Source organism: Streptomyces sp. NPDC059861 (assembly GCF_042731435.1).
Lineage (GTDB): Bacteria > Actinomycetota > Actinomycetes > Streptomycetales > Streptomycetaceae > Streptomyces.
The window spans coordinates 171,919-214,096 of record NZ_JBHWJQ010000009.1 but is presented as its reverse complement, the minus strand read 5'-3'; the positions used below and the strand labels follow the sequence as shown (position 1 = coordinate 214,096).

General features: G+C 72.3%; 39 protein-coding genes (1 of these 39 cut by a window edge). 27 read left to right on the top strand and 12 right to left on the bottom strand.

Annotated features, from left to right (window positions below; all coding sequences use genetic code 11):
• The 4 genes from ACFV6X_RS11320 to ACFV6X_RS11305 form a co-directional block, all read left to right on the top strand.
• Positions 1 to 318: alanine racemase C-terminal domain-containing protein (locus ACFV6X_RS11320; RefSeq protein ID WP_385380918.1), on the top strand; the 318-nt coding region annotated here is incomplete at its 5' end.
• Between the two features lie 136 nt (positions 319 to 454).
• Positions 455 to 1,702: an alpha/beta fold hydrolase gene (locus ACFV6X_RS11315; RefSeq protein ID WP_385380915.1), complete on the top strand. Its 1,248-nt coding sequence runs from the start codon at positions 455 to 457 to the stop codon at positions 1,700 to 1,702.
• Positions 1,668 to 2,180, top strand: coding sequence for a tRNA (adenosine(37)-N6)-threonylcarbamoyltransferase complex ATPase subunit type 1 TsaE (gene tsaE, locus ACFV6X_RS11310; protein ID WP_385380912.1), 513 nt, complete (start codon positions 1,668 to 1,670; stop codon positions 2,178 to 2,180). The genes ACFV6X_RS11315 and tsaE overlap by 35 nt, the downstream gene beginning before the upstream one ends.
• Positions 2,181 to 2,316: 136 nt before the next feature.
• Positions 2,317 to 2,484 carry a hypothetical protein gene (locus ACFV6X_RS11305; protein ID WP_385380909.1) on the top strand — a complete coding sequence of 56 codons (168 nt, stop codon included), beginning with the start codon at positions 2,317 to 2,319 and terminating at the stop codon, positions 2,482 to 2,484.
• 86 nt (positions 2,485 to 2,570) lie between these two features.
• Here ACFV6X_RS11305 and ACFV6X_RS11300 read toward each other — a convergent pair whose 3' ends face one another.
• Complete coding sequence (locus ACFV6X_RS11300) at positions 2,571 to 3,131, bottom strand: hypothetical protein (protein ID WP_385380906.1); 561 nt, start codon at positions 3,129 to 3,131, stop codon at positions 2,571 to 2,573.
• Between the two features lie 175 nt (positions 3,132 to 3,306).
• On the opposite strand from ACFV6X_RS11300, the gene tsaB reads away from it, so the two are divergent.
• Genes tsaB through ACFV6X_RS11280 form a run of 4 tightly spaced genes read left to right on the top strand, consistent with a single transcriptional unit; the run spans position 3,307 to position 5,819 of the window.
• Positions 3,307 to 3,960: a tRNA (adenosine(37)-N6)-threonylcarbamoyltransferase complex dimerization subunit type 1 TsaB gene (gene tsaB, locus ACFV6X_RS11295; protein ID WP_385380904.1), complete on the top strand. Its 654-nt coding sequence runs from the start codon at positions 3,307 to 3,309 to the stop codon at positions 3,958 to 3,960.
• A gap of 5 nt (positions 3,961 to 3,965) precedes the next feature.
• Positions 3,966 to 4,475, top strand: coding sequence for a ribosomal protein S18-alanine N-acetyltransferase (gene rimI, locus ACFV6X_RS11290; RefSeq protein WP_385380961.1), 510 nt, complete (start codon positions 3,966 to 3,968; stop codon positions 4,473 to 4,475).
• Complete coding sequence (gene tsaD, locus ACFV6X_RS11285) at positions 4,468 to 5,553, top strand: tRNA (adenosine(37)-N6)-threonylcarbamoyltransferase complex transferase subunit TsaD (RefSeq protein WP_385380901.1); 1,086 nt, start codon at positions 4,468 to 4,470, stop codon at positions 5,551 to 5,553. The genes rimI and tsaD overlap by 8 nt, the downstream gene beginning before the upstream one ends.
• Positions 5,550 to 5,819 carry a hypothetical protein gene (locus ACFV6X_RS11280; protein WP_385380898.1) on the top strand — a complete coding sequence of 90 codons (270 nt, stop codon included), beginning with the start codon at positions 5,550 to 5,552 and terminating at the stop codon, positions 5,817 to 5,819. Before tsaD ends, ACFV6X_RS11280 begins: the two co-directional genes overlap by 4 nt.
• A 28-nt stretch (positions 5,820 to 5,847) precedes the next feature.
• On the opposite strand, the gene ACFV6X_RS11275 is transcribed toward ACFV6X_RS11280, so the two are convergent.
• Genes ACFV6X_RS11275 through ACFV6X_RS11260 form a run of 4 tightly spaced genes read right to left on the bottom strand, consistent with a single transcriptional unit; the run spans position 5,848 to position 11,313 of the window.
• Positions 5,848 to 8,157: a glycoside hydrolase family 3 N-terminal domain-containing protein gene (locus ACFV6X_RS11275; RefSeq protein ID WP_385380896.1), complete on the bottom strand. Its 2,310-nt coding sequence runs from the start codon at positions 8,155 to 8,157 to the stop codon at positions 5,848 to 5,850.
• 33 nt (positions 8,158 to 8,190) lie between these two features.
• On the bottom strand, positions 8,191 to 9,093 hold the full coding sequence (locus ACFV6X_RS11270; RefSeq protein WP_385380893.1) for a carbohydrate ABC transporter permease: 903 nt from the start codon (positions 9,091 to 9,093) through the stop codon (positions 8,191 to 8,193).
• Positions 9,094 to 9,097: 4 nt separating this feature from the next.
• A complete protein-coding gene (locus tag ACFV6X_RS11265; protein ID WP_385380890.1) occupies positions 9,098 to 9,967 on the bottom strand; it encodes a carbohydrate ABC transporter permease in 870 nt (289 codons plus the stop codon).
• Positions 9,964 to 11,313 carry an ABC transporter substrate-binding protein gene (locus tag ACFV6X_RS11260; protein ID WP_385380887.1) on the bottom strand — a complete coding sequence of 450 codons (1,350 nt, stop codon included), beginning with the start codon at positions 11,311 to 11,313 and terminating at the stop codon, positions 9,964 to 9,966. The genes ACFV6X_RS11265 and ACFV6X_RS11260 overlap by 4 nt, the downstream gene beginning before the upstream one ends.
• Positions 11,314 to 11,458: 145 nt before the next feature.
• Here ACFV6X_RS11260 and ACFV6X_RS11255 point away from each other — a divergent pair, with 145 nt between their 5' ends.
• The 4 genes from ACFV6X_RS11255 (at position 11,459) to ACFV6X_RS11240 (ending at position 15,480) form a co-directional block, all read left to right on the top strand.
• On the top strand, positions 11,459 to 12,538 hold the full coding sequence (locus ACFV6X_RS11255) for a LacI family DNA-binding transcriptional regulator (protein ID WP_385380884.1): 1,080 nt from the start codon (positions 11,459 to 11,461) through the stop codon (positions 12,536 to 12,538).
• Positions 12,539 to 12,595: 57 nt separating this feature from the next.
• Positions 12,596 to 13,654 (top strand): LCP family protein, encoded by a 1,059-nt coding sequence (locus ACFV6X_RS11250; RefSeq protein ID WP_385380958.1) that lies wholly within the window; start codon positions 12,596 to 12,598, stop codon positions 13,652 to 13,654.
• 134 nt (positions 13,655 to 13,788) lie between these two features.
• Complete coding sequence (locus ACFV6X_RS11245) at positions 13,789 to 14,145, top strand: YciI family protein (RefSeq protein ID WP_385380881.1); 357 nt, start codon at positions 13,789 to 13,791, stop codon at positions 14,143 to 14,145.
• 54 nt (positions 14,146 to 14,199) lie between these two features.
• Complete coding sequence (locus ACFV6X_RS11240; RefSeq protein WP_385380878.1) at positions 14,200 to 15,480, top strand: RNA polymerase sigma factor; 1,281 nt, start codon at positions 14,200 to 14,202, stop codon at positions 15,478 to 15,480.
• A gap of 27 nt (positions 15,481 to 15,507) precedes the next feature.
• Here the strand turns inward: ACFV6X_RS11240 and ACFV6X_RS11235 are convergent, their stop codons facing one another.
• A complete protein-coding gene (locus ACFV6X_RS11235) occupies positions 15,508 to 16,671 on the bottom strand; it encodes a methyltransferase domain-containing protein (RefSeq protein ID WP_385380875.1) in 1,164 nt (387 codons plus the stop codon).
• Between the two features lie 153 nt (positions 16,672 to 16,824).
• Between ACFV6X_RS11235 and ACFV6X_RS11230 the strand changes: the two genes are divergently transcribed.
• From ACFV6X_RS11230 to groL, 4 genes are all read left to right on the top strand, one after another.
• Complete coding sequence (locus tag ACFV6X_RS11230; RefSeq protein WP_385380872.1) at positions 16,825 to 17,679, top strand: polysaccharide deacetylase family protein; 855 nt, start codon at positions 16,825 to 16,827, stop codon at positions 17,677 to 17,679.
• Positions 17,679 to 18,473 carry a polysaccharide deacetylase family protein gene (locus ACFV6X_RS11225; RefSeq protein WP_385380955.1) on the top strand — a complete coding sequence of 265 codons (795 nt, stop codon included), beginning with the start codon at positions 17,679 to 17,681 and terminating at the stop codon, positions 18,471 to 18,473. Before ACFV6X_RS11230 ends, ACFV6X_RS11225 begins: the two co-directional genes overlap by 1 nt.
• 213 nt (positions 18,474 to 18,686) lie before the next feature.
• On the top strand, positions 18,687 to 18,995 hold the full coding sequence (gene groES / locus ACFV6X_RS11220; RefSeq protein WP_053135717.1) for a co-chaperone GroES: 309 nt from the start codon (positions 18,687 to 18,689) through the stop codon (positions 18,993 to 18,995).
• A 115-nt stretch (positions 18,996 to 19,110) separates the two neighbouring features.
• Positions 19,111 to 20,733 (top strand): chaperonin GroEL, encoded by a 1,623-nt coding sequence (gene groL / locus ACFV6X_RS11215; RefSeq protein WP_385380869.1) that lies wholly within the window; start codon positions 19,111 to 19,113, stop codon positions 20,731 to 20,733.
• Positions 20,734 to 20,838: 105 nt separating this feature from the next.
• Here groL and ACFV6X_RS11210 read toward each other — a convergent pair whose 3' ends face one another.
• The 3 genes from ACFV6X_RS11210 to ACFV6X_RS11200 form a co-directional block, all read right to left on the bottom strand.
• Positions 20,839 to 21,546: an ester cyclase gene (locus ACFV6X_RS11210; protein WP_385380867.1), complete on the bottom strand. Its 708-nt coding sequence runs from the start codon at positions 21,544 to 21,546 to the stop codon at positions 20,839 to 20,841.
• Positions 21,547 to 21,671: 125 nt separating this feature from the next.
• Positions 21,672 to 22,445, bottom strand: a complete 774-nt coding sequence (locus ACFV6X_RS11205; RefSeq protein ID WP_385380864.1) for an SDR family NAD(P)-dependent oxidoreductase — start codon at positions 22,443 to 22,445, stop codon at positions 21,672 to 21,674.
• 82 nt (positions 22,446 to 22,527) lie between these two features.
• On the bottom strand, positions 22,528 to 23,196 hold the full coding sequence (locus ACFV6X_RS11200) for an MOSC domain-containing protein (protein ID WP_385380862.1): 669 nt from the start codon (positions 23,194 to 23,196) through the stop codon (positions 22,528 to 22,530).
• Positions 23,197 to 23,275: 79 nt separating this feature from the next.
• Between ACFV6X_RS11200 and ACFV6X_RS11195 the strand changes: the two genes are divergently transcribed.
• Positions 23,276 to 24,172 carry a LysR family transcriptional regulator gene (locus ACFV6X_RS11195; RefSeq protein WP_385380859.1) on the top strand — a complete coding sequence of 299 codons (897 nt, stop codon included), beginning with the start codon at positions 23,276 to 23,278 and terminating at the stop codon, positions 24,170 to 24,172.
• 59 nt (positions 24,173 to 24,231) lie between these two features.
• Here the strand turns inward: ACFV6X_RS11195 and ACFV6X_RS11190 are convergent, their stop codons facing one another.
• Positions 24,232 to 24,558, bottom strand: coding sequence for a WhiB family transcriptional regulator (locus ACFV6X_RS11190; protein ID WP_365445757.1), 327 nt, complete (start codon positions 24,556 to 24,558; stop codon positions 24,232 to 24,234).
• A 380-nt stretch (positions 24,559 to 24,938) separates the two neighbouring features.
• Between ACFV6X_RS11190 and ACFV6X_RS11185 the strand changes: the two genes are divergently transcribed.
• The 4 genes from ACFV6X_RS11185 to ACFV6X_RS11170 all read left to right on the top strand — a co-directional run bounded on the left by ACFV6X_RS11185 (position 24,939) and on the right by ACFV6X_RS11170 (position 29,656).
• On the top strand, positions 24,939 to 25,550 hold the full coding sequence (locus ACFV6X_RS11185) for a response regulator transcription factor (RefSeq protein WP_003948568.1): 612 nt from the start codon (positions 24,939 to 24,941) through the stop codon (positions 25,548 to 25,550).
• Between the two features lie 619 nt (positions 25,551 to 26,169).
• Positions 26,170 to 26,757 carry a sigma-70 family RNA polymerase sigma factor gene (locus ACFV6X_RS11180; protein WP_385380856.1) on the top strand — a complete coding sequence of 196 codons (588 nt, stop codon included), beginning with the start codon at positions 26,170 to 26,172 and terminating at the stop codon, positions 26,755 to 26,757.
• A gap of 144 nt (positions 26,758 to 26,901) precedes the next feature.
• On the top strand, positions 26,902 to 28,404 hold the full coding sequence (guaB, locus tag ACFV6X_RS11175; RefSeq protein WP_385380855.1) for an IMP dehydrogenase: 1,503 nt from the start codon (positions 26,902 to 26,904) through the stop codon (positions 28,402 to 28,404).
• 127 nt (positions 28,405 to 28,531) lie between these two features.
• Positions 28,532 to 29,656, top strand: coding sequence for a GuaB3 family IMP dehydrogenase-related protein (locus tag ACFV6X_RS11170; protein WP_385380852.1), 1,125 nt, complete (start codon positions 28,532 to 28,534; stop codon positions 29,654 to 29,656).
• Positions 29,657 to 29,735: 79 nt separating this feature from the next.
• Here ACFV6X_RS11170 and ACFV6X_RS11165 read toward each other — a convergent pair whose 3' ends face one another.
• On the bottom strand, positions 29,736 to 30,227 hold the full coding sequence (locus ACFV6X_RS11165) for a hypothetical protein (RefSeq protein ID WP_385380849.1): 492 nt from the start codon (positions 30,225 to 30,227) through the stop codon (positions 29,736 to 29,738).
• 124 nt (positions 30,228 to 30,351) lie between these two features.
• Positions 30,352 to 31,560 (bottom strand): nucleotide sugar dehydrogenase, encoded by a 1,209-nt coding sequence (locus tag ACFV6X_RS11160; RefSeq protein ID WP_385380846.1) that lies wholly within the window; start codon positions 31,558 to 31,560, stop codon positions 30,352 to 30,354.
• 306 nt (positions 31,561 to 31,866) lie between these two features.
• Here ACFV6X_RS11160 and ACFV6X_RS11155 point away from each other — a divergent pair, with 306 nt between their 5' ends.
• From ACFV6X_RS11155 to ACFV6X_RS11130, 6 genes are all read left to right on the top strand, one after another.
• On the top strand, positions 31,867 to 33,573 hold the full coding sequence (locus ACFV6X_RS11155) for a glycerol-3-phosphate dehydrogenase/oxidase (RefSeq protein ID WP_385380843.1): 1,707 nt from the start codon (positions 31,867 to 31,869) through the stop codon (positions 33,571 to 33,573).
• Positions 33,574 to 33,657: 84 nt separating this feature from the next.
• On the top strand, positions 33,658 to 35,670 hold the full coding sequence (locus ACFV6X_RS11150) for a serine/threonine-protein kinase (RefSeq protein ID WP_385380952.1): 2,013 nt from the start codon (positions 33,658 to 33,660) through the stop codon (positions 35,668 to 35,670).
• Positions 35,671 to 35,844: 174 nt separating this feature from the next.
• Entirely contained in the window at positions 35,845 to 38,541 is a 2,697-nt protein-coding gene (locus tag ACFV6X_RS11145; RefSeq protein ID WP_385380840.1) for a protein kinase, read from the top strand.
• Positions 38,542 to 38,693: 152 nt separating this feature from the next.
• Positions 38,694 to 40,298 carry a serine/threonine-protein kinase gene (locus tag ACFV6X_RS11140; protein ID WP_385380949.1) on the top strand — a complete coding sequence of 535 codons (1,605 nt, stop codon included), beginning with the start codon at positions 38,694 to 38,696 and terminating at the stop codon, positions 40,296 to 40,298.
• 138 nt (positions 40,299 to 40,436) lie between these two features.
• Complete coding sequence (locus tag ACFV6X_RS11135) at positions 40,437 to 41,489, top strand: serine/threonine-protein kinase (protein WP_385380837.1); 1,053 nt, start codon at positions 40,437 to 40,439, stop codon at positions 41,487 to 41,489.
• An 88-nt stretch (positions 41,490 to 41,577) separates the two neighbouring features.
• Positions 41,578 to 42,178: the start of a serine/threonine-protein kinase gene (locus tag ACFV6X_RS11130; protein WP_385380834.1), read on the top strand. Its footprint extends 1,145 nt past the window's final position; only the first 601 of its 1,746 coding nucleotides appear in the window; it begins with the start codon at positions 41,578 to 41,580; its stop codon lies beyond the right edge, outside the window.

Genomic DNA, 42,178 nt, shown 5'->3' with positions numbered 1-42,178 from the left:
CCGCGGCACGCCTCGGGGACCGGGCCGGTGCTGATCGGCGGGAAGTGGCGGACCGTCGCGGGACGGATCGCGATGGACCAGTTCGTCGTCGACCTAGGGGGAGACGAGCCGCCGGTGGGTGCGCAGGCCGTGCTGTTCGGGCCCGGCGACCGGGGCGAGCCCACCGCAGAGGACTGGGCGCAGGCGGCGGGGACGATCGCGTACGAGATCGTGACCCGCATCGGAACGCGCGTCCCGCGCGTCTACGTCGATGTCGATGAGGAGCCGCCGGCGGGGCCGGCGCGAACAGGTCGGCCGGGAACAGCCCCTCAGGGGTAGGTGAACGGGGAACAAGACGGGTATCCGGGGCGGGGCCACCTGTCCCACGGGGCGGGCCCGCACCGGCTGACCCGACGGGGGCCCGGAAGCAGCAGGACCGGCGTACGACAACAGATCCGGCGAAGAGGAGCGGTACGTGAGCGAGAGCAGTGCGGAGGGCGTCGCCGACGCCGCCGCGGCCGTCGCTTCCGCCACGGGGGTGGCCGGAAACTGGCGCAAGGTGACCGGCGTCGCCGGCGCCGCCATAGGTGTGATCGCCGCCGGGGCGGCCGCCGGCGTCGCGATAGAGCGGATGACCGTCGGCCGCGGCATGCGAAGGAAGGCCCGGCTCGCCCTCGACTCGACGGGGCCGTACGGCGCGCTGCGCGGCACGCCCGGCCGGGCCTACGGCGACGACGGCACCGAGTTGTACTACGAGGTGGACGAGGTGGAGGCCGAGGCCGGCGTCTCGCCACGGCGGCGCCGGCTCTTCGGGCGCAAGGCACCCACGCCCGTCACCGTCGTCTTCAGCCATGGCTACTGCCTCAGCCAGGACTCCTGGCACTTCCAGCGGGCGGCACTGCGGGGTGTCGTACGGACCGTGCACTGGGACCAGCGCAGCCACGGCCGCTCCGGGCGGGGAGCGGCGCAGGTCCAGGACGGCGCGCCGGTCACCATCGACCAGCTGGGCCGGGATCTGAAGGCCGTGATCGACGCGGCCGTGCCCGAGGGGCCGATCGTGCTGGTCGGGCACTCCATGGGCGGCATGACGATGATGGCCCTGGCCGACCAGTGTCCCGAGCTGATCCAGGACCGGGTCGTCGCGGTCGCGCTCGTCGGTACGTCCTCGGGGAAGCTCGGCGAGGTCAACTTCGGGCTGCCCGTCGCCGGAGTCAACGCGGTGCGGCGGGTGCTGCCCGGCGTGCTGCGGGCGCTGGGGCAGCAGGCGGAGCTGGTGGAGAGGGGGCGGCGGGCGGTCGCCGATCTGTTCGCCGGGATCATCAAGCGGTACTCGTTCGCCACCCGGGACATCGACCCGGCCGTCGCGCGGTTCGCGGAGCGGATGATCGAGGGCACGCCCATCGACGTCGTCGCCGAGTTCTATCCGGCGTTCACCGACCACGACAAGACCGAGGCGCTCGCCCACTTCGCGGATCTGCCGGTCCTGGTGCTGGCCGGGCTCAAGGACCTCGTCACGCCGAGCGAGCACAGCGAGGCCATCGCCGATCTCCTGCCCGACGCGGAACTGGTCCTCGTACCCGACGCCGGGCATCTGGTGATGCTGGAACACCCGGAAGTGGTCACCGACCGGCTCGCCGACCTGCTCACACGCGCGGGTGCCGTGCCCGCAGGGGCTACCGTGGGTGGCTATGGAAGCACCAGCGGCACCGCACAACCCGGCTGAGACCGAGCTGATCGTCCACTCGCCCGAGCAGATGCGTGACCTCGGCCGCCGGCTCGCCAAACTGCTGCGCGCCGGAGACCTCGTCATGCTCAGCGGCGAGCTCGGCGCGGGCAAGACCACGCTGACCCGGGGGCTCGGCGAGGGGCTCGGCGTGCGCGGAGCGGTCACCTCACCGACGTTCGTGATCGCCCGTGTGCATCCGTCCCTCGTGGACGGGCCGCCACTCGTCCACGTCGACGCGTACCGCCTGGGTGGCGGGCTGGACGAGATGGAGGACCTCGACCTCGACGTCTCGCTGCCCGAGTCCGTGGTCGTCGTGGAGTGGGGCGAGGGCAAGGTCGAGGAGCTGACCGAGGACCGGCTGCAGGTCACGATCCACCGGGCCGTCGGCGACACGACGGACGAGGTGCGGCACGTGACGCTCACGGGCCTCGGTGAGCGCTGGGCGCCGGTGGATCTGGAGTCGCTGTCCGCGTGACGGCATGAACATTCCGACAAGACGTCGGCAAGATGTTGCGTCCGGCGTCCCGGACGTGGTCACATGGTATCCAGTCGCTAGTTAGGTGTGCCTAAGTTGCACCCACTGGCTCCGCCCCCGCCCTCAGGAGGCGTCCATGTCGACCACGGACCGCACACCGCAGCCGCGCCCCCTCGCGTCCGCCGGGGTGTCCATGCGCGATCTGCTGGCCTCCTGCGCCGCCGCGAAGGCGATCTCCACGCCGCCGCGCGCCCCTGAGCCGCCGACGCCCCGGCAGGACGTGGACCACCGCGAAGCGGCATAGCGCCGGCTGCCCCATGACACGACGGCTGTCGGCTGCACCATGACGGCGGCTGTCGGCTGACCCGCGACGCCGCGCACCTGCGGCACCTAACGGATGACGACGACCTTCTGACCGATCGTCGCGAACATCCACATCGCGTCCCCGTCCTCCTGCGTCTCCCGGATGCCCCCGGTCCGCACGGCCGGGTCGGGTGGCGCGGTGCTGCCGTCCACCGCCGCGCTGAAGCCGATGACCACGCCGTCCACGCTGGTGAAGCGGACGACGTGCTCGACCTGGGTGCCGTCGGAGCCGGTGGTCTCGCCCGAGCGGGACGTCACCGCGTAGGTGCCCGGCGCCGGGTCGACCGCGCTCGGCATGACCCTGAACGTGTGCTGGACCCGGTTGCGCGGGCCGACCAGCCACACCCGATCGTCGTCGAGCGAGTACACGACCCGTTCGCCGACGCCGGAGCCGCCGGGCAGGGCGGTGGGGTGCCGCTTGTCGCGGGGGGCCTTGGACGCGGCCGCCGCGGGTGAGCCGCCGACGCCGTTCGGCGACGCGCTCAGTTCGGCGGGGACGGTCGCCGCCGCCTGATAGGCGAGGAAGCCGACCGCCGTGAGGGCGGCCGCCGTCAGCCCGGTCACGATTCCGGCACTGGTGCTGGCCACGGCGCCCACCTCCGCGTCGTAAGTCCTGGCTTGTGGTTACCGTAGGTGACGGTAGCAGCACAAAGCGGGTGGATCCGGGCGGCCGTGCCCGCGACCGGGCACCGTGTCGGAGCCCGGACGGGCCGCCGACGCCATGGCGTCCGCCACCGGCCACGAGGAGCCGTACGCTGATTGCGTGCTCTTGCTCGCTCTGGATACCGCCACCCCCGCCGTGACCGTCGCCCTGCACGACGGCACGGACGTCATCGCCTCGTCGAGCCAGGTGGACGCCCGCCGGCACGGTGAGCTGCTGCTTCCGGCCGTCGACCGCGTCCTGACCGACGCCGGGCTGAGACTCGACGCCGTCACCGGGATCGTCGTCGGGATCGGCCCGGGGCCGTACACCGGGCTGCGCGTCGGGCTGATGACCGCCGACACCTTCGGGCTCGCGCTCGGGGTCCCCGTGCACGGCGTGTGCACGCTGGACGGCCTCGCCTACGCGGCCGACAGGGAAGGCCCCTTCGTCGTGGCGACCGACGCCCGCCGCAAGGAGGTCTACTGGGCGCGGTACGACGACTCCCGTACCCGCGTCACGGACCCGGCCGTCGACCGGCCCGCCGACATCGCCGCCGAGGTCGCGGGCCTGCCCGCGGTCGGCGCGGGCGCGCTGCTGTACCCGGACACCTTCCCGCTCGCGTACGAGCCCGAGCACGTCTCGGCCGCCGCGCTCGCCCGGCTGGCCGTCGAGCGGCTGGACAAGGGCGAGGAACTGCCGCCCGCCCGGCCGCTCTACCTGCGCCGCCCGGACGCGCAGGTGCCCAAGAACTACAAGGTGGTCACCCCCAAGTGACCGAGGTGACCGAGCCCGTGACGCCCGTGCTGCGGGAGATGCGCTGGTGGGACCTCGATCCCGTGCTGGAGCTGGAGCGGGATCTGTTCCCCGACGACGCCTGGTCGCGGGGCATGTTCTGGTCCGAGCTCGCCCACGCCCGGGGCCCCGGGGCGACCCGGCGGTACTTCGTCGCCCAGGACGGCGACCGCATCGCCGGGTACGCCGGGCTCGCCGCCGCCGGTGACATCGCCGACGTCCAGACGATCGCCGTGGCCCGCGAGTACTGGGGCACCGGCCTCGGCGGGCGGCTGCTGGCCAAACTGCTGCGGGCGGCGACCGCGTTCGAGTGCGCCGAGGTGATGCTCGAATGCCGGGTCGACAACGTCCGCGCCCAGAAGCTCTACGAGCGCTTCGGCTTCGAGGCGATCGGCTTCCGGCGCGGCTACTACCAGCCCGGCAACGTCGACGCCCTGGTGATGCGCCTGACCGACCCTGCAACCTCCGTACAAGGAACCGAGATCCGACATGGCTGACGAACCCCTGGTCCTGGGGATCGAGACCTCCTGCGACGAGACCGGCGTCGGCGTCGTCCGCGGCACCACCCTGCTGGCGGACGCCGTCGCCTCCAGCGTCGACGAGCACGCCCGCTTCGGCGGTGTCGTGCCCGAGGTCGCGTCCCGTGCCCACCTGGAGGCGATGATCCCCACCGTCGACCGGGCGCTGAAGGAGGCGGGAGTCAGCGCGAAGGACCTCGACGGCATCGCGGTGACGGCCGGTCCGGGACTGGCGGGCGCGCTGCTGGTCGGCGTGTCGGCGGCGAAGGCCTACGCGTACGCGCTCGGCAAGCCGCTGTACGGCGTCAACCACCTCGCCTCGCACATCTGCGTCGACCAGTTGGAGCACGGGGCGCTGCCCGAGCCGACGATGGCGCTGCTGGTGTCCGGCGGCCACTCGTCGCTGCTGCTGTCCTCCGACATCACCTCAGACGTACGGCCGATGGGCGCCACCATCGACGACGCGGCGGGCGAGGCCTTCGACAAGATCGCCCGGGTGCTGAACCTGGGCTTCCCCGGCGGTCCGGTCATCGACCGCTACGCGCGCGAGGGCGACCCGGACGCGATCGCCTTCCCCCGCGGTCTGACCGGCCCGCGCGACGCGGCGTACGACTTCTCCTTCTCCGGTCTGAAGACGGCCGTGGCCCGCTGGATCGAGGCCAGGCGGGCGGCCGGGGAGGAGGTGCCGGTGCGCGACGTGGCGGCGTCCTTCCAGGAGGCGGTCGTGGACGTGCTGACCCGGAAGGCCGTGCGGGCCTGCCGTGACGAGGGCGTCGACCACCTGATGATCGGCGGTGGCGTCGCCGCCAACTCCCGGCTGCGGGCCCTCGCCGCGGAGCGGTGCGAGGCGGCCGGAGTCCGGCTGCGGGTGCCCCGGCCCAAGCTGTGCACCGACAACGGGGCGATGGTCGCGGCGCTGGGCGCGGAGATGGTGGCGCGCAACCGGCCGGCGTCGAGCTGGGACCTGTCGGCGGACTCGTCGCTGCCGGTGACGGATCCGCACGTGCCCGGGCACGACCATGTGCACGAGGTCAGCAAGGAGAACCTGTACTCGTGACGGTCGCGTTGATGTGGGAGGCGCGGGCGGTGCCCGGCCGGGGGGAGGAACTGCTGGCGTGGGCACGCGCACAGCGCCTCGACCCCGGCCCGCTGCGCCGGGAGACCTTCCGCGCACCGCAGGACCGGGTCCTCGTCATCACGTGGTGGGACGCGGCCCCCGACGCCGGTCTGCCGGAACTGCCGGAGCCGGACGGCGGGTTGGTCACGCGGGCGGTGCATCGGTGGCGGTTCGAGTCGGTGGACGAGTCGGTGGACGAGCAGTGAGGGCGGGCACAGCGGTCGTCCCGGCCGGTCAGCCGAGGGGGCGGGCATCCGTCTCGCACACCAGGTGTCGGGCCGGTCCCAGTAGCCGCTGCGGGCCGTGCAGGGTCAGGCGTCGGGTGTGGCGGACGTCCGTGCTCGATGCCGCGAGACGGAGTTCCAGCGCGCCCGGTTCCACGACGCGGTGGCCCGAGCGGGCCGTGAAGGACGCCAGGTCCGCGTGGAAGTGGAAGGTGACGCGGGCCGCCCCGCCCGGGGGCAGGGTCACCCGGCGGTAGCCGATCAGGCGGACGTCGGGGCGGGTCACCGAGGCCACCGGGTCGTGCAGGTAGAGCTGGACGACCTCCGCGCCCTCGCGGTCGCCGGTGTTGCGGACGGTGACGGACAGCTCGTAGGAGCCGTCCGTCGGGACCCGCGGGTCGCCGCCGGCGACGTCCTCCCAGGTGAACGCCGTGTACGAACGGCCGTGGCCGAAGGGGTACAGCGGCGTCGGGTCCAGGTTGCTGACCTCGCCCGCCAGGCCCAGGGGCGGCTGGAGGTACGTCCACGGCTGGCCGCCCGGGTCGCGCGGCACGCTCACCGGGAGGCGGCCCGAGGGGTTGACGCGGCCGGAGAGGACGCCCGCCACCGCCGGGCCGCCCTCCTCGCCGGGGAAGAAGGCCTGGACCACCGCTCCGAGGCGGCCCTGCCAGCGGCCCAGCGCGTACGGGCGGCCGGTCAGCAGGACGAGGACCACCGGGACGCCCGTCTCCACCAACGCGTCCAGCAGGTCCGCCTGGACGCCGGGGAGCTGGAGGTCGCTCGCGTCGCAGCCCTCGCCCGACGTGCCGCGGCCGAACAGGCCCGCCCGGTCGCCGAGGACCGCCACGCACACATCCGCCTCCGCCGCCCGCGCCACCGCCTCCTCGATGCCGGACGGGTCGGGTTCCGCGACCTCGCAGCCCTGCGCGAACGTCACCTTGGCGTCCGGGAGTTCCGTGCGCAGGGCCTCCAGCAGCGGGGCGATCTCGATGCCGGTGGGTACCTCGGGGTGGCGGGGCAGGACGTGGGAGGGGAAGGAGTAGCAGCCGAGCATCGCGAGCGGGTCGGCCGCGCGGGGGCCGACCACGGCGACGCGGGTGTCGGGCGCAAGGGGCAGCAGTCGGTCCGGGTTGTCGAGCAGGACCACCGACTCCTGCGCCAGCCGGCGGGCCAGGGCGCGGTTCGCCGCCGAGTCCAGGTCGACGGACCGCTCCGGCGGCTCGGGCCGCCAGTCCTCGTCCAGCAGCCCCAGTTCGCACTTCTGGAGCAGCACCCTCCCGGCCGCCCGGTCCACCAGTGACTCCGGCACCTCGCCCGCCCCGACCGCCTCCGCCAGAGGCCGCCCGTAGCACTTCAGGGTCGGCAGCTCCACGTCGATCCCGGCCGCCAGCGCCGCGTGCGCGGCCTCGGCGTCAGTGCCCGCCACGCGGTGCAGGGTCTGGAGGAAGCCGACGCCGAAGTAGTCCGAGACGACCGTGCCGGTGAAACCCCACTCCTCGCGCAGGAGTTCCGTCAGCAGGGTCATGTCCGCCGAGGCCGGCACCCCGTCCGTCTCCGTGTACGCCGCCATCACCGAGCGCGCGCCGCCCTCGCGCAGCGCAAGCTCGAACGGCGGCAGCGTGACGTCCGCGAACTCGCGGGTCCCGGCCCGGACGGGCGCCAGGTTGCGGGCCCCGGCGGAGGAGGCGTACCCGGCGAAGTGCTTCAGCGTCGCCACGACCCCGGCCGACTCGAGGCCGCGCACATAGGCGGCGCCGATGGTGCCGACCAGGTACGGGTCCTCGCCGATCGTCTCCTCGACCCGGCCCCAGCGTGGGTCGCGGACCACGTCCAGCACGGGCGCCAGTCCCTGGTGGACGCCGACCGAGCGCAGGTCGGCGCCGATCCGCCGGGCCATCTCCGCCACCAGTTCCGGATCGAAGGTGGCGCCCCAGGCCAGCGGGACCGGGTACGCCGTCGCGCGCCATGCCGTGAAGCCGGCGAGGCACTCCTCGTGGGCGAGCGCCGGGATGCCGAAGCGGCCGGACGCGGCGATCCGCCGCTGGGCGCGGGCCAGGGAGCGGGCGCCGGCCTCCGGGTCGACGGGGGCGGTGCCGAAGGGGCGGGTGAGCTGGCCGAGGCCGTGCCGGATCAGCTCGTCGAAGTCGAAGTCGTCGCTCATCTCGTGCTGGTGCGGGGCGACTCCGTCGCCGTCCGTGCCGGCGCCCACCCACACGCCGTAGAGCTGGGCGGTCTTCTCTTCGAGGGTCATCCGGGAGAGCAGGTCCGCGACACGGACGTCCGCGGGCAGGCCGGGGTCACGCCAAGGGGCGGTGGTCATGAAACTCCTGTCGTCGAACGCGTAGGGAGGGCGCTACTTGCCACCGACGCCCATCAGGCCGCCCACCAGGGCCCGCCGCGCCACCAGGTAGACGGCGAAGATCGGGATGCCGGAGAGGACGACGGAGGCGAGCAGGGCGGGGATGTTCACGCCGAACTGGCTGACGTAGTTGAACAGGCCGAGGGTGAGGACGCGCGGCCCGTCGGACTGGGTGAAGATCAGCGGGAAGAGGAAGCCGTTCCAGGCCTGGAGCGCGGCGTAGATGACGACCGTGCTGATGCCGCCCTTGGCCAGCGGGATCGTCAGCTGGAACAGCATCCGCAGCGGGGAGGCGCCGTCCAGGGCCATTGCCTCGTACAGCTCCTCCGAGATGTCGCGCAGGGTGCCGGTCAGGATGAGGACAGACACCGGCATCGCGAAGGCGGCCGTGGGCAGGATGACGGCGAGCAGGCTGTCGTAGAGGTTCAGCTTGGCGATCATCAGGTAGAGCGGGACCACGACCGCCTGCGCCGGGATCGCCACGCCCAGCAGGAACAGCCGGAAGGCGGCGCCCGACCACCGGGTGCGGGTGCGTACGGCGACGTAGGCGAGCGGCGTACCCAGGACCAGGACGATGGCCACGACCGCTGCCGCGACGAGCGCCGTGTTGGCCATGAAGTGGCCGAAGCCGCTGTTCAGAACGGTGTTGTAGTTGTCGAGGGTGGGACGGGTGGGCGGCTGGAGGGCGTTGCGGCCCAGCGCCTCGTCCTGGTGGGTGAGGGAGGCCGAGATCATCGCGTAGATCGGGACGATCACGACCGCCAGCCAGAGCACCGAGCCGAGCCCGGCCAGCGGGTTGACGTGCCTTGGCCAGAAGCGGCGGCGGCGCGGCGCCGGGGCGGACGGCCGGTCGCGACGGGAGGTCTTCACAGGGTGCGGCAGCGTGTCGTGCGCCATGGCGTCACATCCCTTCCCGGACGCTGCGCATGGCGCCGAAGCCGGACAGCCGGACCAGCAGGAGCGACAGCGCGGTCGCCGCCGCCACCAGGAAGGAGGCGATGGCGCTGGCGTAGCCGAAGTCGTAGCTCTTGAAGCCCGCCTCGTACATCAGGTACGGCAGGATCGCGGTGTCCGTGCCGGGGCCGCCCTGGGTGAGGATCAGGACCGTCTCGAAGTAGGTCAGCGAGCCGACCACCATCAGGACGCTGGACGTCGTGACGGTGTGGCGCAGTTGCGGCAGGGTGACGGAGACGAACTGACGGTAGCGGCCGGCGCCGTCGATCGCCGCCGCCTGGTAGAGCACGGGCGGGATCTGGCGGGCGCCGCCCTGGTAGATCAGCGTGTGGAACGGGATGAACTGCCAGCCACCGACGAAGACGATCGCGAGGAACGCGCCGCTGGAGGAGCCCAGGGTGTCCTTCCGGACAATGCCGAAGTTCGGGTCGAGCAGCGCGTAGAAGAGCAGGGCGATCGCCGTCGAGGAGAGCAGGAACGGCACGAAGAAGACCGCCGACAGGATCGCCCGGTTGCGCTGCCGGCCCGCCGCCCAGACACCCAGCAGCAGTGCCACGACGGTCTGGAACGCCCAGCTGACGACGGTCAGCAGAACCGTCAGCCACAGGGACTGGGTCAGGCGGGGGTCGTCCAGGAGTCGGCGCCAGTTGGCCAGTCCCACCGGCCTCGGGTCGCCCAGGCCGTTCCACTCGGTGAAGGACAGCAGGAAGGCCAGCACCATCGGCGCCACCGCGAAGAACGCGAAGAACAGGACGCCGGGCAGGGCCCAGACGGCGTGCGGTCGGCCGGTGCGGGGGGCCGCGCCGGGAGCGCTCACTTCAGCTCCTTCAGCGCGGACACGAACCGGCTCGGCGTCGACTGGCCGACGAACAGCTTGTTGATCTCGGTGAGCATCGGCGTCTGGACGCTCGGGTCCACCGCCTGGTCCCAGCTCAGCGTGAAGGCGGGCGCCTGCTCGACCATCTCGTACTGGAACGCCGCGAACTCGGGGTTGGGCGCCGATTTCAGCAGCTCGGCCGCGTTGGAAGTGGTCGGGATGTCCCCGTTGGCGACCAGGTCCTTGGCGTACGCCTGCGACGCGCAGTCCTTGAGGAAGGCGATCGCGGCGTCCTTGTTGCGGGTGCGGGCGTTGACCGACCAGTAGTTGGTGGGGTTCCCGACGACGTTGCGCACGTCCCCGGTGCCGCCGTCGAACTCGGGGAACGCCGCCCAGCCGAGGTGCTTCTTGGCGAAGTCCGGGAACTTGCCGAGCTGCGTGGAGTACTCCCAGGACCCCATCAGGTGCATGGCCGCCTTGCCCTGCGCGAAGACCGCCGGGGCGCCGCCGTTGACGTACGACACGGAGTTGAAGCCCTTGCCGAAGGCGCCGGCGTCCACGAGATCGCGGACCGTCTCGGCCGCTTTGAGGACGGACGGGTCGCCCCAGCCGGCGGAGTCGCCGTTCTGGATCCGGGCGAACACCTCGGGGCCGCCGATGCGGTCGACCAGGTACTCCAGCCACATCAGCTCGGGCCAGATGTCGGCGCCGCCCAGCGCGAAGGGGGTGATGCCGGCCTTCTTCAGTTTGGCGTTGGTGTCGAGGAGCTGGTCCCAGGTGGTCGGCGGCTGCAGCTTGTGCTCGGCGAAGACCGCCTTGTTGTAGAAGAGGATCACCGGTTGCATGCCGCGCATCGGTATGCCGTACCGGCGTCCGCCCAGGGCGCCCGCGTCCAGCACCGAAGGCAGGAAGCCGTCCTTGAGGACCGGGTCGCCCTCGATGACGTCGGTCAGGTCGACCAGTTGGCCGGCCTCCTGGTAGGCCTTGATGGAGCCGCCGCCCCAGTTGAAGAAGACGTCCGGGGCGTTGGGCGAGCCCATCGCCGTGCGCAGCTTGGCCGGGTACTCGGAGCCCGGTACCTTCTCCAGCCCGACGGTGCCGCCCGTGTTCTTCGCCGCCTTGGAGGCGTTGAACCGCTCGACGGCCGCCTGCTGCACCTTCGCCGCGTCGTCGCCGTACACCAGGGCGGTGAGCGCGCCGCCCGCGCCGCCGGAGTCACCGCCGGAACCGCAGGCCGTGAGGCCCGTGGTGAGCACGGTGGCGGCACCGGCGCCGAGCATCCAGCGCCTGCTGAACCTACGCCCGCCGTCGGGCGACGTGGTGGACCCCAGGGACCCAGACCCCATGACAGCACGCATCCTCTCGCGACTCTCTTCGTGCGCGGAACGTTGCTCGATGACCGAATGTTTCGGCCAGAAGCTCGAATGTTCCGGGAACGTATGGCGCCGCATGGGGTCCGTCAAGAGGTCGCGCAGGGATACGATCGCCGCCATGACTCCCCCGGAAAGCCCTCAGACCCGGACGGCACGGCGGTCCGCGCAGACCGCGACCCTCGCCGAGATCGCCCGCGAGGCCGGAGTCTCCGCGCCGACTGTTTCGAAGGTGCTCAACGGCCGGGCCGACGTCGCCCCCGCCACCCGCCACCGCGTCGAGGGCCTGCTGCGCGCCCACGGCTACCGGCGGCGCCGGGCCGAGGCGACCCGCTCACCGCTGATCGACCTGGTCTTCCACGAGCTGGACAGCGCCTGGGCCCTGGAGGTCATCCGGGGGGTGGAGAACGTGGCCCGGGAGGCCGGTCTGAGCGTCGTGCTCTCCGAGAGCGCGGGCCGGCTGACGCCCGGGCGGACCTGGGCCGACCAGGTCGCCGCCCGCCGCCCGCACGGCGTGATCCTGGTGCTGAGCGAGCTCGACGAGTCCCAGCGGGCGCTGCTGACCAGCCGTTCCATCCCGTTCGTGGTGATGGACCCGGCGGGCGACCCGGGCACCGACGTGCCCTCGATCGGCGCCACCAACTGGCAGGGCGGCCTCGCCGCGACCCGGCACCTGGTCGAGCTGGGGCACACCCGGATCGGCGCGATCACCGGGCCGTCGCGGATGCTGTGCAGCCGGGCCCGCGTGGACGGCTACCGGGCCGCGCTGGAGACCGCCGGACTGCCCGTCGACCCCTCGCTGGTCGTGGCCGGCGACTTCCACCACGACGCCGGCTACCGGCTCGGCGTTCAGCTGCTGCGCCGCCCCGACCGGCCGACCGCCGTGTTCGCGGGCAACGACCTCCAGGCGCTCGGGCTGTACGAGGCGGCGCGTGAGCTGGGGCTGCGGGTGCCGGAGGACGTGAGTGTGGTGGGGTTCGACGACCTTCCGGTGGCGCGCTGGGTCGGGCCGCCGCTGACGACCGTACGGCAGCCGCTGACGGAGATGGCGGAGGCGGCGGCCCGGCTGGTGCTCGACCTGGGGCGCGGGGACGCGGCCGCCGCCACGACGCGGGTGGAGCTGGCCACGAGCCTGGTGGTGCGCAGCAGTACGGCCGCACCGTCGAAACTTTCGGATCAGCGAGCGCTGGAGAAGTCTTAGATTTTCCCAAGAAAACGGGGTTCGCGTCCCCGCTGGTAATAATTCGGACGTACGTTCCTGTCCGTGACGGGACACATAACGGAACATGGCGGGGACGGGGACGAGGGTCCAAGAGGCCGACGGCCGAGGGCGCTGAAGGCCGTGGGGCTGGTGCTCGCCGCCGCGCTGGTGCTCGGGGGCGCCGGGGCGGGCTGGGTCTACTGGCGGCTGAACGACAACATCACGAGCGTCGACATCAACAGCGCCCTGGGCGACGACCGCCCGGCGAAGCCGACGCCCTCCCTCCCCGCGTCCGCCTCGACGCCGCCCCAGGAGGCCCTGAACATCCTGGTGCTGGGCTCGGACTCGCGCGGCGGCGCCGAGAACCAGGCCCTCGGGGGCGGCGACAGCGAGGGCGCCCGGTCCGACACGGCGATGGTCGTGCACCTCGGCCCCGGGCGCACCGAGGCCACCGTGGCGAGCATCCCGCGCGACACCCTGGTCACCCGCCCGTCCTGCCCGCTGGAGTCGGGCGGTGAGTCGGCCGAGGCCCATGGCGTCATGTTCAACAGCGCGTACGAGCTGGGCGGCCCGGTGTGCGCGGTGAAGACCGTCGAGTCGATGACCGATGTCCGTATGGACCACTACATCGAGATCGACTTCGCCGGTTTCGCCAAGCTGGTGGACGCCCTCGGCGGGGTCACCGTCACCACCGAGCAGGACATCGACGACGAGGACAGCCATCTGAGCCTGACGGCCGGCACCCATCACCTCGACGGCGAGCAGGCCCTCGCCCTGGCCCGCACCCGGCACGGCATCGGGGACGGCAGCGACCTGGGGCGCATAGGCCTTCAGCACCTGCTCGTGAAGGCGCTGCTGGAGCAGATCGCGTCGACCAGCCTGCTCTCGGACCCGACCCGTCTGTACGAGGTCGCCGACGCGGTGACCGAGAGCCTGACGACCGACACCGGTCTCGACTCGCTGCCCGAGCTGGTGGGGTTCGGGGAGAGCCTGCGGGGCCTGCCGGCGGACGCCATGGAGACGGTGATGATGCCGGTCCTCCCGGCGGCCTCGGACCCGAACCGGGTGGTGGCCGACGAGCCGGAGGCGGGGGAGCTGTGGGAGTCGCTGCGGTAGGGCGTGGGCGGGCCCGGGGGCGGGCGGAAAGGATCGCGAAGAAAGTTCCGAGGAAAATCGGCGAGGGTGTCGATCCGCGCGGACGCCGTTCGACGCATGCGTGAGGAGCAACCACGACTACCGAGGGAGCCACCATGCCCCGTTACCTGTCGCTCGTGCAGATCGACGAGAAGAACGCGCCCGCCGAGGGCCCGAGCCCCGAGCTGATGCAGCGGATGGGGGAGCTGATCGAGGAGATGACCAAGGCCGGTGTGCTGCTCGACACCGCCGGGCTGACGCCGTCCGCGCAGGGCACCCGGGTGCGTTACGAGGACGGGCAGATCTCCGTCACCGACGGGCCGTTCACCGAGACCAAGGAGGTCGTCGGCGGCTACGCCCTGGTGCAGGCCAAGGACATGGCCGAGGCGATCGAGTGGACCAAGCGGTTCCTGAAGGTGCACGAGGCGCACTGGACGGTGACCTGCGAGGTGCGCGAGGTCGTCGAGGGCTGAGTCCACCCCGGTCCCGCTTGGCCCGGGGCCGCGCGGGGTGTTCGATGGTGGGCTGTGGAACCACAGCCCACCGCCGCCCCGGGCGGCACCGCGGACGCCGCCCGGGACACCGTCGGGACCGTCTTCCGTATCGAGTCGCCCCGGGTCATCGCCGCCGTCGCCCGGATCGTCCGGGACGTCGGCATCGCCGAGGAACTCGCACAGGACGCCCTGGTCGCGGCGCTGGAGCAGTGGCCGCGGGACGGCGTGCCCGACAACCCCGGCGCCTGGCTCATGACCACCGCCCGGCATCGCGCCGTCGACCTGGTCCGGCGCCGGGAGAACTACGCCCGCAAGCTCCAGGAGATCGGCCGGGACCTGCCGGGCGCGACCCCGCCCGAGGAGCCCGCCGACCCGGACGACATCGACGACGACCTGCTGAGGCTGGTCTTCACGGCCTGCCACCCGGTGCTGTCCTCCGAGGCCCGCATCGCCCTCACCCTGCGCCTGCTCGGCGGCCTGACGACACCCGAGATCGCCCGCGCCTTCCTGGTCCCGGAGGCGACGGTCGCCCAGCGCGTCGTCCGCGCCAAGCGCACGCTCGCGAAGAGGAACATCGCCTTCGAGGTGCCCTACGGCCCCGACCGCGAGGCGCGCCTGTCCTCCGTCCTGGACGTCATCTACCTGATCTTCAACGAGGGTTACGCCGCCACGGCCGGCGACGATCTCCTGCGGCCCGGCCTGTGCGAGGACGCCCTGCGCCTGGCGCGCGTGCTGTCCGGTCTGATGCCGAAGGAGCCCGAGGTCCACGGCCTGACCGCGCTCCTGGAGTTCCAGGCGTCCCGCACCGCCGCCCGCACCGGCCCGCACGGCGAACCCGTGCTCCTCAGGGACCAGAACCGGCGCCGCTGGAACCGCCTCCTCGTCGCCCGCGGCATCACGGCCCTGACCCGCGCCGGCGCCACCGCCACCGGCGCCCCGGGCCCGTATGCCCTCCAGGCCGCCATCGCCGCGTGTCACGCCCACGCGTACACGTACGAGGAGACCGACTGGCCGCGCATCGCGACGCTGTACGGCCTGCTCGCCGCCCGCGCCCCGTCGCCGGTCGTCGAACTCAACCGAGCGGTGGCCGTCTCCATGGCCGAAGGCCCCTCCCGCGCCCTGGAGATGGTCGACGCCCTGTCCGCCGTACCCGCCCTGCGCGACTACCACCTCCTGCCGAGCGTCCGCGGAGACCTGCTGAACCGGCTGGGCCGCGCGAAGGAGGCCCGCGCGGAGTTCGAGCGCGCGGCGGCACTGGCCCGCAACGGGCGGGAGCGTGAGCTGCTGCTGCGCCGGGCGGCCGACTGCGGCTGACCGCGGCTGTGGCCGCCGAGGGGCCGGTCAGTTCGCCGGGTGGCCGATCAGCATCGTCGGGGCCCCCGCGACCCGGGTCAGGAACACCGTCGCGGAGTGGGGGCCCTGCGGCTTCACCTTCCTGCGCAGTTCCTCCGGCTCGACCGCCGAGCCCCGCTTCTTCACGGTCAGGACCCCCACCTCCCGCTCCCGCAGCAGGGCCTTCAACCTCTTGACGTTGAAGGGGAGCCGGTCGGTGATCTCGTAGGCGGAGGCGTACGGCGTCGGGTGCGCTTCGTCGGAGGTGACGTACGCGATGGTCTCGTCGACCAGCCCGCCACCGACCTCGGCGGCCACCTCGGCGACCAGATGGGCGCGGACGACGGCGCCGTCGGGCTCGTACAGATAGCGCCCGACGGGGCGTACCGCCGGATTCGGCAGGCCGCGCGAGCGCAGGGTGCGCGGGCCGGGGAGGAGGGTGGCGCGCACCAGGCCGGGCTCGGTGCCGAACCACAGCACCGCCTCCTTCACGTCCCCGCCGTCCGAGATCCACTCCGCCTCGGCGGCGTCGGGCACCGCCTCGTGGGGGATGCCGGGCGCGACCTTGAGCGCGGCGTGCGGGGCGGTCGCGGCCGCCCGGACCGCCCAGGACAGGGGCGGCGAGTAGGCCTCCGGGTCGAAGATCCGGCCCCGCCCGCCGCGGCGCGCCGGATCCACGAAGACCGCGCCGTACGCCGACACGTCCACCTCGCTGACGTCCGCCTCGCGCACCTCGACGAGCCCGTCCAGGCCCAGCGCCTCGGCGTTCGCCCGCGCGACGGCCGCCGTCAGCGGGTCGCGGTCCACGGCGAGGACGCGGATCCCGGCGCGGGCGAGGGCGATCGCGTCGCCGCCGATCCCGCAGCACAGGTCGGCCACGGAGGTCACGCCCAGCTCGACGAAGCGCCGCGCGCGATACGTCGCCACGCTCGCCCGTGTCGACTGCTCGACCCCGTTGGGCGTGAAGTACATGCGCTCCGCGTCCGCCGTCCCGAACTTGGCCACCGCACGCTGTCGCAGCCGCGCCTGGCCGAGGGCCGCCGACACCAGATCGGCCGGATGGTCGCGGCGCAGCCGGGTGGCGACGGCGAGTTCCTGGGCGGGGTCGGTGCCGCGCACCTCGTCGAGGAGGGCCCGGCCTTCGGGGGTGAGGAGAGGGGCGAGGTCGTTCACCGGGACATTGTCGGCCAGTCGGTGGATGGTCCGCCTCCGGCGGCGGTGTCAGCGGGGGTTCGGGGGCGGGGCCTGGGAGGATCCGGCCCCATGGAACTAGTAGTACAAAATGACAAAAAAGGGCCGAATGGCCGCCGGAGGGCCACGACGACCATGGCGGGGGTCGCCGTACTGACCGCCGCCGCCATCGCCTCGGGGTGCACGCGGAGCACCGAGGCGCCGCCGCCCCTCAAGGCCCCTCCGGCCCGCGCCCTGGACGGATACGCCGCCAAACTCCGCGCCGAGCAGGCCGCCCGGGTCGCCGCCGCGAAGCGCTGGGGCCTGAAGGAGACCCCGCTGCGGGCACCGGCACCGCCCGCCCGGAAACCGCAGATCACCACCCGCGACGGCTTCGAGGTGGACGGACACGAGGAGCAGGGGCTCCCGCCGGTCTTCACCACCGTCCCCACCAAGGAGAAGGTCGTCTTCCTCACCATCGACGACGGCGCCGAGAAGGACCCGGCGTTCCTGCGGATGATGAGCGACCTGAAGATCCCGTACACCGCGTTCCTCAGCGACTACCTGGTGAGCGAGGACTACGGCTACTTCCGGAAGATGCAGGCCAGGGGAGTCACCCTGAACAACCACACCCTCAACCACCCCTACCTGCCCGGCCTGTCCTACGAGGAGCAGAAGAGCGAGATCTGCGGCATGCAGGATGTCATCGAGGAGCGCTACGGCAAACGCCCGCTCCTGTTCCGCCCGCCCTACGGCAACTACAACTCCGACACCCTGCACGCCGCCAAGGACTGCGGCGTCACCCACGTCCCGCTGTGGAACGAGGAGGTCTTCGTGGACCGCTGGGACTACCGCGAGTGGGACCGCGACATCCACCCCGGCGACATCGTCCTCAGCCACTTCCGGGGCACCGACGACTGGGCCGGCGAGATGCCCGACATGATCCGAGTCTTCCTCGACAAGGTCACGGCGAAGGGCTACGCGGTGGGCCGCCTGGAGGACTACCTGTGATTCGGCGCGGGTGGACGGCCGGGGTCGCGCTGCTGCTGGCCCTGCTCGCCGGCTGCGCCCTGCCCGACGGCCCGCACGGGCGGTCCGTGGAGGCGGGGGCGGCACCCGGCTCCGCGGCCTCGCAGCCCCCGCCCCACCGCCGCTGGGGGCTGTCCGCGCCGCTCTCCCCACCGCCCTCGCCGCTGCGTCACCCCGCCCGGCCGGTGGACGGGCTCGCCCCGGTCCTGGACCGCATCCCGACCTCCCGCAAGGTCGTCTTCCTCACCTTCGACGACGGCGCCGAGAAGGACCCGCGCTTCGTCGACATGGTCCGCGAACTGCGCCTGCCGGTCAGCATGTTCCTCACGGACAGCGTCGTCGGCCCCGGCTACGGCCACTTCGCGCGGCTCCGCTCTGTCGGCGCGAGCGTCCAGAACCACACCCTCGACCACGCCGCCCTGCGCGGGCTGCCGTACGCCGGCCAGCGCGCCGAAATCTGCGGCCAGCAGCAGAAGCTCCGCGTCCGCTTCGGCGTCCGCCCCCATCTGTTCCGCCCGCCCTACGGCACGTACGACACGACGACCCGGAAGGCGGCCGCGGACTGCGGCATCAAGGCGATCGTCCTGTGGCGCGCCACGATGAACGCGGCCGATCTCACCTTCACGAAGGGCCCCGTCCGCCTGCGCCCGGGTGACATCGTCTCGGTCCCCTCGACCGAGACGCCCGAGCCCATGCTCCGCGAACGCACGACCCTCCTGCTCCGGCGGGTCCAGGAGGCGGGGCTGACGGTGGGGCGGCTGGAGGACTACCTCTGAGGTGCGGCACCGGTCGCCACGGCCGACGCGCCGCGGCGAATTGGCACTCCGCTTGACCGAGTGCTAACCGCAGTCATAGTCTCGGCTCTGGCACTCCCCACTGGAGAGTGCCAACACAGCGACGGGCAGGTCCGGCACCCGCGACGACGGATCCACCTGGTCGCCACCTCAGACAGTTAACCCCGTGAGATCTCCGAAGGGGGAGGTCGGATCGTGACGACCACCAGCTCCAAGGTTGCCATCAAGCCGCTCGAGGACCGCATCGTGGTCCAGCCGCTCGACGCCGAGCAGACCACCGCCTCTGGCCTGGTCATTCCGGACACCGCCAAGGAGAAGCCCCAGGAGGGCGTCGTCCTGGCCGTGGGCCCGGGCCGCTTCGAGGACGGCAACCGTCTTCCGCTCGACGTCTCCGTCGGCGACGTCGTTCTCTACAGCAAGTACGGCGGCACCGAGGTGAAGTACAACGGCGAGGAGTACCTCGTCCTCTCGGCTCGCGACGTCCTCGCGATCATCGAGAAGTAGTTCACCCACAGCACACCGTTTGAGCTGCGCCCCTGGCCCCCGCGACCGATAACGAAGCCGGGCGTCCGGGGCGCAGTTCATTTACCGCAGACTTTCCGAGAGGGCTCCCGCTGCCATGGCGAAGATCCTGAAGTTCGACGAGGACGCCCGTCGCGCCCTCGAGCGCGGCGTCAACAAGCTCGCCGACACGGTGAAGGTGACGATCGGCCCCAGGGGCCGCAACGTCGTCATCGACAAGAAGTTCGGCGCCCCCACCATCACCAACGACGGCGTCACCATCGCCCGCGAGGTCGAGGTCGAGGACCCCTTCGAGAACCTCGGCGCCCAGCTGGTGAAGGAGGTGGCGACCAAGACCAACGACATCGCGGGTGACGGTACGACCACCGCGACCGTCCTGGCCCAGGCGCTGGTCCGTGAGGGCCTGAAGAACGTCGCCGCCGGCGCCTCCCCGGCCGCCCTGAAGAAGGGCATCGACGCCGCGGTCAAGGCCGTCTCCGAGGACCTGCTGGCCTCCGCCCGCCCGATCGACGAGAAGTCCGACATCGCCGCCGTCGCCGCGCTGTCCGCCCAGGACCAGCAGGTCGGCGAGCTGATCGCCGAAGCGATGGACAAGGTCGGCAAGGACGGTGTCATCACCGTCGAGGAGTCCAACACCTTCGGTCTGGAGCTGGACTTCACCGAGGGCATGGCCTTCGACAAGGGCTACCTGTCGCCGTACTTCGTGACGGACCAGGAGCGTATGGAGGCCGTCCTCGACGACCCGTACATCCTCATCCACCAGGGCAAGATCTCCGCGATCGCGGACCTCCTGCCGCTGCTGGAGAAGATCATCCAGAGCAACGCCTCGAAGCCGCTGCTGATCATCGCCGAGGACGTCGAGGGCGAGGCCCTCTCCACCCTCGTCGTGAACAAGATCCGCGGCACCTTCAACGCCACCGCGGTGAAGGCCCCCGGCTTCGGCGACCGCCGCAAGGCGATGCTCCAGGACATGGCGACCCTCACCGGCGCCACGGTCATCTCCGAGGAGGTCGGCCTCAAGCTCGACCAGGTCGGTCTGGACATCCTCGGCAGCGCCCGCCGCGTCACCGTCACCAAGGACGACACCACGATCGTCGACGGTGCCGGCAAGAAGGCCGACGTCGAGGGCCGCATCGCGCAGATCAAGGCCGAGATCGAGGCCACGGACTCCGACTGGGACCGCGAGAAGCTCCAGGAGCGCCTCGCGAAGCTGGCCGGCGGCGTGTGCGTGATCAAGGTCGGCGCCGCGACCGAGGTCGAGCTCAAGGAGAAGAAGCACCGTCTGGAGGACGCCATCTCCGCGACCCGCGCCGCGGTCGAGGAGGGCATCGTCTCCGGTGGTGGCTCCGCGCTCGTCCACGCCGTGAAGGTGCTCGACGACAACCTCGGCAAGGAGGGCGACGAGGCCACCGGTGTCGCCGTCGTCCGCCGCGCCGCCGTCGAGCCGCTGCGCTGGATCGCCGAGAACGCCGGCCTGGAGGGCTACGTCATCGTCTCCAAGGTCGCCGAGCTGGAGAAGGGCAGCGGCTACAACGCCGCCACCGGTGAGTACGGCGACCTGATCAAGTCCGGCGTCATCGACCCGGTCAAGGTCACCCGCTCCGCCCTGGAGAACGCCGCCTCCATCGCCTCCCTGCTGCTGACGACCGAGACCCTGGTCGTCGAGAAGAAGGAAGAGGAGCCGGAGGCCGCGGGCCACGGCCACGGCCACGCGCACTGACCTCAGCCACACCTGGCGAGGCCCGGCACCCGATGGGTGCCGGGCCTCGTTGTTTCCCCTCGCGGGTCTGTCCGTACCTGTTCGGCCTGTACCTGTTCGGCGGCCCTATCGCTCCATCTCGTCGAGGACGCCCAGCTGTTCCATCAGCCCCAGCCGGTCGTACTCCCACCATCCCTCGGCGAGCTTCCCGTCCCCGCCGCACCGGAAGACCGTGGTACCCGTCATCGTGACGGCCTTCCCGGTGGCCGCGATCCCCAGGAACTCGCCCTTGTGCGTGCCCTTCCAGAACCACCGCGCGCACACCCGGTCGCCCTCGGCGATCAGATCCTCGATGCTGAAGGCGAAGTCGAACCCGTCCCGCCAGACCCGCATCTCGCGCCGGACGTGATCCATCCCGATCGTGTCCTCCACGTTCGCCGGATCATGACCGCGGTAGTGCTCCGTCATCACCTCGTCCAGCGGCGGCAGCTGACCGGGCGTCCCCGCCAGGTCGAAGAACCGCCGGACCGTGGCGCTGGACAACTGCTCGTCCCGGATCACGTCCAGATCGGTGAACGTCGGCATCTCGTCGCACAGGGCGATCATGTCCTGAAAGATCCGGTCGGTCTCCGGGAGGGTCGAGTTCCGCATCGCTTCCTCGTACGACGGGAACTCCACTATCTCGATGAAGTGCGACGCGTCGCCCCGGTCCTTCCCGATGAGACTGTGCGTCGCGGTCCGCTTGCCCTTGGTCTGCTCGACCCAGGCGTCCATCAGCCGATCCAGCTCCTGGAACCGGGTGGTCTTGCAGTCGATGACCTGCACGAATGTCATGGCCCGCCTCCCGTCCCCCCTGGGTTCCGGTGCACGGCTCCATTGTCCCACCAGGTCCGCCCGGCGCCTGGCCGCCGCCGAGGAGCGGCGGCCCCGCGACCACGGCCGGAGCGCGGTGACACCGGCTACTGAGGCCCGTACTTCCGTCCCGCCCGCGAGCTGACGCCGCCGAGCAGTCCGCGCGGCGCCACCTTCACCACACCCATGAGGGCCTTGTAGCGGGGGTCCGGGACCGAGAGCGTCTTGCCGCGGGCCAGGTCCGCGAGGGCCGAGGCCACCAGCTTGTCCGCGTCGAGCCACATCCAGCCCGGGATGTTGTCCGTGCCCATGCCGGCCCGCTCGTGGAACTCGGTGCGGACGAAGCCGGGGCACAGCGCCATCAGCCGTACGCCGGTGCCCGCCAGGTCGCGGGCCGCGCCCTGGGTGAACTGGACGACCCAGGCCTTGGACGCACCGTAGGTGCCGCGCGGCAGGAACGCCGCGACCGAGGCGACGTTCACGACGCCGCCGCGGCCCCGCTCCCGCATCGCGTCGGTCGCCGCCGACGTCAGTCGCAGGACGGCCTCGCAGTGCACCTTGAGCATCTTCAGCTCGTCGGCCATGGAGACGTCGAGATAGCGGCCCTTGTTGCCGAAACCGGCGTTGTTGATCAGGAGGTCGACGGGGTTCTTGCGGTCGGCGAGACGGGAGGCGACCGCCTCGATGCCGGCGTCGGTCGCCAGGTCGGCGCCGAGGACCTCGGCCTCGATGCCGTGCCGGTCGTGCAGTTCGGTCGCCTGCTCGCGGAGGCGTTTGGTGTCGCGGGCCACCAGGACGAGGTTGTGCCCGTCCGCCGCCAGCCGCCGCGCGAACGCGGCGCCGATTCCCGCGGTCGATCCCGTAATCAGAGCCGTTGTCATGGACCAAGGGTAGTGACCCGGGCTGCGCGCCGACGGGCGCCGACAGTGAAGTTTTAGCGGGTTACACCCTCGTGACCTGCGGTCAGGCGTCCTGGGGCGCCGCGTACCCGCTCGCCATGTCCAGCCACTCCGGGTGCAGGGCCGCGCCGGCCACCAGCAGCCGCGGCAGCAGCCTCCGCTCCGTCGTCCCCGCGCGGAACGCCAGCGCGACGCTTACCTCATGGGCCGGCCGGTGCACGATCTCGACCGGGTCGCCCGCACGGATCTCGCCGGGCTCCAGCACGCGCAGATACGCCCCCGGAGCCGCCCGCCGCGTGAACCGCTTCACCCATCCCCGTTCATCCAGATGGCCCTGGAAGGTCCGGCAGGGGATCCGCGGCGAGGTGATCTCCAGCAGCACCTCGCGCCCGATCCGCCAGCGCTCGCCGATCAGCGCCCCGGAGACGTCGAGGCCCGACGTCGTGAGGTTCTCGCCGAAGCAGCCGTTGGTCAGGGGGCGCCCCAGCTCGCGCTCCCACGCGTCGAGGTCCTCGCGCGCCATCGCGTACACGGCCTGGTCGTCGCCGCCGTGATGGCGGGTGTGGCACACCGCGTCCCCGGCCAGCCCGCTCGCCCCGACGCCCTTGGGGCCGGGTGCCGCCACGCGTACGGGTTCGTCGACCGGGCGCTTGTCGATCCCGGTGATGCCCTGGGGGTGGTCCGTGTAGGTGACGGCCTTCGCGCGGCCCAGGTTCACAGACAGAAGCCTCATGGCGGAACGGTAGGCGACAAGGGTCAAAGCGTCCACGCATTATTACCCGTGACACCCAAGACTCGCTTATGCTTGAAGGGTGATCGAGGCTCGTCATCTGCGCGTCCTGCGCGCCGTCGCCGCCACCGGCTCCTTCTCCGCGGCGGGGCGCGAGCTGGGCTGCACACAGCCCGCCGTCAGCCAGCAGATGAAGGCGCTGGAGACCTCCGTGGGCACGCCCCTGCTGGTGCGCACCGGACGGGAGATGCGGCTGACGCAGGCCGGCGAGGCGCTCGTACGGCACGCCGCGGGCATCATCGCCGGGCTCACCGCGGCCGAGGAGGAGGTCGCCGCGATCGCCGGGCTGCGCGCCGGGCGGGTCCGGCTGGTGTCCTTCCCCAGCGGCAGCTCCACGCTCGTGCCGACCGCCCTCGCCGCCCTGCGTGCCGCACATCCGGGCACCCGGGTGTCCCTGGAGGAGGCCGAGCCGCCCCAGTCCGTCGACAAGCTGCGGGCCGGCGACTGCGACGTCGCGCTCGCGTTCCGCTACGAGGGTGCGGCGGGCGCCGAGGAATGGGACGACCTGGTCGTACGGCCGCTGCTGAGCGACCGCCTGGTGGCGCTGGTGCCCGAGAGGCACCGGCTCGCGCGGTCGGGGTCCGTCGCCATCGGCGAACTCGTGGACGAGCCGTGGATCGCGGGCTGCCCACGCTGTCGCGGCCAGTTGATCGAGGTGTGCGCGGGGGCCGGCTTCACGCCGCGCATCGACTTCGCCACCGACGACTATCCGGCGGTGGTCGGCCTGGTGGGCGCGGGGCTGGGAGTGGCGGTGCTGCCACAACTGGCGATCGAGTCCGTACGGCCCCGGGGGGCGCGGGCGGTGACGCTGGAACCGGCGGTGCGGCGGGAGATCGTCGCGCTGACGCTGCCCGATCTGGCGCAGGTGCCGGCGGTGCGGGCGACGCTGGATCAGCTGGCGCGGGCGGCGACCCGCTAGCCACGCGCGTCGGAGATCAGAGACACGCTCGGGCGTGCTCCATCTGGAGAAACGTTCCTTCAGGTGTTCGAAGCGGTGTTGCCGCCCGTCGACGCCGGCACCAGCCGGTGACGGGCCCTACCCATGAGCTCCTCGCGCTCGTCCTCGGTCAGCCCGCCCCACACGCCGTACGGTTCGCGCACCGCCAGGGCGTGTGCCGCGCACTGGGCGCGGACAGGGCACCTCATGCAGACCTCTTTGGCCGAGTTCTCGCGAGCGCTCCGCGCCGCCCCGCGCTCACCTTCCGGATGGAAGAAGAGCGAACTGTCGACCCCGCGACAGGCGGCGAGGAGCTGCCAGTCCCATAGGTCCGCGTTCGGTCCGGGAAGGCGGGAGAAATCTGCCATTGTGTGACCCCTTGTAGCCGTTCTGAGCGGATACGGTGCCCACGACCGTACATCTACGATCTAAGGAGATGAAAATATGACTCATTGCGAATCTAGCCTCAGACACCAGTAGATGGGAAGAAATGGGTCTAAATGGGGCACGAGTGTGATGAAAGATTGCGGGTCCCTCGTGCATGTCTGCACCGTGTCCGCGCCCTCACGTAGAGTGCCGAAGATGGCACACGGCCCCGTAACTCTTTCGAGTGACCGTCGTTGAGAGTGCGGAGGCGGTTGAAAACACAAGCGCTCGGGCAGGCGTCCGAGACGGTCGACCGCACAGGTGACGATTTCGTACCAGCCTGGAGGCTCAAGGTGACGCGCATCAGCTGCGGAGGGCGGCCATGACTTCCGTCCTCGTCTGCGACGACTCCCCGCTTGCCCGAGAGGCGCTCCGCCGCGCGGTCGCGACCGTGCCCGGTGTCGAGCGCGTGACGACGGCGGCCAACGGCGAGGAAGTCCTCCGCCGCTGGGGTGCCGACCGCTCGGACCTGATTCTGATGGACGTACGCATGCCCGGACTGGGCGGCGTCGAGACGGTGCGGCGGCTGCTGTCCGCCGACCCCGGTGCGCGCATCATCATGCTCACCGTCGCCGAGGACCTCGACGGAGTGGCCCTCGCGGTCGCCGCCGGCGCCCGCGGGTACCTGCACAAGGACGCCTCGCGGGCGGAGCTGCGTGCCACGGTCACGCAGGCGCTCGCCGACCCGACCTGGCGGCTCGCCCCGCGGCGGCTGCGGTCCGCCGAGATGGGTGCGGCGCCGACGCTCACCGCGCGTGAGATCCAGGTGCTGGAGGGCATGAGCCACGGCCGCTCCAACGCCGAGATCGGCCGCGAGCTGTTCCTCTCCGAGGACACGGTCAAGACCCACGCCCGCCGTCTGTTCAAGAAGCTCGGCGCCTCGGACCGCGCACACGCGGTGGCGCTCGGTTTCCGCTGGGGTCTGGTGCGCTGACGCGTGTCCCGGTGAGCGGGGGCGGCGACGAGCCCCCGCTCGGGTGGGGGAGGAGGCGACACGATGGGGGTACCTCCCTGCCGGTCCGGGAACGCCGGCCCGCCGCACGGCGCCGCCCGCACCGGGCCCGTGCGGAACCCGCCGGGCTCCGTCCCGCACGCCGCGCGCCTGGGTGCGTGGGTGGTGTGTCGGGTCTGTGCCGGGCGCGCCTTCGAGGCGACGGCCCGCCGGACCCGTACCAGGTGCTCGGATGGGTCACGTGTCCGTGGGGACGCCCGACGGACCACGGATTTCGTCGTGCGGCCGGTGGCATTCCGGCGTACGGGTGATCACGTCGTCCGAAGTGCTGTCGTACGTGGTCACAGGGGTCGCGCCGAGGGACTTGGGCGACCCGGATTCCACGCGGGCGGCAGTCGTGGCGGGGCGGTCCGGAGGACGGACGCTGCTCGTTTCGGCGCGGATGCCGCATCCTTGAGGTGTGGAGTTCCTCGGGGACGAGTCGGTCGAGCGGAAGGGGAGGGCGCAGGGGATGACTTCCGGCGCACCTACTCATAACGCTTCGGTGCACAACAACGGAGGCAGTGCCGCGGACCATCCGGCCGCAAGGCACCATGGACCGATGCGTGACGACGAGGCGGCCACAGCCCCAGGGGCGATCGGTGCGCTCGTCCACCGCGCGGTCGAGGGGGACGAGCAGGCCACGCACGACCTGCTCGCCCATGTACACCCCCTGGCGCTGCGCTACTGCCGCACCCGGCTCTCCCGCCTTCCGGGGGACGCGCGCCACTTCGTGGAGGACCTGGCCCAGGAGGTCTGCGTCGCCGTCCTGCTCGCGCTGCCGCGCTACCGGGACACCGGACGCCCCTTCGAGGCCTTCGTCTTCGCCATCGCCGCGCACAAGGTCGCCGATCTCCAGCGGGCGGCCATGCGGCATCCCGGCTCGACGGCGGTCCCGTCCGACGAGATGCCCGAGCGGCCGGACGACTCGCTCGGTCCCGAGGAGCGGGCGCTGCTCAGCAGTGACGCCGAGTGGGCCAAGAAACTGCTGGCCAACCTGCCCGAGAACCAGCGCGAGCTGCTTCTGCTGCGCATCGCCGTGGGCCTCACGGCGGAGGAGACCGGTCAGATGTTGGGAATGTCACCAGGCGCGGTCCGGGTGGCCCAGCACCGCGCGCTCAGCAGACTGCGAGCGCTCGCCGAACAGTAGACGGGCCCGGCGGATGAACATGCGCGAGCGGCCTTCCGTACGAACATGCGAAGCCCTCAACCGTCCACAACCGTGGAATTTGCCGGCCGTGCTTCCCGTTAGCATGGACATCCGCACCGAGCAAGGCCATTTGGGGAAGGTGTCATGACTGCCAACGTCGACGGAGTGCCCGGAAAATTCGCGACCCTCGGGCTGACCTACGACGACGTGCTGCTGCTGCCGGGCGCGTCCGAGGTGCTGCCCAACGCGGTCGACACCTCGTCCCGCATCTCCCGCAATGTCCGGGTCAACATCCCGCTCCTGTCCGCCGCCATGGACAAGGTCACCGAGTCGCGCATGGCGATCGCGATGGCCCGTCTGGGCGGCGTCGGCGTGCTGCACCGCAACCTGTCCGTCGAGGACCAGGTGAACCAGGTCGACCTGGTGAAGCGATCCGAGTCGGGCATGGTCACCGACCCGATCACGGTGCACCCGGAGGCCACGCTCGGCGAGGCGGACGCGCTGTGCGCCAAGTTCCGCATCAGCGGTGTCCCCGTGACCGACCCGGCAGGCCGGCTGCTGGGCATCGTCACCAACCGCGACATGGCCTTCGAGAGCGACCGCAGCCGTCAGGTGCGCGAGGTCATGACCCCGATGCCGCTGGTCACCGGCAAGGTCGGCATCTCCGGTCAGGACGCCATGGAGCTGCTGCGCCGCCACAAGATCGAGAAGCTGCCGCTGGTCGACGACGCGGGCGTCCTCAAGGGCCTGATCACGGTCAAGGACTTCGTCAAGGCGGAGAAGTACCCGAACGCCGCCAAGGACGCCGAGGGCCGCCTGCTCGTCGGCGCCGCCGTGGGTGCCAGCCCGGAGGCGCTGGAGCGCGCCCAGGCGCTTGCCGCGGCCGGTGTGGACTTCCTGGTCGTGGACACCTCCCACGGCCACAGCAGCAACGCCCTGAGCTGGATGTCGAAGATCAAGTCGAGTGTGAACGTCGACGTGATCGGCGGCAACGTCGCCACCCGCGACGGCGCGCAGGCCCTCATCGACGCCGGTGTCGACGGCATCAAGGTGGGCGTGGGCCCCGGTTCGATCTGCACCACGCGCGTGGTGGCGGGCATCGGCGTCCCGCAGGTCACCGCCATCTACGAGGCCTCGCTCGCGGCCCGTCCGGCGGGTATCCCGCTGATCGGCGACGGCGGCCTGCAGTACTCCGGCGACATCGGCAAGGCGCTCGCCGCCGGTGCGGACACGGTGATGCTGGGCAGCCTGCTCGCCGGCTGCGAGGAGTCGCCGGGCGAGCTGCTGTTCATCAACGGCAAGCAGTTCAAGTCGTACCGTGGCATGGGCTCGCTGGGTGCCATGCAGTCCCGCGGCCAGGGCAGGTCGTACTCGAAGGACCGCTACTTCCAGGCCGAGGTGGCCTCCGACGACAAGCTCGTGCCCGAGGGCATCGAGGGCCAGGTGCCCTACCGCGGCCCGCTGGCCAACGTGCTGCACCAGCTCGTCGGCGGTCTGCGCCAGACCATGGGCTATGTGGGCGCCGCCACCATCGAGGAGATGGAGACCAAGGGCCGTTTCGTGCGGATCACCTCCGCCGGTCTGAAGGAGAGCCACCCGCACGACATCCAGATGACGGTCGAGGCGCCGAACTACAGCCGCAAGTAGCGCAGTAGGTGTCGGCCACGCGCGCGCGAGGCCTGCTCAAGGGCGGTCCCGGGGTTCCGGGGCCGCCCTTGGCGTACCCGTCGGGGATACTGGAAGGCGCTGTAACGCATCAGGGAAAGGCCACAACGTGACTGAGATCGAGATCGGGCGCGGCAAGCGCGGCCGCCGGGCGTACGCCTTCGACGACATCGCCGTCGTCCCCAGCCGCCGTACGCGGGACCCGAAGGAGGTCTCGATCGCCTGGCAGATCGACGCCTACCGCTTCGAGCTGCCCTTCCTGGCCGCTCCCATGGATTCGGTCGTCTCGCCGGCCACGGCGATCCGCATCGGCGAGCTCGGCGGCCTGGGCGTGCTGAACCTGGAAGGCCTGTGGACGCGGTACGAGGACCCGCAGCCGCTGCTCGACGAGATCACCGAGCTGGACGCCGACAGCGCGACCCGCCGCCTCCAGGAGATCTACGCCGCGCCGATCAAGGAGGAGCTCATCGGGCAGCGCATCAAGGAGGTGCGCGACTCGGGCGTGGTCACCGCGGCCGCGCTCTCCCCGCAGCGCACGGCGCAGTTCTCCAAGGCCGTCGTGGACGCGGGCGTGGACATCTTCGTCATCCGCGGTACGACGGTGTCGGCGGAGCACGTCTCCGGCTCGCACGAGCCGCTGAACCTGAAGCAGTTCATCTACGAGCTGGACGTCCCGGTGATCGTCGGGGGCTGCGCCACCTACACCGCGGCCCTGCACCTGATGCGCACCGGCGCGGCCGGCGTGCTGGTCGGCTTCGGCGGCGGCGCCGCGCACACCACGCGCAACGTCCTGGGCATCCAGGTCCCCATGGCCACGGCGGTCGCCGATGTGGCGGCGGCCCGGCGGGACTACATGGACGAGTCCGGCGGCCGCTATGTGCACGTGATCGCGGACGGCGGTGTCGGCTGGTCCGGCGACCTGGCCAAGGCGATCGCCTGCGGCGCCGACTCGGTGATGATGGGCTCCCCGCTCGCCCGCGCGACCGACGGCCCGGGCAAGGGCCACCACTGGGGCATGGAGGCCGTCAACGAGGAGCTGCCGCGCGGCAAGAAGGTCGACCTCGGCACGGTCGGCACCTTGGAGGAGATCCTCACCGGCCCGTCGCACACCCCGGACGGCTCGATGAACCTCTTCGGTGCCCTGCGCCGCGCCATGGCCACCACCGGCTACAGCGAGCTCAAGGAGTTCCAGCGCGTCGAGGTGACGGTGGCGGACTCGCAGCACCGCCGGTAGGTCCGCGTACCGCCGGCAGGCCGCCCTACGCGAAAGGGTCCGTCCACCGCTCGGTGGACGGGCCCTTCGGCCTGCTCGACTACGCGGCCGCCTTCTTGGCGCCCGAGTACGCGGCGAACGCGCCGATGGCGAGGAACAGGAACGTCATCGCGTCGGCGGACTCCTGCCAGGCCTCCATCAGGAGGTCCATGTGGCCGGTGAACATCTCCGTCGCCGAGACGCCGAGCAGATCGGCGGCGAGGATCGCGGCGCCGACGAGCTGCCCGAGGTAGACGGCACCCAGGGAGAGCACGGCGCTCAGCACGGGCAGCACCGGGTTGGCGCCGCCGAGCTTGCCGGCCGCGAAACCGACCACGAAGCCGACGCCGATCGCCGCGAAGCCGATCTCGTACTCGGTCGCGCCGACGACGGCGCCGTATATCCCGGCACTGACCAGGGCCGCCACGACGGCGGCGAGCACGCCGAGGGCGACGTTGCCCCGCGCGGGCGCGGACGGCGCCGGCGGGACAGGGACCGGCTGCTGGGCGAACGGGTTGCCGTCGGTCGGCTGCGGTGGCACTGACTGGGTCATGACAGAAATCCCCCCATGGGACTGATGAACGATGGGCGTCCGCGCACAGGTGTGCGACAGGGACGCCGAAGAGTAACAGGCACCCCCGACCGCTCCACCAGCGAATTCCTCGCCCAGGGGCCGGTCAGAGACGGTGTGCCGCGCCGGTGGGAGTCGTGCCCCGGGTGTCGAGCAGGAGCTGCGCCTTCACGGAGAGGCCCTGCAGGTCGTAGGTGCGGTGGTTCTGGAGCAGGATCGTGAGGTCGGCCTCGGCGGCGGCCTCGTAGAGGGAGTCCACGCGGGGGACCGGGCGGTCCAGGATGCTCCAGGACGGGATGTGCGGGTCGTGGTAGCTGACGGAGGCGCCGAGCTCCATCAGGCGGATCGCGACCTCCTGGGCGGGGGTGGCCTGCTGGTCGGCGAGGTCGGGCTTGTAGGTGACGCCGAGCAGAAGCACGCGCGCGCCGCGGGCCGACTTGCCGTGCTCGTTGAGGAGGGTGGCGGCGCGCTGGACGACGTAGCGGGGCATCCGGCTGTTGACCTGCTGGGCCAGTTCCACCATGCGCAGGCCGCGGCCCGCGCGGCCGGTCAGGTCCTGCGGTACGGCGTGGCCGCCGACGCCGGGGCCGGGACGGAAGGCCTGGAAGCCGAACGGCTTGGTCTCGGCGCAGCGGATGACGTCCCACAGGTCGACGCCCAAGTCGTGGCAGAGGACGGCCATTTCGTTGACCAGGGCGATGTTCACGTGCCGGTAGTTGGTCTCCAGGAGCTGCACGGTCTCGGCCTCGCGGGGGCCCCGCGCGCGGACGACCTTGTCGGTGAGGCGGCCGTAGAAGGCGGCGGCCGACTCGGTGCAGGCGGGGGTGAGGCCGCCGATGACCTTGGGGGTGTTGGCCGGGGCGAAGTCGCGGTTGCCCGGGTCGACGCGGCTGGGCGAGTACGCGAGGTGGAAGTCGCGGCCGGCACGCAGCTGTGAGCCCTCTTCGAGCACGGGGCGCAGGAATTCCTCCGTCGTGCCCGGGTACACGGGCGATTCCAGGATGACCGTGGTGTGCGGGCGCAGCCGGGCGGCCAGGGTGCGGGCGGCCGCCTCCACCTGGCTCAGGTCCAGTCCGCCGTCCGCGCTCCTGGGGGTCGGAGCGCAGATGACCGCGGTGCGCACCCGGCCGAGCTCGCTCGGGCCCGCGGCGTGCCGGAAGCCCCCCGAGAGCATCCGGCGCAGTTCGGCGGGGCTGAGCGAGCCGGGCTCGGGGCCGGTCTTGTAGCCGACGGTGGGGATGCCGGCGGCGACAGCGGCCTGGGCCAGCGGCAGGCCGAGCGGGCCGAGTCCGATGACGGCGAGGTCTGCGGGCATGGAGTGGGCCGTCCTTCCCAGTAACCGAAGCGGGACAGGTGCGCAAGCCCTGTGGACAGGACGAGCGAGCGCACAGTCAGACTAGGAGTAAATATGACCGTTTTGCGGTATTGCGCTCGGCCGTGTCCGTGCTCGTGTCCGCGTATTCGCGGCTTCCAGGTGCCGATCTCCGGGCAGGTTGTCCACAGGCTGGAGATGTGTGGTGGCTGAAGTCGGACGACGCGGTCAGACTTTGAGCGTGGGGGATGTGGACCGGGTCTCGCCCGACGGGTGCGGCCGACGCGAGGCGATGAGCGGGAGGCAGCAGTGAGGACAGGGACACTGGGGCCGGCGCAGCGCGCCGAGTCGCTCGCGGCGATGGCCGATCGGGAGCTGGACCTGCTGGTCGTGGGCGGCGGAGTGGTCGGCGCGGGCACCGCGCTGGACGCCGTGACCCGCGGCCTGTCCACGGGCCTGGTCGAGGCACGGGACTGGGCTTCGGGCACGTCGAGCCGCTCCAGCAAGCTGATACACGGAGGCCTGCGCTATCTGGAGATGCTCGACTTCTCCCTGGTCCGCGAGGCGCTGAAGGAGCGCGGCCTGCTGCTGGAGCGGCTGGCACCGCATCTGGTGAAGCCGGTGCCCTTCCTCTACCCCTTGCAGCACAAGGGCTGGGAGCGGCTCTACGCGGGCTCGGGCGTGGCGCTCTACGACGCCATGTCGATGGCCCGCGGGCACGGCCGGGGCCTGCCGGTGCACCGGCACCTGAGCCGCAGTCACGCCTTGCGCGTGGCACCCGCGCTGAAGAAGGACGCGCTGGTCGGCGCTCTGCAGTACTACGACGCCCAGATGGACGACGCCCGGTTCGTCGCCACGCTGGTGCGCACCGCCGTGTCGTACGGGGCGAAGGCGGCCAACCGCGCCCGGGTGACGGGCTTCCTGCGCGAGGGCGAGCGGGTGGTCGGGGCCCGCGTGCAGGACGTCGAGGGAGGCGGGGAGTACGAGATCCACGCCAAGCAGATAGTCAACGCGACCGGTGTGTGGACCGACGACACCCAGGCCATGGTGGGGGAGCGGGGACAGTTCCACGTCCGGGCGTCCAAGGGGATCCATCTGGTCGTGCCCAAGGACCGCATCCACTCCAGCACCGGGCTGATCCTGCGCACCGAGAAGTCCGTGCTGTTCGTCATCCCCTGGGGTCGGCACTGGATCATCGGCACCACCGACACCGACTGGGACCTGGACAAGGCCCACCCCGCCGCGTCCAGCGCCGACATCGACTATCTGCTGGAGCATGTGAACTCGGTGCTCGCCGTCCCGCTCACGCGCGACGACGTCGAGGGGGTGTACGCCGGTCTGCGGCCGCTGCTCGCCGGGGAGTCCGACGCCACCAGCAAGCTGTCCCGCGAGCACACCGTCGCGCACCCGGTGCCGGGGCTGGTGGTCGTGGCCGGCGGCAAATACACGACGTACCGGGTGATGGCCAAGGACGCGGTGGACGAGGCGGTGCACGGCCTGGATCTGCGGGTCGCCGAGTGTGTCACCGAGGACGTACCGCTGATCGGCGCGGAGGGGTACCGGGCGCTGTGGAACGCGCGGGCGCGGATCGCCGCGCGCACCGGCCTGCATGTGGTCCGCGTGGAGCACCTGTTGAACCGGTACGGGTCGATGGCGGAGGAATTGTTCGACCTCATCGGGGGGAACTCCTCGCTGGGCGAACCGCTCACCGGCGCCGACGACTATCTGCGCGCCGAGGTCGTGTACGCCGCGTCGCACGAGGGCGCGCGGCATCTGGACGACGTACTGACGCGGCGCACCCGCATCTCCATAGAGACCTTCGACCGGGGTACCCGTTGCGCACGTGAGGCGGCCGAGTTGATGGCGCCGGTGCTCGGCTGGGACAAGGACCAGATCGAGCGCGAGGTCCAGCACTACGAGAAGCGGGTGGAGGCCGAGCGCGAGTCGCAGCGCCAGCCGGACGACCTGACGGCGGACGCGGCGAGGCTCGGGGCGCCCGACATCGTGCCGTTGTAGGAGCGGGGGGCACCCGGGGCGAGAGCCGCTTGTCGGGTGAGGGACAATGGAGGCTCTGTCAGGGCGGGTTGCATGAGGGGACGCATGTCGGAGGCGGAGCGGGCGGGGACATCCCGTCAGGACACTCGTCAGGACAAGAGCGAGCGTCTTCTCGCGGGGCGGTACCGGCTGGGAGACGTGCTCGGCCGAGGCGGCATGGGCACGGTGTGGCGGGCCGAGGACGAGACCCTCGGCCGGACGGTCGCGGTGAAGGAACTGCGGTTCCCGACCAACATCGACGAGGACGAGAAGCGCCGGCTCATCACGCGCACGCTGCGCGAGGCCAAGGCCATCGCGCGGATCCGCAACACGAGCGCGGTGACGGTCTTCGACGTGGTCGACGAGGACGACCGGCCCTGGATCGTGATGGAACTGGTCGAGGGCAAGTCCCTGGCCGAGGTCATCCGCGAGGACGGCCTGCTGAAGCCCCGGCGCGCCGCCGAGGTCGGCCTCGCCGTCCTCGACGTGCTGCGCTCCGCGCACCGCGAGGGCATCCTGCACCGCGACGTGAAGCCGTCGAACGTGCTGATCGCCGACGACGGCCGGGTCGTGCTCACCGATTTCGGCATCGCCCAGGTCGAGGGCGACCCGTCCATCACCTCCACCGGCATGCTCGTCGGCGCGCCCTCCTACATCTCCCCGGAGCGCGCCCGCGGCCACAAGCCCGGCCCCGCCGCCGACCTGTGGTCGCTCGGCGGTCTGCTGTACGCGGCGGTCGAGGGCGCCCCGCCGTACGACAAGGGCTCGGCGATCGCGACGCTCACCGCGGTGATGACCGAGCCGCTGGAGGAGCCCAAGCACGCCGGCCCGCTCAAGGACGTCATCTACGGGCTGCTCACCAAGGACCCCGAGAAGCGCATCGACGACGCCGCCGCCCGGGCCATGCTCAAGTCGGTCGTCAACGCGCCCGACCCCAAGACGGCCGAGCCGGTGGACGCCACCAAGGTCGTGCCGCTGCCCCCGCAGCCGGACGCACCCGAGAAGAGCGGGAGTTCGGCGCGCGGCGAGGGCAGGGACGGGGCCGACCGGCTGCGCGGGGCGCTGCGATCGGCCCGCAAGGCCGCTGCGGCGACCGGAGCGGCGACCGGGGCGCGCACGGCCACCGGGAAGAGCGCCGGGAACGCGAGCGGTTCGGACGCGGCCGCCGGGCGTACGAGCGCCGGGTCGGCGTCCGACTCCGGCGCTCAGGGCGGCAACGGCACCTCGGGCGGCCGGAGTTCCGGCTGGCCCGTGATGACGCCGCCGGACCTGCCGCCGCGGCCGGTGCCGAGGGCGCCGCTCACCGACGTGGTGCCCCGGCGGACCCTGGTGGTCATCGCCGTGGTCGTGGCGCTCGCCGTGCTCGGTGTGGTGCTGGCCGTCGTGCTCAACTCGGGCGGCGGAGCATCCGACCGGTCCGGCGCCCCCGGCGACGGGACGGCCACCGAGGCGAGCGCGGGCGCCGGCACCAAGTCGGACGACGACGGCACCCGCACGGACGGCGCGGCGACGGAGTCGGCCGGGGCCACGCCGCGCAACACGCCCGGCGCGAGCGGTGGGGCGGCGGCCGGGGACGGCGGCGACGAGGCGGACGACTCCTCGGACGGCAAGGGGTCTTCGGACGGCAAGGGCTCCTCGGACGGCACCGCCGCCGAGTCGACGTACAAGGGCGGGCAGGGCTACTCCATAGGACTGCCCAAGGGCTGGAAGTACGGGTCGTCGGACGCGGCGGGCGACCGGTTCACCGGACCCGGCGGGCAGAAGCTGCTGATCGCCTGGACCTCCACGCCCAAGGACGACCCCGTCCAGGACTGGGAGAACCAGGAGCGCTACATGACGCGCTCGCAGTACGACCGGATCCGCATAGCGGAGGTGGACTACCGCGGCTGGAACACGGCCGACTGGGAGTTCACCTATGTCGACGGGGGCACGAAGTACCGGACGATCGACCGCGGGTTCGTCGTCGACGAGCAGCAGGGCTACGCGCTGATGTACACGGCGAAGGCCGCGACATGGGACGGCACGCTGCGTAAGTCCACGTGGCGGACGTTGACCGACTCCTTCCAGCCGAAGGCGTGATCGGGGCCCGGGAACGGGCCGGGCACATGAGATCTCGTGAGATCTCCCATCCCCTCCGTGCGGGTTGCCTCCGGCACGTATCGTGAGTGGTTGCGAACCGTACGCATCGGGAACGCATCGGGAACGAGACGCCACACGAACGGAATTGACCACCGGGCGGCCGGGGGAGGCAACGTGGACGACTACGCGGGGCGCGTGCTCGCCGACCGCTACCGCCTGCCGCTGCCCCCCTCCGACGAGTACGAACTCACCGAGACACGGGCCTTCGACACCTACAGCGGACAGGAAGTCCTGGTACGGCAGGTGCCGTTGCCGGAGGTCGTCGAGGCCGAGGTGCTCGACGCGGAGGGACTGCCCGAGGGGTTCACGGCGCGTGACCGCGCGGCCCGGCGGCGGCCCGCCCAACGGGGCGGAGCCGTCCGACGGCCCACGGACCCGGCGGTCCGGCGTGCGGTCGAGGCCGCGCAGGCGGCTGCATCGATCCCCGACCACCCGAGGCTCGACCAGGTCTTCGACGTGTTCGCCGAGGGCGGGTCGCTGTGGGTGGTGAGCGAGCTGGTGGCCGCGCGATCGCTGGCCGCGCTGCTCGCCGAACAGCCGCTGACGCCCTATCGGGCGGCCGAGGTCGCCTCCGACGTGCTGACGGCGCTGCGGGTGCTGCACGCGCACGGCTGGGTGCACCGGAACATCACCGCGCGGACGGTACTCGTCTGCGACGACGGACGGGTCATGCTGACCGGCCTGGCGGTGGGTGCGGCGGAGGAGGCGCTGTGCGGGTACGACCCGGTGCCGGCGCCTCTGTACGACGACGCGGGCGGCGGGGACGCCGGGGCCCCGGGGACGTTCGGGGCCGCCGGGGCACCCGAGCCGAACGGGGTGGGTGGACCCGGCGCGGGTGCTCTCGGCGGCGGTGACCCCGAGGCCGCCCGCCGGGCCGCCATCGAGGCGCGGGCGGCCGGGGGGCTGCCGGTGGTGCCCGGCGTGGACGCGGCGGAGAGCGTGGGCGGTTCGGCCGCGCCGGCCCGCAGGGCGCAGGAGTCCGGCGGGGACATCCGCGCGGCGCGGGCCGGGGCGATCGCCGCGTACCGGGCGGGAGCACGGGCCGCGGCCCGGGTCCAGGAGGCCGAGCAGAGCGGCCGCGCGGCCCTGCCCGGCGCCCGCCCCGCACCCGAGGGCGGCACGGAGCAGCCGCCGTACCCCCGCGGACCCGAGGGCAACCCGCCGGGGCAGATAGCGGACCCGTACGGCGTGACCACCACGCCCTGGCACGGCGCGACGCCGCGCAGCACCGGTGCCGGAGCCGGGCACCACGGCCAGTCCCGGGCCAACGGTTCCGCCCAGCCGGTGGTGCCGCCGCACGGCACCGGCCTGCCCCAGCCGGGCGTTACGCCGTACGGCAACGGGCTGGCCCAGCACGGCGTGCCGCCGCACCACGACGGTCTGGCCCAGCCAGGCGTACCGCCCCAGGGCGACGGCCTCGCGCGGCCGGGCATTCAGCCCGCGGCCCGCGGCAACGGCCTCGCCCACCCCGTCGTCCCCGCCCCTTCCCACGAAGTGGCGCCCTCCGCACCCCAGACCCGTGCCGGCTCTCCCGCGGGCACCCGCTGGGACGATCTCGTGGCCGGAACCTCCGCGCCCCGCCGTGGTCCCGCCACGGCGCTGGCCGCGGAGCGGGCGCGGCAGGCGCGGATGGCCGTGGTCGGACCGGTGACCGAGCGGTGGGCTCCGGAGCAGGCCGGGCCGGTCCACGAGAACTGGCAGCTCGCGCCGCCCATCGGCCCCGCGACCGACCTGTGGGCGCTCGGCGCGCTGCTCTTCAGGGCCGTACAGGGGCATGCGCCCTACCCGGAGGAGTCGACGGCCGAGCTGGTGCAGCTGGTGTGTGCAGAGCCGCCCGCCTTCGCCGAGGAGTGCGGGCCGCTGCGCCCCGTCGTGGAGTCGCTGCTGCGTCAGGACCCCACCGAGCGACTGGACTTCGAGGAGCTGCGCGGCTGGTTGCGTTCGCTGGTGCGGTCCGCGCCCGAGCCGGAGGCCGGCGTGCACGTGGTCGCCGCCCCGCCGCCCGACGCCAGCCGGCTGCCGATCGTGCGCCGCAAGGGCGAGCTGGTGCGCAGACGGCGCGCCGGACTGCCCGCCCGGCACGGGCGGCACAAGCGGGACCGGGAGCAGACGCGTTCGCCGCGCAGCCTGGGACGCACGCTGCTCGTGCTGATACTGCTCGCGCTGGCCGGAGCGATCGCGTACGCCATGCTGTTCATGCCGAAGGCCGGCGAGGGCGCCGGCGGTGCGAGCCCGGACCGGACCGGGGCCGCCGGGCAGGTCGGCGAGGCACCCGAGCCGACGCCGGAGGCGAGCAGCGAGCCGCGCCCCGACCAGAACTCGCCGGACGACGAACCGAGCGGCACCCAGTCCGACGTCGCCGAGGGCTTCACCCTGCACGACGACCCCGAGGGCTTCCGCGTGGCCGTCGCCGAGGACTGGCAGCGCGCGCCGAAGAACGGCAGCGGCCAGGTCGTCTACTCGAAGGGCGACTTCGAGCTGATCGTCGTACCGGGCAGGGACGGTTCGGACGAGTACGGCGGCGATCCGATGGCGTACCAGCGGGAGCGGGAGCCCGAGCTGCGGCCGTACCGGGAGTCGAGCTGGGCCACCTCCACCGGTCTGAAGACCATCGAGGTGGGCGGGCGGACGATGGCCGAGGGACAGTTCACCTGGAGTGACGACGTCGGCCGCGACCTGTTCGTGCGCAACCTCGCGATGCTCCTGGACGGGCGCTACCACGTGCTCCAGGTGCGCGGCCCGGAGGCCGAGCGGGACGAGGTGACCCGGCTCTACGAGCAGGCGGCGGCGACCTATCAGGGCACCGGCTGAACGTGTCGGGGCAGTTGGCCCGATGGTTGCTTGTCGTCACCGAAAGCGACAACCGTCACAGTGCGGTTTCCTTGGGCCCCCCGTGGTTCCCCGTTCGCGGGCGTGTCCCTACGCTGAACCTGCCAAGAACACTGCGGGGAAACGTGAATCAGATGCAGGGCCTGCTCATCGGAGGCCGCTACCGGCTCACCGACGCCATCGGCAGCGGCGGCATGGGACGGGTGTGGCGCGCCCATGACGAGGTGCTGCACCGGGCCGTCGCGATCAAGGAGTTGACCGCCGCCCTCTACGTCTCCGGCAGCGACCAGGCCGTTCTGCTGGCCCGCACCCGGGCAGAGGCGCGCGCGGCCGCGCGGATCAACCACTCGGCCGTCGTCACCGTCCACGACGTGCTCGAACACGACGGCCGGCCGTGGATCGTGATGGAGCTGGTCGAGGGCCGCTCGCTCGCCGACGCGGTCAAGGCGCAGGGCCGGGTCGAGCCGGCCGAGGCCGCCCGGATCGGCATGTGGGTGCTGCGCGCCCTGCGGGCCGCGCACACCGCCGGTGTCCTGCACCGGGACGTCAAGCCCGGCAACGTCCTGCTCGCCGACGACGGCCGCGTCCTGCTCACCGACTTCGGCATCGCGCAGATCGACGGCGACACGACGATCACCCGTACCGGAGAGGTCGTCGGCTCGGTCGACTACCTCGCCCCCGAGCGGGTCCGCGGTCACGACCCGGGACCGGCCTCCGACCTGTGGGCGCTCGGCGCGACGCTGTACACGGCGGTGGAGGGCACCTCGCCGTTCCGCCGCACCTCGCCGCTGTCCACCATGCAGGCCGTCGTCGAGGAGCACCCCGCCGAGCCCCGGTACGCCGGTCCGCTCGGTCCCGTGATCACCGCGCTGCTGCGCAAGGAGCCGGCCACGCGGCCCTCTTCCGCCGAGGCGGAGCGACTGCTCGCCGAGGTGGCCGACGGGGGCCGCCCGCAGGTGACCGAGGTGCTCGTGCCCCCGGCCCGGCAGCCGGACCCGGGGCCGGTGCGCCAGGAGACGCGGGAGCACTCCCGGCCGAACCCGCTGGGCCCCCCACCGACCGCGGTGCCGGCCGGGCGGCGGCGCCGGCTGCGCACGCTGGCCCTCGTCGTGGCCATGGCGGCGGTCGTCGGCGGCGCGGGCGCGGTGTTGGTGCAGCAGTGGGAAGAGGGTCGCGACCGGGGCGGCGTGTCCTCGTCGGCCGGCTCGTCCGCCACCCCTTCGAAGTCCCCGGACGCCCCGGAGCCCGAGGACTCCGTCCCGGCGACCTGGGTGCGCAAGGACGACCCGGCGGGTTTCAGCCTCTCGCTGCCCAGTGATCGCTGGCAGCGGAAGGTCTACGGCGTCGAGGGCGATCTCACGCAGATCGACTACTCGCCGGACGGCGGTACGCACTTCGTGCGCATCGCCATCGACAAGTCACCGGACTTCGACGTCCCCTACGAGCACCAGCTGGACCTGGAGCAGCAGCTTCAGCGGCTGGCCCGGTACGAGCGCGTGACCATGGAGGAGAACATCTACCGGGACCGCGAGGGGTCCCTGTGGGAGTACACGTGGACGGCGTTGGAGACCGACCCCGGCGAGTACGCGGGGCCGCGCCGGGCGATCGAGGAGATGTACCTGACCCGTGACGGGGTCGAGTACGCGATCTACATGTCGGCGCCCGCGGCGGACTGGGAGACGACGCGCGAACAGTTCGACACGCTGCTGCGGGGATGGCGGCCGGGGAAGCCCTCCTGAGCGGCGTGCCGGCCTGACCGGAAAGCGGTGCGAGCCAGGTCGTTGACCGTGCAACGTACCCGCGCGACATGGGCGTTTGTCGGCCATGCCACCCGTTCGGCCCGGAGCGGCACGCTCCGGCTGGGGCATGATGTGCTCATGGGGAGCGAGGGGTCCGACGAGCGTGTCATCGCGGGCCGTTACCGCCTTCAGGCGACGGTCGGGCGGGGCGGCATGGGCGTGGTCTGGCGCGCCACCGACCAGTTGCTCGGCCGCGAGGTGGCCGTCAAGGAACTCGTCCCGGACGACTCCCCGTCGGCGGCGCGCGCCCGCTCCTCACGCGACCGCACGCTGCGCGAGGCCCGTGCGCTGGCCCAGCTGCGGCACCCGCACATCAGCGTCGTCCACGACGTGGTCGAGGACGACGAACGCCTCTACATCGTGATGGAGTTGATCGACGGCGGCTCCCTCGCCGACCGCATTGCCGCGGGCGGTCCGGTCGACGCCCGCGAGGCCGCCCGGATCGGCATCGCCCTGCTCGGCGCGCTGCGCGCGGCGCACGAGGCCGGTGTCCTGCACCGCGACCTCAAGCCGGCGAACGTCCTCATCGAGTCCGGCACCGGCCGCGTCGTCCTCACCGACTTCGGCGTCGCCCAGGTGGAGGGCGCCACCACGCTCACCGAGTCGGGGACGTTCGTGGGCTCGCCCGAATACACCGCCCCCGAGAGGATGTCGGGGTCGGGGACCGGCCCGGCCTCCGACCTGTGGTCGCTCGGCGTGCTGCTGTGCACGTCGGTCAGCGGCGAGTCGCCCTTCCACCGCGACTCGCTGGGCGGCCTCCTGCACGCCGTGGTCGCCGCGCCGATCCGGCCGCCCGCGCAGGCCGGCCCGATGCTGCCCGTCGTACTCGGGCTGCTGGAACGCGACCCGGAACGGCGGCTGGACGCGGCGCAGGCCGAGCGGATGCTGCGGGACTTCCTCGAGACGGGTCGTGCGCCGGAACCGGCCCGCTCGCAACGCACCTCGCGGGACCGACTGGTGGTCGCGTTGCTGGTCGCGGCGATGGTGGCGGCGGGGGTGTCGGCGGCCGCGCTGTTCGTGAACGGGGGTGCCGGGGACGGCGACGGTCCGCCGGTGAGCCCGACGCCGAGCACGTCCTTGAGCACCTCCGCGTCGCCGTCCGCCAGTGGGTCCAACAGCCCACCCGAATAGGAGATATGCGACGAGCCGGGTCACGGGTCTGTGACCGGTGGCCCCTCGCGGTGGATGCAAAGCCGCCTGCCGCGATATGCATGGACGCATGAGCAACAACGGGGGAGCCCACTACGGGGCCGACGAGCCAACGAGTTTCGGTCTGCAACCGCCGGTTCGGCCCGCCGCCGTACCGCACCCGGACAATCCGTACGCGTCGCCCGCCCAGGCCGAGCCGCCGCCGCAGCAGCCCGCCCAGCAGCCCCCACACCAGACACCTGGGCAGCCCACGCACCAGGCGCCCCACCAGTCCACGCACCAGGCACCGCAGCAGCCCGCCCACCGGCCCGCCCAGGACGACCCCGGCGCCGGGCGGCTGATCGCCGGGCGTTACCGGCTGCTCGCCAAGCTCGGGCACGGCGGCATGGGCACGGTGTGGCGCGCCAAGGACGAGACGGTGGACCGGGAGGTCGCGGTCAAGGAACCCCGCGTTCCGGACCACCTTCCCGAGCACGAACGCGACAACGCCTTCGAGCGGATGCGCCGCGAGGCCCGCGCCGCGGCCCGGCTCGACCACCCGGCGGTGGTCGACGTGCACGACGTCGCCGTGGTGGACGGCCGGCCGTGGATCGTGATGGAGCTGGTGCGGGGACGTTCCCTCGGCAACGCTCTCCAGGAGGGCACCCTCTCCGCCCGCGAGGCGGCCAGGA

What these genes read in the sequence shown, in the direction of transcription:
- tsaE (WP_385380912.1), top strand. Translation starts at nt 1,668, where the DNA reads ATGGAAGCACCAGCGGCACCGCACAACCCGGCTGAGACCGAGCTGATC.
- ACFV6X_RS11305 (WP_385380909.1), top strand. Translation starts at nt 2,317, where the DNA reads ATGTCGACCACGGACCGCACACCGCAGCCGCGCCCCCTCGCGTCCGCC.
- tsaD (WP_385380901.1), top strand. Translation starts at nt 4,468, where the DNA reads ATGGCTGACGAACCCCTGGTCCTGGGGATCGAGACCTCCTGCGACGAG.
- ACFV6X_RS11275 (WP_385380896.1), bottom strand. Translation starts at nt 8,157, where the DNA reads ATGACCACCGCCCCTTGGCGTGACCCCGGCCTGCCCGCGGACGTCCGT.
- ACFV6X_RS11270 (WP_385380893.1), bottom strand. Translation starts at nt 9,093, where the DNA reads ATGGCGCACGACACGCTGCCGCACCCTGTGAAGACCTCCCGTCGCGAC.
- ACFV6X_RS11260 (WP_385380887.1), bottom strand. Translation starts at nt 11,313, where the DNA reads ATGGGGTCTGGGTCCCTGGGGTCCACCACGTCGCCCGACGGCGGGCGT.
- ACFV6X_RS11255 (WP_385380884.1), top strand. Translation starts at nt 11,459, where the DNA reads ATGACTCCCCCGGAAAGCCCTCAGACCCGGACGGCACGGCGGTCCGCG.
- ACFV6X_RS11245 (WP_385380881.1), top strand. Translation starts at nt 13,789, where the DNA reads ATGCCCCGTTACCTGTCGCTCGTGCAGATCGACGAGAAGAACGCGCCC.
- ACFV6X_RS11230 (WP_385380872.1), top strand. Translation starts at nt 16,825, where the DNA reads ATGGCGGGGGTCGCCGTACTGACCGCCGCCGCCATCGCCTCGGGGTGC.
- groL (WP_385380869.1), top strand. Translation starts at nt 19,111, where the DNA reads ATGGCGAAGATCCTGAAGTTCGACGAGGACGCCCGTCGCGCCCTCGAG.
- ACFV6X_RS11210 (WP_385380867.1), bottom strand. Translation starts at nt 21,546, where the DNA reads ATGACATTCGTGCAGGTCATCGACTGCAAGACCACCCGGTTCCAGGAG.
- ACFV6X_RS11205 (WP_385380864.1), bottom strand. Translation starts at nt 22,445, where the DNA reads ATGACAACGGCTCTGATTACGGGATCGACCGCGGGAATCGGCGCCGCG.
- ACFV6X_RS11200 (WP_385380862.1), bottom strand. Translation starts at nt 23,196, where the DNA reads ATGAGGCTTCTGTCTGTGAACCTGGGCCGCGCGAAGGCCGTCACCTAC.
- ACFV6X_RS11190 (WP_365445757.1), bottom strand. Translation starts at nt 24,558, where the DNA reads ATGGCAGATTTCTCCCGCCTTCCCGGACCGAACGCGGACCTATGGGAC.
- ACFV6X_RS11185 (WP_003948568.1), top strand. Translation starts at nt 24,939, where the DNA reads ATGACTTCCGTCCTCGTCTGCGACGACTCCCCGCTTGCCCGAGAGGCG.
- ACFV6X_RS11180 (WP_385380856.1), top strand. Translation starts at nt 26,170, where the DNA reads ATGCGTGACGACGAGGCGGCCACAGCCCCAGGGGCGATCGGTGCGCTC.
- guaB (WP_385380855.1), top strand. Translation starts at nt 26,902, where the DNA reads ATGACTGCCAACGTCGACGGAGTGCCCGGAAAATTCGCGACCCTCGGG.
- ACFV6X_RS11165 (WP_385380849.1), bottom strand. Translation starts at nt 30,227, where the DNA reads ATGACCCAGTCAGTGCCACCGCAGCCGACCGACGGCAACCCGTTCGCC.
- ACFV6X_RS11160 (WP_385380846.1), bottom strand. Translation starts at nt 31,560, where the DNA reads ATGCCCGCAGACCTCGCCGTCATCGGACTCGGCCCGCTCGGCCTGCCG.
- ACFV6X_RS11150 (WP_385380952.1), top strand. Translation starts at nt 33,658, where the DNA reads ATGTCGGAGGCGGAGCGGGCGGGGACATCCCGTCAGGACACTCGTCAG.
- ACFV6X_RS11140 (WP_385380949.1), top strand. Translation starts at nt 38,694, where the DNA reads ATGCAGGGCCTGCTCATCGGAGGCCGCTACCGGCTCACCGACGCCATC.
- ACFV6X_RS11135 (WP_385380837.1), top strand. Translation starts at nt 40,437, where the DNA reads ATGGGGAGCGAGGGGTCCGACGAGCGTGTCATCGCGGGCCGTTACCGC.